The sequence below is a fragment of the Mesorhizobium sp. WSM3862 genome, from assembly GCF_002294985.1.
Lineage (GTDB): Bacteria > Pseudomonadota > Alphaproteobacteria > Rhizobiales > Rhizobiaceae > Mesorhizobium.
In genome coordinates this window covers 1-55,518 of sequence record NZ_NSGE01000001.1, presented here as the reverse complement: position 1 = coordinate 55,518, position 55,518 = coordinate 1, and the positions used below count along the sequence as shown (strand labels likewise).

The 55,518-nt window shown below is 63.0% G+C and carries 60 protein-coding genes and 1 tRNA gene (1 of these 61 only partly in view); 5 read left to right on the top strand and 56 right to left on the bottom strand.

Going from position 1 to position 55,518, the window contains the following annotated elements:
• Positions 1-665: the start of a hypothetical protein gene (locus CK224_RS00305; protein ID WP_095780453.1), read on the bottom strand. It extends 1,342 nt beyond the left edge of the window; the window shows 665 of its 2,007 coding nt (coding positions 1-665); the start codon lies at positions 663-665; its stop codon lies off the left edge, out of view.
• Positions 662-2,188, bottom strand: a complete 1,527-nt coding sequence (locus CK224_RS00300; protein WP_095780874.1) for an NAD(P)H-hydrate dehydratase — start codon at positions 2,186-2,188, stop codon at positions 662-664. The genes CK224_RS00305 and CK224_RS00300 overlap by 4 nt, the downstream gene beginning before the upstream one ends.
• A 345-nt stretch (positions 2,189-2,533) precedes the next feature.
• Between CK224_RS00300 and CK224_RS00295 the strand changes: the two genes are divergently transcribed.
• Both CK224_RS00295 and glnA read left to right on the top strand, forming a co-directional pair.
• A complete protein-coding gene (locus CK224_RS00295; protein WP_006205430.1) occupies positions 2,534-2,872 on the top strand; it encodes a P-II family nitrogen regulator in 339 nt (112 codons plus the stop codon).
• 61 nt (positions 2,873-2,933) lie between these two features.
• Positions 2,934-4,343 (top strand): type I glutamate--ammonia ligase, encoded by a 1,410-nt coding sequence (gene glnA, locus CK224_RS00290; protein ID WP_066989632.1) that lies wholly within the window; start codon positions 2,934-2,936, stop codon positions 4,341-4,343.
• Positions 4,344-4,584: 241 nt separating this feature from the next.
• On the opposite strand, the gene CK224_RS00285 is transcribed toward glnA, so the two are convergent.
• The gene (locus CK224_RS00285; protein ID WP_066989630.1) at positions 4,585-5,625 is read right to left on the bottom strand and encodes a glutamine synthetase beta-grasp domain-containing protein; all 1,041 of its coding nucleotides are present in this window, start codon (positions 5,623-5,625) and stop codon (positions 4,585-4,587) included.
• Positions 5,626-5,933: 308 nt separating this feature from the next.
• Here CK224_RS00285 and CK224_RS00280 point away from each other — a divergent pair, with 308 nt between their 5' ends.
• Positions 5,934-6,128, top strand: coding sequence for a DUF2735 domain-containing protein (locus tag CK224_RS00280; protein ID WP_067321438.1), 195 nt, complete (start codon positions 5,934-5,936; stop codon positions 6,126-6,128).
• A gap of 77 nt (positions 6,129-6,205) precedes the next feature.
• On the opposite strand, the gene CK224_RS00275 is transcribed toward CK224_RS00280, so the two are convergent.
• The 38 genes from CK224_RS00275 to rpsL form a co-directional block, all read right to left on the bottom strand.
• Positions 6,206-8,095 (bottom strand): MFS transporter, encoded by a 1,890-nt coding sequence (locus tag CK224_RS00275; RefSeq protein ID WP_095780452.1) that lies wholly within the window; start codon positions 8,093-8,095, stop codon positions 6,206-6,208.
• Positions 8,096-8,275: 180 nt separating this feature from the next.
• Positions 8,276-9,067, bottom strand: a complete 792-nt coding sequence (locus tag CK224_RS00270; protein ID WP_095780451.1) for an ATP12 family chaperone protein — start codon at positions 9,065-9,067, stop codon at positions 8,276-8,278.
• Positions 9,068-9,077: 10 nt separating this feature from the next.
• Complete coding sequence (locus CK224_RS00265) at positions 9,078-9,953, bottom strand: DMT family transporter (protein ID WP_176477844.1); 876 nt, start codon at positions 9,951-9,953, stop codon at positions 9,078-9,080.
• A 41-nt stretch (positions 9,954-9,994) separates the two neighbouring features.
• The gene (locus CK224_RS00260; protein WP_095780449.1) at positions 9,995-10,981 is read right to left on the bottom strand and encodes an RluA family pseudouridine synthase; all 987 of its coding nucleotides are present in this window, start codon (positions 10,979-10,981) and stop codon (positions 9,995-9,997) included.
• 122 nt (positions 10,982-11,103) lie between these two features.
• Positions 11,104-11,934 carry an aspartyl/asparaginyl beta-hydroxylase domain-containing protein gene (locus CK224_RS00255; protein ID WP_095780448.1) on the bottom strand — a complete coding sequence of 277 codons (831 nt, stop codon included), beginning with the start codon at positions 11,932-11,934 and terminating at the stop codon, positions 11,104-11,106.
• A gap of 206 nt (positions 11,935-12,140) precedes the next feature.
• Complete coding sequence (locus CK224_RS00250; protein WP_095780447.1) at positions 12,141-13,448, bottom strand: replication-associated recombination protein A; 1,308 nt, start codon at positions 13,446-13,448, stop codon at positions 12,141-12,143.
• A gap of 44 nt (positions 13,449-13,492) precedes the next feature.
• A complete protein-coding gene (locus tag CK224_RS00245) occupies positions 13,493-14,986 on the bottom strand; it encodes a DegQ family serine endoprotease (protein WP_095780446.1) in 1,494 nt (497 codons plus the stop codon).
• A gap of 190 nt (positions 14,987-15,176) precedes the next feature.
• The gene (gene rplQ, locus CK224_RS00240) at positions 15,177-15,608 is read right to left on the bottom strand and encodes a 50S ribosomal protein L17 (RefSeq protein ID WP_066989613.1); all 432 of its coding nucleotides are present in this window, start codon (positions 15,606-15,608) and stop codon (positions 15,177-15,179) included.
• 104 nt (positions 15,609-15,712) lie between these two features.
• Complete coding sequence (locus tag CK224_RS00235; RefSeq protein ID WP_059188661.1) at positions 15,713-16,723, bottom strand: DNA-directed RNA polymerase subunit alpha; 1,011 nt, start codon at positions 16,721-16,723, stop codon at positions 15,713-15,715.
• Between the two features lie 99 nt (positions 16,724-16,822).
• A complete protein-coding gene (rpsK, locus tag CK224_RS00230) occupies positions 16,823-17,212 on the bottom strand; it encodes a 30S ribosomal protein S11 (RefSeq protein ID WP_006205444.1) in 390 nt (129 codons plus the stop codon).
• A 156-nt stretch (positions 17,213-17,368) separates the two neighbouring features.
• Complete coding sequence (gene rpsM, locus CK224_RS00225) at positions 17,369-17,737, bottom strand: 30S ribosomal protein S13 (protein WP_027170351.1); 369 nt, start codon at positions 17,735-17,737, stop codon at positions 17,369-17,371.
• A gap of 223 nt (positions 17,738-17,960) precedes the next feature.
• Positions 17,961-18,551: an adenylate kinase gene (locus tag CK224_RS00220; RefSeq protein ID WP_095780445.1), complete on the bottom strand. Its 591-nt coding sequence runs from the start codon at positions 18,549-18,551 to the stop codon at positions 17,961-17,963.
• Positions 18,548-19,888 (bottom strand): preprotein translocase subunit SecY, encoded by a 1,341-nt coding sequence (gene secY / locus CK224_RS00215; RefSeq protein ID WP_066989608.1) that lies wholly within the window; start codon positions 19,886-19,888, stop codon positions 18,548-18,550. The genes CK224_RS00220 and secY overlap by 4 nt, the downstream gene beginning before the upstream one ends.
• A 259-nt stretch (positions 19,889-20,147) precedes the next feature.
• A complete protein-coding gene (gene rplO / locus CK224_RS00210; RefSeq protein WP_095780444.1) occupies positions 20,148-20,621 on the bottom strand; it encodes a 50S ribosomal protein L15 in 474 nt (157 codons plus the stop codon).
• A 23-nt stretch (positions 20,622-20,644) separates the two neighbouring features.
• Entirely contained in the window at positions 20,645-20,842 is a 198-nt protein-coding gene (rpmD, locus tag CK224_RS00205; protein WP_027170355.1) for a 50S ribosomal protein L30, read from the bottom strand.
• A gap of 25 nt (positions 20,843-20,867) precedes the next feature.
• Positions 20,868-21,437, bottom strand: a complete 570-nt coding sequence (gene rpsE, locus CK224_RS00200; RefSeq protein ID WP_027046810.1) for a 30S ribosomal protein S5 — start codon at positions 21,435-21,437, stop codon at positions 20,868-20,870.
• 126 nt (positions 21,438-21,563) lie between these two features.
• Positions 21,564-21,926: a 50S ribosomal protein L18 gene (gene rplR / locus CK224_RS00195; protein WP_066989604.1), complete on the bottom strand. Its 363-nt coding sequence runs from the start codon at positions 21,924-21,926 to the stop codon at positions 21,564-21,566.
• Between the two features lie 88 nt (positions 21,927-22,014).
• On the bottom strand, positions 22,015-22,548 hold the full coding sequence (gene rplF, locus CK224_RS00190; RefSeq protein ID WP_066989602.1) for a 50S ribosomal protein L6: 534 nt from the start codon (positions 22,546-22,548) through the stop codon (positions 22,015-22,017).
• A gap of 113 nt (positions 22,549-22,661) precedes the next feature.
• On the bottom strand, positions 22,662-23,060 hold the full coding sequence (gene rpsH, locus CK224_RS00185; RefSeq protein WP_066989600.1) for a 30S ribosomal protein S8: 399 nt from the start codon (positions 23,058-23,060) through the stop codon (positions 22,662-22,664).
• Positions 23,061-23,072: 12 nt separating this feature from the next.
• Positions 23,073-23,378 (bottom strand): 30S ribosomal protein S14, encoded by a 306-nt coding sequence (gene rpsN / locus CK224_RS00180; RefSeq protein WP_095777623.1) that lies wholly within the window; start codon positions 23,376-23,378, stop codon positions 23,073-23,075.
• A gap of 26 nt (positions 23,379-23,404) precedes the next feature.
• On the bottom strand, positions 23,405-23,983 hold the full coding sequence (rplE, locus tag CK224_RS00175; protein WP_095777622.1) for a 50S ribosomal protein L5: 579 nt from the start codon (positions 23,981-23,983) through the stop codon (positions 23,405-23,407).
• A complete protein-coding gene (gene rplX, locus CK224_RS00170; protein ID WP_095780443.1) occupies positions 23,976-24,290 on the bottom strand; it encodes a 50S ribosomal protein L24 in 315 nt (104 codons plus the stop codon). The genes rplE and rplX overlap by 8 nt, the downstream gene beginning before the upstream one ends.
• A gap of 12 nt (positions 24,291-24,302) precedes the next feature.
• Positions 24,303-24,671, bottom strand: a complete 369-nt coding sequence (gene rplN, locus CK224_RS00165; protein ID WP_006205457.1) for a 50S ribosomal protein L14 — start codon at positions 24,669-24,671, stop codon at positions 24,303-24,305.
• Positions 24,672-24,752: 81 nt separating this feature from the next.
• Positions 24,753-24,992 carry a 30S ribosomal protein S17 gene (rpsQ, locus tag CK224_RS00160; RefSeq protein WP_040970380.1) on the bottom strand — a complete coding sequence of 80 codons (240 nt, stop codon included), beginning with the start codon at positions 24,990-24,992 and terminating at the stop codon, positions 24,753-24,755.
• Positions 24,993-25,003: 11 nt separating this feature from the next.
• Positions 25,004-25,204, bottom strand: a complete 201-nt coding sequence (gene rpmC, locus CK224_RS00155) for a 50S ribosomal protein L29 (protein ID WP_040970379.1) — start codon at positions 25,202-25,204, stop codon at positions 25,004-25,006.
• Positions 25,205-25,216: 12 nt separating this feature from the next.
• A complete protein-coding gene (rplP, locus tag CK224_RS00150) occupies positions 25,217-25,630 on the bottom strand; it encodes a 50S ribosomal protein L16 (RefSeq protein ID WP_027170364.1) in 414 nt (137 codons plus the stop codon).
• A 27-nt stretch (positions 25,631-25,657) separates the two neighbouring features.
• The gene (gene rpsC / locus CK224_RS00145; RefSeq protein WP_066989596.1) at positions 25,658-26,380 is read right to left on the bottom strand and encodes a 30S ribosomal protein S3; all 723 of its coding nucleotides are present in this window, start codon (positions 26,378-26,380) and stop codon (positions 25,658-25,660) included.
• On the bottom strand, positions 26,380-26,769 hold the full coding sequence (gene rplV / locus CK224_RS00140; RefSeq protein WP_066989594.1) for a 50S ribosomal protein L22: 390 nt from the start codon (positions 26,767-26,769) through the stop codon (positions 26,380-26,382). The genes rpsC and rplV overlap by 1 nt, the downstream gene beginning before the upstream one ends.
• 2 nt (positions 26,770-26,771) lie before the next feature.
• Positions 26,772-27,050, bottom strand: a complete 279-nt coding sequence (rpsS, locus tag CK224_RS00135; RefSeq protein ID WP_006205463.1) for a 30S ribosomal protein S19 — start codon at positions 27,048-27,050, stop codon at positions 26,772-26,774.
• 16 nt (positions 27,051-27,066) lie between these two features.
• Positions 27,067-27,900 carry a 50S ribosomal protein L2 gene (gene rplB, locus CK224_RS00130; RefSeq protein ID WP_040970375.1) on the bottom strand — a complete coding sequence of 278 codons (834 nt, stop codon included), beginning with the start codon at positions 27,898-27,900 and terminating at the stop codon, positions 27,067-27,069.
• A gap of 22 nt (positions 27,901-27,922) precedes the next feature.
• Positions 27,923-28,216 (bottom strand): 50S ribosomal protein L23, encoded by a 294-nt coding sequence (locus CK224_RS00125; protein ID WP_040983033.1) that lies wholly within the window; start codon positions 28,214-28,216, stop codon positions 27,923-27,925.
• On the bottom strand, positions 28,213-28,833 hold the full coding sequence (gene rplD, locus CK224_RS00120; RefSeq protein WP_066989592.1) for a 50S ribosomal protein L4: 621 nt from the start codon (positions 28,831-28,833) through the stop codon (positions 28,213-28,215). Before rplD ends, CK224_RS00125 begins: the two co-directional genes overlap by 4 nt.
• The gene (rplC, locus tag CK224_RS00115; protein WP_067321479.1) at positions 28,833-29,549 is read right to left on the bottom strand and encodes a 50S ribosomal protein L3; all 717 of its coding nucleotides are present in this window, start codon (positions 29,547-29,549) and stop codon (positions 28,833-28,835) included. The genes rplD and rplC overlap by 1 nt, the downstream gene beginning before the upstream one ends.
• Before the next feature lie 94 nt (positions 29,550-29,643).
• Positions 29,644-29,952, bottom strand: coding sequence for a 30S ribosomal protein S10 (gene rpsJ, locus CK224_RS00110; protein ID WP_006205468.1), 309 nt, complete (start codon positions 29,950-29,952; stop codon positions 29,644-29,646).
• A 66-nt stretch (positions 29,953-30,018) separates the two neighbouring features.
• Positions 30,019-31,194: an elongation factor Tu gene (gene tuf / locus CK224_RS00105; protein WP_066989565.1), complete on the bottom strand. Its 1,176-nt coding sequence runs from the start codon at positions 31,192-31,194 to the stop codon at positions 30,019-30,021.
• 101 nt (positions 31,195-31,295) lie between these two features.
• The gene (fusA, locus tag CK224_RS00100) at positions 31,296-33,386 is read right to left on the bottom strand and encodes an elongation factor G (protein WP_067321482.1); all 2,091 of its coding nucleotides are present in this window, start codon (positions 33,384-33,386) and stop codon (positions 31,296-31,298) included.
• 29 nt (positions 33,387-33,415) lie between these two features.
• Positions 33,416-33,886, bottom strand: coding sequence for a 30S ribosomal protein S7 (rpsG, locus tag CK224_RS00095; protein ID WP_095780442.1), 471 nt, complete (start codon positions 33,884-33,886; stop codon positions 33,416-33,418).
• 62 nt (positions 33,887-33,948) lie between these two features.
• On the bottom strand, positions 33,949-34,320 hold the full coding sequence (gene rpsL / locus CK224_RS00090) for a 30S ribosomal protein S12 (protein ID WP_006202128.1): 372 nt from the start codon (positions 34,318-34,320) through the stop codon (positions 33,949-33,951).
• 463 nt (positions 34,321-34,783) lie between these two features.
• Here rpsL and CK224_RS00085 point away from each other — a divergent pair, with 463 nt between their 5' ends.
• Both CK224_RS00085 and CK224_RS00080 read left to right on the top strand, forming a co-directional pair.
• The gene (locus CK224_RS00085) at positions 34,784-35,065 is read left to right on the top strand and encodes a transcriptional regulator (RefSeq protein ID WP_066989908.1); all 282 of its coding nucleotides are present in this window, start codon (positions 34,784-34,786) and stop codon (positions 35,063-35,065) included.
• A gap of 97 nt (positions 35,066-35,162) precedes the next feature.
• Complete coding sequence (locus CK224_RS00080; protein WP_095780441.1) at positions 35,163-36,092, top strand: Gfo/Idh/MocA family oxidoreductase; 930 nt, start codon at positions 35,163-35,165, stop codon at positions 36,090-36,092.
• 25 nt (positions 36,093-36,117) lie between these two features.
• Here the strand turns inward: CK224_RS00080 and CK224_RS00075 are convergent, their stop codons facing one another.
• The 15 genes from CK224_RS00075 to tuf (CK224_RS00005) form a co-directional block, all read right to left on the bottom strand.
• Entirely contained in the window at positions 36,118-36,783 is a 666-nt protein-coding gene (locus tag CK224_RS00075) for an O-methyltransferase (protein WP_095780440.1), read from the bottom strand.
• Positions 36,784-36,858: 75 nt separating this feature from the next.
• Entirely contained in the window at positions 36,859-41,055 is a 4,197-nt protein-coding gene (gene rpoC, locus CK224_RS00070) for a DNA-directed RNA polymerase subunit beta' (protein ID WP_066989905.1), read from the bottom strand.
• A 146-nt stretch (positions 41,056-41,201) separates the two neighbouring features.
• Positions 41,202-45,338, bottom strand: coding sequence for a DNA-directed RNA polymerase subunit beta (rpoB, locus tag CK224_RS00065; protein ID WP_066989583.1), 4,137 nt, complete (start codon positions 45,336-45,338; stop codon positions 41,202-41,204).
• Between the two features lie 265 nt (positions 45,339-45,603).
• Positions 45,604-45,984, bottom strand: a complete 381-nt coding sequence (gene rplL / locus CK224_RS00060) for a 50S ribosomal protein L7/L12 (RefSeq protein WP_066989581.1) — start codon at positions 45,982-45,984, stop codon at positions 45,604-45,606.
• A gap of 54 nt (positions 45,985-46,038) precedes the next feature.
• On the bottom strand, positions 46,039-46,557 hold the full coding sequence (gene rplJ, locus CK224_RS00055; RefSeq protein ID WP_066989579.1) for a 50S ribosomal protein L10: 519 nt from the start codon (positions 46,555-46,557) through the stop codon (positions 46,039-46,041).
• Positions 46,558-46,943: 386 nt separating this feature from the next.
• The gene (rplA, locus tag CK224_RS00050) at positions 46,944-47,642 is read right to left on the bottom strand and encodes a 50S ribosomal protein L1 (protein WP_066989577.1); all 699 of its coding nucleotides are present in this window, start codon (positions 47,640-47,642) and stop codon (positions 46,944-46,946) included.
• Between the two features lie 4 nt (positions 47,643-47,646).
• Positions 47,647-48,075: a 50S ribosomal protein L11 gene (gene rplK, locus CK224_RS00045; protein WP_059189557.1), complete on the bottom strand. Its 429-nt coding sequence runs from the start codon at positions 48,073-48,075 to the stop codon at positions 47,647-47,649.
• A gap of 160 nt (positions 48,076-48,235) precedes the next feature.
• Entirely contained in the window at positions 48,236-48,760 is a 525-nt protein-coding gene (gene nusG / locus CK224_RS00040) for a transcription termination/antitermination protein NusG (protein WP_066989575.1), read from the bottom strand.
• 27 nt (positions 48,761-48,787) lie between these two features.
• A complete protein-coding gene (gene secE, locus CK224_RS00035; RefSeq protein ID WP_066989573.1) occupies positions 48,788-48,991 on the bottom strand; it encodes a preprotein translocase subunit SecE in 204 nt (67 codons plus the stop codon).
• Between the two features lie 357 nt (positions 48,992-49,348).
• A tRNA-Trp gene (locus tag CK224_RS00030) sits at positions 49,349-49,424 on the bottom strand.
• A gap of 36 nt (positions 49,425-49,460) precedes the next feature.
• Positions 49,461-49,970 (bottom strand): metal-dependent hydrolase, encoded by a 510-nt coding sequence (locus tag CK224_RS00025; RefSeq protein ID WP_095780439.1) that lies wholly within the window; start codon positions 49,968-49,970, stop codon positions 49,461-49,463.
• 88 nt (positions 49,971-50,058) lie between these two features.
• Complete coding sequence (locus CK224_RS00020; protein WP_067321502.1) at positions 50,059-50,544, bottom strand: group II truncated hemoglobin; 486 nt, start codon at positions 50,542-50,544, stop codon at positions 50,059-50,061.
• 98 nt (positions 50,545-50,642) lie between these two features.
• Positions 50,643-52,187 carry a hypothetical protein gene (locus CK224_RS00015; protein WP_095780873.1) on the bottom strand — a complete coding sequence of 515 codons (1,545 nt, stop codon included), beginning with the start codon at positions 52,185-52,187 and terminating at the stop codon, positions 50,643-50,645.
• A 251-nt stretch (positions 52,188-52,438) separates the two neighbouring features.
• Complete coding sequence (locus tag CK224_RS00010) at positions 52,439-54,232, bottom strand: hypothetical protein (protein WP_245425692.1); 1,794 nt, start codon at positions 54,230-54,232, stop codon at positions 52,439-52,441.
• Between the two features lie 111 nt (positions 54,233-54,343).
• Positions 54,344-55,518: elongation factor Tu (gene tuf, locus CK224_RS00005; RefSeq protein ID WP_095833147.1), on the bottom strand; the 1,175-nt coding region annotated here is incomplete at its 5' end.

The following is a 55,518-nucleotide window of genomic DNA, read 5'->3' as shown; positions in this document are numbered from 1 at the left end:
GCGTTGAGTTCGAGCTGCTTGAAGGAGAGGCTCGCTTTATCCAGCGGTCCGCCGGACAGCCACCCGGCATCCGCCGCTTCGTCGATCTGCGGCGTCCAGCGCCCGGCGACGCCGGTACAGCCGCCGTCGGCGTCGGGAGCTGCGCGGTAAACGGCATTGAAATTGAACGGCAGCCTCGAGGCCAACACCTTGCCGTTCTTCCTGAAACTATAGGCAAGGCGGTAGATGAAGCGCACCTCGCCGCAGCTCGCTTCCCCACCGAGCTTTGCGAAGTCACGCCGGTCAAGCCGGTTGACGACGCCGACCAGCCGGAAACGCGCCGCGTCGGTCTTCAGCCAGCGCATGTCCATGATGCGGCCGACATTGCCGTCGGTCGCCTCATAGAGCGGCCGGCCGCCTGCTTTCATGTCGGCGCGCAGTGCTGCGACATCGGCCGCTACGGTTTCGACGATGGCGTGGTAGGCCAGCGCCGCGTCATAGAGCGTTTTCAGATCGTCCTTGCCGCTGATGCCAAAAATACCGGCGAATCCGAAGCCATCGGCGTCGAGCTTGGCGAGCACCTGCGGATCGTCCACGACCGTGACCGGACGACCGGCAGCATCAGCCGCCCGCACGCCAAGAACAGCGATGGCAGCGACCGCGACAAGGATCGCCAGCCTCATCATCGAGCAGCCATCCCATTTTCGACCAACGCGTGCAGCACAGGCACCATGGCCAAAGGCAAATCCTCGGCGATCAGGCCGGGTCCGAACCGGCTGCCGGCTTCGGCGTGTATCCAGACAGCCGCGCAGGCCGCTTCAAACGCCGGCATGCCTTGTGCCAGGAGCCCGGCGATGATGCCCGCCAGCACGTCGCCCGAACCCGCGGTGGCAAGCCATGGCGCGCCATTGCCGTTGTTCGCGGCGCGGCCGTCAGGTGCTGCGATCACCGTGTCGGCGCCTTTGTAGACGATGACGGCGTTGGCTCGCGCCGCCGCCGCGCGGGCCTTGCCGAGTTTGGAAAGCACCTTGTCGCCCGCTGCCTCAGGGAACAGCCTGCCGAACTCGCCTTCATGCGGCGTCATCACCAGCGCCGGGGCGCCGGACTTTCGGGCAGCCTGGAAAAGCGTCTCAGGCTCCTCGCGAAACGAGGTGATGCCGTCGGCGTCGAGCACCAGCCCTTCAACGCCGGTGTCCTGCGCGTGCCCGGCGCCGAGCAGCGCCAGGGCAAAATCGCGCGCCTTTTCGCCGACGCCAAACCCCGGGCCGAGCACAAAGGACGAGGGGCGGCGGTCGGCAAGGAACGCACCGAGATCGGCAACCGCGTCGACCTTGCGCAGCATGATCGATGTCAGATGCGCGGCATTGACCTGCATGGCGTTCGCCGGCGACAGCACTGTCACCGCCCCTGCCCCGCTTCTTGCGGCTGCGAGCGCCGACAGGCGCGCGGCACCGGTGGCCGCAGGACCGCCCGAAAAGACACTGACATGACCGCGCTTGTATTTGTGCGCATCGACGGCCGGAACCGGAAAGACAGGCAGCCAGGGCGCCGGCGCATTCTCGAAACTGCGCGGCGCGACTCGAGCGATGATGTCGTCACCGATGCCGATGTCGGCGAGCACGATCTCGCCGCTCATTTCCCGCCCCGGCAGCAGCAGATGCCCCGGTTTCTTTCGCGCGAACGTCACGGTAACCGCCGCCCGAAATGCGCTGCCGAGGATGGCGCCGCTTTCGCCGGAAACGCCCGAGGGCAGGTCCACGGCGACGACCGGCAAGCCGAGATCCGTAACGACCTGGACGGCCCGGGCGGCATCGCCCGACAGTGCTTTCGAGAGCCCCGCTCCGTACAGCGCGTCGATCACCAGCGATCCCGGTTCGGCCGCGAAGGCAGATAGCGGTCGTGGCTCCAACGGGCAATCGGCTGCAGCCAGCGCGGCATCGCTGCCCGCGCGCGGTTCGCCCGATCTCCACAAAGCAACGTTGACACCGCCCTTCCGGAGCAGGCTCGCCACGACATAGCCGTCGCCGCCGTTGTTGCCGGGTCCGCAAAGCACGTGCACCCGTGCCGCCGCCGGATAGCGCGCCATGAGCACGGCCGCCACGGCCTCGCCGGCCCGGCGCATCAATCCGTAGCCGTCGAGCGGGCCTTGTGTGATCGCCAGCCGGTCGGCTTCGGCCATTTCGGACGGCGAAAGAAGTTCATTGCGCATGGGATTGCCGATCTCCATCCGATCAAGCATTGTCCGATTTGCGGCTCGAAGCAAACAGCGGCGGCCGAATGCATCCCAAAGCGGTGGCGCCGGGAGGGGAATCTGCCTGCAAATTGCGCTATCTGCTCAAGTTTTGCGCAGACGGATGGAGGAGCGATGTATAGGCTTTGGGCGTCGATGACGCATCCGATGCAGCGGATGACGCGGATTTGCATTCGGATGCGGCAAGGCATGGAAATCGCCCGATACCGCCCTCAACCTCTGGTAATTGGCACGCTTCGTGCTTGATGAAGACGCAAGCGGGGCGCGCAACCCGTCTCTTTGGCAGTGGAGGCCACTTTCTACATGAAAAAGATCGAAGCGATCATCAAGCCATTCAAGCTGGACGAAGTGAAGGAAGCGCTTCAGGAGGCCGGGCTGCAAGGCATCACCGTCACCGAGGCCAAGGGTTTCGGTCGGCAGAAGGGCCATACCGAGCTTTATCGGGGCGCCGAATATGTCGTCGACTTCCTGCCCAAGGTGAAGATCGAGGTCGTGCTCGGCGACGACGCCGTCGAAGGCGCCATCGAAGCCATACGCAAGGCGGCGCAGACCGGCCGCATCGGCGACGGCAAGATCTTCGTCTCCAACATCGAGGAAGTCGTTCGCATCCGCACCGGCGAGACCGGCATGGACGCGGTCTGACTCCGCCCGTCTTCCTGAACCGTCATCATCAAAAAAACGTCAGCACACAGGGATACATGACATGACGACAGCCAAAGACATCATGAAGCAGATCAAGGACAACGATGTAAAATTCGTCGACCTGCGCTTCACCGATCCGAGGGGCAAGCTGCAGCATGTGACGATGGACGTCGTGGAGGTCGAGGAAGACATGTTCGCCGACGGCGTCATGTTCGACGGCTCCTCGATCGCGGGCTGGAAGGCGATCAACGAGTCCGACATGGTGCTGATGCCGGACACGGATACGGTCCACATGGATCCGTTCTTCGCCCAGTCGACCATGGTCATCCTGTGCGACATCCTCGATCCGATCTCGGGCGAGGCCTACAACCGCGACCCGCGCGGCACCGCCAAGAAGGCCGAAGCCTACATGAAGTCGGAAGGCATCGGCGACACCATCTATGTCGGCCCCGAAGCCGAGTTCTTCGTGTTCGATGACGTCAAGTACAAGGCCGATCCCTATAACACCGGGTTCCGCCTGGATTCGACCGAGCTGCCGTCCAACGACGACACCGACTACGAGACCGGCAATCTCGGCCATCGGCCGCGCATCAAGGGCGGCTACTTCCCTGTGCCGCCGATCGACTCCTGCCAGGACATGCGTTCCGAGATGCTGACGGTGCTCGCCGAAATGGGCGTGCGCGTCGAAAAGCATCACCACGAGGTCGCGGCCGCCCAGCACGAACTCGGCATCAAGTTCGACACGCTGGTGCGCAACGCCGACAAGATGCTGATCTATAAGTATGTCGTGCACCAGGTCGCCAATGCCTATGGCAAGACGGCCACTTTCATGCCGAAGCCGGTGTTCGGCGACAACGGCTCGGGCATGCACGTGCACCAGTCGATCTGGAAGGGCGGCAAGCCGACCTTCGCCGGCAACGAATACGCCGGCTTGTCGGAGACCTGCCTCTTCTACATCGGCGGCATCATCAGGCACGCCAAGGCGATCAATGCCTTCACCAACCCGCTTACCAACTCCTATAAGCGTCTGGTGCCGGGTTACGAAGCGCCGGTGCTGCTCGCCTATTCGGCGCGCAACCGTTCCGCCTCCTGCCGCATTCCGTTCGGCTCCTCGCCGAAGTCGAAGCGCGTCGAGGTTCGCTTCCCCGATCCGGGCGCGAACCCCTATCTCGGCTTTGCCGCCATGCTGATGGCGGGTCTCGACGGCATCAAGAACAAGATTCATCCCGGACAGCCGATGGACAAGGATCTCTACGACCTGCCGCCGAAGGAATTGAAGAAGATCCCGACGGTCTGCGGCTCCCTGCGCGAAGCGTTGCAGAACCTCGACAAGGACCGCGGCTTCCTGAAGGCAGGCGGCGTGTTCGACGACGACCAGATCGACTCTTACATCGAGCTCAAGATGGCCGAGGTGATGCGCTTCGAAATGACCCCGCACCCGGTCGAGTACGACATGTACTATTCGGTGTAAGCGACTGCATTCCCGACAGAAAACAACCCCGGCGAAAGCCGGGGTTTTTTCGTGAACAGCTCGCCAGAGGGCGGAAAGGCCGCAGGACGGGCCTCGTCAGAACAGCAGGCCAGCACTGTCGCGAGAGCGCGGATCTCATCGCCGCCAAGCAAGCCAGGCCTAAAAAAAGCCCCGGCATTTTCGCCAGGGCTTTTTAATCTTCGATGGTCTCGCGGGGAATGCCGCCGACGCATTTAAGGCATTACGCCGCAGCCGAGACCTTCGCGTCGGTCGCGACCTCCGAGATCGTCTTCAAGACCTGCGAGGCGATCTGGTAGGGGTCGCCCTGGGAGTTCGGGCGGCGGTCTTCCAGATAGCCCTTGTAGTCGTTCTTGATGAAGGAGTGCGGCACGCGGATCGAGGCACCGCGGTCGGCAACGCCATAGGAGAACTTGTTCCAAGGCGCGGTCTCATGCTTGCCGGTCAGGCGCTTGTCGTTGTCCGGACCATAGACGGCGATGTGATCCATCAGGTTCTTTTCGAACTGGGCCATCAGCGCCTCGAAATAGGCCTTGCCGCCGACTTCGCGCATGTACTTGGTCGAGAAGTTGCAGTGCATGCCCGAGCCGTTCCAATCGGTATCGCCAAGCGGCTTGCAGTGGAACTCGATGTCGATGCCGTACTTTTCGGTAAGGCGCAGCAGCAGGTAGCGCGCCATCCAGATCTGGTCGGCGGCTTTCTTGGAACCCTTGCCGAAGATCTGGAACTCCCACTGGCCCTTGGCCACTTCGGCGTTGATGCCCTCATGGTTGATGCCGGCGGCGAGACAAAGGTCGAGATGCTCCTCGACGATCTGGCGCGCGACATCGCCGACATTCTTGTAGCCGACGCCGGTGTAATAAGGTCCCTGCGGCGCCGGATAGCCGCTCTCGGGGAAGCCGAGCGGGCGGCCATCCTTGTAGAAGAAATATTCCTGCTCGAAGCCGAACCAGGCGTCCTCGTCGTCGAGGATGGTCGCGCGGCTGTTCGAAGCATGCGGGGTGACGCCATCGGGCATCATGACTTCGCACATGACGAGAACGCCGTTGGTGCGCGCCGGATCCGGATAGAGCGCGACCGGCTTCAGCACGCAGTCGGAGCTGCGGCCTTCGGCCTGGTTCGTGGAAGAGCCGTCGAAGCCCCACAGTGGCAGCTGCTCAAGCGTCGGGAACTCGGCAAACTCCTTGATCTGGGTCTTGCCGCGCAGATTGGGGGTCGGGGTGTAGCCGTCGAGCCAAATATACTCGAGTTTGTATTTGGTCATTCCAGTGCCTCTCGTTGCTTGGACGCCGGGGCGGCATCAACGCATGGCCGGACCGAGCCGGCCTGCCGTGCGCTAAAATGCAATTCGTATGCCACTCTCCTCGTCCAGGGTGCGGCAAAATGGTCATCGCAAAGCGTTGATTTTGCTGAGGCTGCGCAGCAATGCGCGGCGATCGTTCAGGCGCGCTTTCTGCATAAATATTGTGCAGCGACTGATCTTTTTGTGAGCATATTGCCTAAATGAATCGCAGAACCTATCTTGGGAACAGATTTGAATCGACTTGCTCCTGAAGAGGTAGGAGGCCGCCAATGGATGTCACCACGTCCCGTCCTTCGGCAAAGATCCTGATGTTCCCGCTTGCAGGCCGGGCGTCTGCCTCAAATTTAGGCGCAAAGGCGAAATTCGCGGCAGAGCTTGCCTCGTTGCGCAATACGCACGCAGATTTCGACGGCTGGTACCATCAGGCGGCAATCGAGGAAGAACACAAGCAGCGCAAGAGCTGACCAATTCTTTCCAGCTCGAGACGAGAAAAAGCCCGGCGCGATCGCTCGCGCCGGGCTCTTCATTTGCCGAGGATCGGCTACTGCTTGGCGTCCAGATCGGTGCCAAGCGTATCCCTGACGAAGATCATGCCGATGATGAGCGACATCGCGGCGATCACCACCGGGTACCAGAGGCCGTAATAGATGTCGCCCTTGTAGGCGCTGAGTGCGAACACCGTTGCCGGCAGCAGGCCGCCGAACCAGCCATTGCCGATATGGTAAGGCAGCGACATGCCGGTATAGCGGATGCGGGTCGGGAACATCTCGACCAGGATTGCGGCGATCGGCCCGTAGACCATGGTCACGAACACGACCAGGATGAACAGGATGCCGATCGTCACCGGCCAATTCACCGCCTCCGGATCGGCGACCATGGCAAAGGCACCACCGCCCGGGATGTTGTAGACAATGACCTCGGGGGCGCCGGCCGCTTCCTCCTTGGTCAGCAGCTTGTCGGCGACCGCCTTGTCGGTCGGAACGGTCGTCTTCTCGCCGCCGCGGATCGCCGCCGCATCGAGCTTCAATTCCGGATTGGCTGCGACGAAGGCGTCGAGCTTCTGGTCCGGCACCTTGGCCGCGGCCCGCTTCAGCGGATAGCCGCCATCCTGCAGTGACATGTTGACGGCCTTTTGGAAGGCGGCCTCCTTGGCCTTGGCCTGATCGCCGGCGGCGACGGCGTCATAGGACTGCACCGTCTCGTTGCCGATCTTGACCGTGGCGGCGGTGCCGGGTGCCGCCGTCGAAACGACGTCGTAAGGCACCGAGTTCTTGGTCAGGAACGAGGTCGCGATATCGCAGGACGTCGTGAACTTCGCCGTGCCGACCGGATTGAACTGGAACCTGCAGTCGCCGGGTGCCGCGGTCACCGTTGCGCGCGTGTTCTGCTGTGCGGTGGCCAGCGCCGGATTGGCGGCCCAGGTCAGCGCCTTGAACAGCGGGAAGGTGCAGACGATTCCCAAAGCAAGGCCGGCCATGATGATCGGCTTGCGGCCGATCTTGTCGGACAGCCAGCCGAACACGACGAAGAAGATCGAGCCGACGGCAAGCGCGATCGCGATCATGACGTTGACCGACCACGCGTCGACCTTCAGCACGTTCTGCAGGAAGAACAGCGCGTAGAACTGGCCGTTGTACCAGATCACGGCCTGGCCTGCGGTGAGGCCGAGCAGCGCCAGAAGCGCGATCTTGGCATTCTTCCACTGGCCGAAGGCCTCTGACAGCGGCGCCTTGGAGCCCTTGCCCTCCTCCTTCATGCGCTGGAAGGTCGGCGACTCCGAAAGCGACAGCCGGATCCAGATCGAGATGGCAAGCAGCAGAAAGGAGACGATGAAGGGAATGCGCCAGCCCCAGGCAGCGTAGGTTTCCTTGCTGAGGGAACCCTGGACGATGAGGATGACGATCAGCGACAGGAATAGGCCGAGCGTTGCCGTCGTCTGGATCCAGGAGGTGTAGAAGCCGCGGCGATCGTCCGGCGCGTGCTCGGCGACATAGGTTGCGGCACCGCCATATTCGCCGCCAAGCGCCAGCCCCTGCAGCATGCGCAGCCCGATCAGTATCACCGGCGCCGCGATGCCCCAGCTGGCATAGCCGGGCAGCAGGCCGACCAGGAAGGTCGACAGGCCCATGATCGTCATGGTGACGAGGAAGGTGTATTTGCGGCCGACGAGGTCGCCGATGCGGCCGAACACAAGCGCGCCGAAGGGACGGACGAGGAAGCCGGCGGCGAAAGCCAGCAGCGCGAAGATGTTGCGCGTCGCCTCGGGGATGGTCGGGCTGAAGAAGGTCGCGCCGATGAAGGCGGCCAGCGAACCGTAAAGATAGAAATCGTACCATTCGAAAACGGTACCGAGCGAGGAGGCGAAGATGACCTTCTTTTCCTCCCGCGTCATGCCGCGGCTTTTTCCGCCGGCGGTCGATGCCATTGCCATTGATATATCCTCCCGTGGATCCCGTCTGTCCTCGATGGCTGCGCGCCACCGTCCGCAATTCCTCCGAACGCGGACTCAAAAAACGCGGCCAACGAGGGAAAAAATGGCAGAAAGCGCCCCCAAAAGGCACCGCGACGATGGGATTATGACTTTGGTATTAGATGCAATGCGAAGCGGAGCTCAGGCTTTGAGCGCCTCAAGCAGGCTGACTGCCGCCATCATGTCGCGCTTGCGGGCGGAGCGGCGCGCGACGGCTTCGGCATCCTGGCCCCAGTGCTCGATCTGCCAGTCTTCGTCGACATGGCCGGCGGCCCAGGCCTCCTCGCCGTCGAGCTCGCCGAAGTCGACGGCAAGCGCCAGCAGCGCTGAGCCGGTCAGCGAGGTCATGACGTGGATCGCGGCCAGACGCAGCGGCTCGGCGCGCTGGGCAAGATGAGCGCCAAGGACGGCGATCGTCTCGCGCGGCTGCTCGACATGGATGACACCTTCGGCGAGGTTGAAGCGCACGCCGAGGTTGCTTCTTGCCCAATCGAGAACCGGATCCCAGAGCCTGTTCTGACGGTCTACCAGCCCCTGCGGGCCATCGGCTCGGTAGCAAAGCAGGTCCGACGAAGCGAAGCGCAGGACATCCTCCAGCACCGCTTGCGGGTCGCTGGCCACACCGTCGAGTGCCGTGTTGGCAAGGCGCATCACCGGCATGGTCACAGGGTCGATGATCTCGCGCTGGGCGGAAAATTCGTCAGCAACCAGCGTCGCGGCTCCTTCAGTCGGCAACACCAGCAGCGCCTTTCCCGGCGTGCGGACCGGCCTGCCGTCCAGATGGACGGCAAAACCGCCTTCGACCGGCACTACCGAAACCGCCTTGTAGAAGCGCTTCGGCAGCGGCGTCTTCATCTGGATCTGGGCGCGGCGCACCGGATCGGGATCTGAAAGCTGCTTTCCCGCTTCGAGGTCGTTGAGGATGTCGCGCATCTCGAACTCCTTACGCTGGGACCTGCTTGCGCGACGGCCGATTGACGATGATCAGCCCGGCCGCGATCAGGCCCGATGCCAGGAAGATCCTGATCGTCAGCGGCTCGCCCAAAAGCACGGCGCCGCACAGAACACCGAACACCGGCGACAGGAAGGCGAAGCTGGACAGGCCTGCCGCCGGATAGCGCGTGAGCAGCCAGAACCACAAAACATAGGTGAAAGCGACGATATAGAAAGACTGGAACATCAATGCCAGTGTCGGCAATGCAGCGATTTCGCGGATGGGCGGGCCGGCGAACGGCATCACAAGGGCACCGACGACGGCGGCGCCAGCGAGTTGATAGAGCAGAAGCTTCTCGGCGCTGGTCTCGACCAGCTTCGATCGCTTGATGACGATGCTGGTCAACGCCCACAGGATGCCCGAGCCAAGACTGAGCAGATCGCCCGTCAGCGTCGCGTCATTGCCGCCGAAGATGCCGTCTGAGAACACGGCCAGAAGGCCGCAGAAGGCAAGCACGAGGCCCCCAAGCTTGCGCACGTTGATGCGCTCGCCGAGCAAAAAATGGCCGCCGATCAGGACCCAGAACGGCATGGTGTTGACCAGGAGCGTGTTGCGAGCGACGGTCGTGTATTCCAGCCCGATATAGAGAAACAGGAACTCGACGCCGAAGAGCACGCCGACGACAATACCGGCGCTGAGCGTCCCATCCGCTTCAAACAGCTTGATGCCGCGCAACCGGCACCAGCCGAGAACGCACAGCCCGCCGATGATCGAGCGCGCGATCGATACGAAGACCGGATCGTAGCCGGCATAGGAGACCTTGGCGGCGACGTAGTTCAGGCCCCAGGACAATGTCAGCCCGACCATCATGGCGGCCGCGGTCATGTCGACCGCGTCGCGTCGGCCGAATGTATCGGCAGCACCGCTCAATTGTCGTCCTCCGCGCTCTGCTCATCGAAGCCGAGCAAGTTCCAGCTTTGGCGCATATGCGGCGGCATCGGCGCGGTAACATCGATGACGCCCTGGTCTGGATGCGGGATAACGATGCGGCGCGCGTGAAGATGAAGGCGGTTCTGGATGCCGCCGGGAAACTCCCAATTGGTGTCGGCCTCGAAATATTTGGGATCGCCGATGATCGGGCAGCCGGTATGGGCGGCATGGACGCGAAGCTGGTGGGTGCGGCCGGTATAAGGTTCCATTTCCAGCCAGGACAGCGACTGCGCCGCCTGCTCGACGACGCGGTAATAGGAAACGGCATGGTCGGCGCCCTTCTCGCCATGCTTGGCGATGCGCACGCGGTCGCCGTCCGGCGTCGCCTCCTTGACCAGCCAGGTCGAGATCTTGTCCTCGCGCTTCGGCGGCACGCCCTTGACCAAGGCCCAATAGGTTTTCTTCGTCTCGCGCGCCCGGAACGCTTCCGACAGCTTCATCGCGGCAAGGCGGGTGCGGGCAACGACCAGCACGCCGGACGTGTCGCGGTCGAGGCGATGGACGAGGCGCGGCTTCTCGCCCTTCTGGTTGCGCCAGGCCTCGAGCATGTCGTCGACATTGCGCGTGACGCCGGAGCCGCCCTGCACGGCAAGCCCGGCAGGCTTGTTGAAGACGAAGACCTTCGGGTCCTCGTGCAGCAGCATCTTGGCCAGCACATCGGCATCGCCCTGGTTGCGGATCGAATGGCCGGTGAGCGCGGCGTCGCCCTTCTTGTCGACTTCGAGCGGCGGAATGCGCACGGTCTGCCCGGGCTCGACGCGCGTGTCGGCCTTCACGCGGCCGCCATCGACGCGGACCTGGCCCGAGCGCAAGAGCTTTTGCAGGTGACCGAAGCCGAGGCCCGGATAATGGACCTTGAACCAGCGGTCGAGCCGCATGCCCGCTTCGCCGGCCTCCACAGTGATTTGTTCGACACCTGCCATGGTTACGCTTTTCCGGTTGAAGGCGGCGCCATAGCACTAAGGCAGAGAGGTTGCGAGCCAAAGACCCAACAACGGACAAAGATCGCGCCAAAGAGCGTTGCGGAGCCGCAGGCGCGGACGCTTCAGTTTGCGGCGGCCTTCTTGGCCTTGGACGAGCCGATCATCTTCCAGTTCTTGTAGAACATGGAATTGATGCGCTCGACGCTGACCGAGACGATGGCGAGAAGGTTGGCGATCAGGCCGGGGAATGGCGATGGACGGATGATATCCATGAACACGCAGTAGCGGCGTCCGTCATATTCGTTCACCGAACGGTGCAGCAGCGTGTCGTCGAAAATGTAAAGCGGGTTGTCGTGCCAGTAGTTCCTGGCGCCGTTGCACTCGACGAAAATCTCAGCCTTGACCGGCAACAGGTTGTAGAGGATGCGCAGGCTGAGCCGCAGCGGCCCGAAATGCCAGGAAGTCGATTCCTTGCCTCTGAAGACTGAGACCGCGATGGTCTTGATGTATTTGAAGTCCTTGTTGAATTCCGCGACGTTGTCGATCTTGTGCTTGCCATACCACTGATAGACATACATGCCGCGCCGACCGGTGCCGAAATTGGCGTCGATATCGGCGATGATCTCGTCCTTGCGAGCCTTGAAGACGTCGAGAACCTCGTTGACCTCGCGCTGATAGTCTGCGGGGAACTGCTCCAGCTTCCATACGCCCGGGTTCCGATAGCAAAGCAGGTCGACCAAAAGGTTGAATGGCGACAGCAGCCAGGTGAAGATGCCGTTGCCGAGGAAATAGCCGCGGAACAACGACAGATCCTTGTTTGCATTGCGCATCACGTCGATCAGACCGCAGACGATCCAGATCGTGGTCAGGATCGGGATAAAATAAAAGCCAAGCGCGAGAAGCGGGACTGCGATAGCAGCCTGACGAAGAGTCTTACGGGTTTGCTTTGTCATAGTCTTTCGCCTGGGAGCGCGATCCTGTTCGCATGAGCCAAATCACGGCGACCCCCGCCAGCCGTGCGCCTTCATAGGATTTTTCATGACGCGGCACAATCTGGAACAGGTTTGCCCGCTCACGATCGCGCCAGCATCTCGACTTTGCTGTCATGCCGACGAAGCTTCGCCGCGAAGCACCCGGGCTCGCCGAGCCGCGGAAGCGGCTATTCCCGCTCTTTGCGCAGCTTTGCCCAGTATTCCAACCGCTTCCTGACCTCGCGCTCGAAGCCGCGCTCGGGCGGATCGTAGAAAGTGCGGCGGCCCATCTTTTCCGGGAAATAGTCCTGGCCGGAAAAGGCATCCGGCTCGTCGTGGTCGTAGCGGTAGCCGGCGCCGTAGTCCTCTTCCTTCATCAGCTTGGTCGGCGCGTTGAGGATGTGCTTGGGCGGCAGCAGCGAGCCGAATTCCTTGGCCGCTTGTGTCGCCGCCTTGAAGGCGGTGTAGACGGCGTTCGACTTGGGCGCGGTGGCGAGATAGACAGTGGCCTCGGCGAAGGCGAGTTCACCCTCGGGCGAGCCGAGATAGTCGTAGGCGTCCTTTGCGGCATTGGCGACGACCAGCGCCTGCGGATCGGCAAGCCCGATATCTTCCACCGCCATGCGCACCAGCCGGCGGCCGAGATAGAGCGGATCCTCACCGGCATCGAACATGCGGGCGAGGTAATACAGCGCGGCGTCCGGATCCGAGCCGCGTACTGATTTATGCAGCGCCGAGATCAGGTTGTAGTGGCCGTCCTGGCCCTTGTCGTAGATCGGCGCGCGACGCTGGATGACGCGCTGCAGGCCTTCGGGCCCAAACACCTCGCCCGGCTTGGCGGCGCGCCAGACCTCCTCGGCGAGCGTCAGCGAGGCACGACCGTCGCCATCGCTCATGCGGATCAGCATGGCCCGCGCCTCGTCGTCGAGCGGCAGCGCCCTGCCCTCGGTCGCCTCGGCCCGCTCCAGCAGCTTGGCGATGCTCTCCTCGTCCAGCGAGCGGAAGACGAGCACCCGCGCGCGGGACAGAAGCGCCGCGTTCAGCTCGAAGGATGGGTTCTCCGTCGTGGCGCCGACCAGCACCACCGTGCCGTCTTCCATGACCGGCAAAAAACCGTCCTGCTGGGCGCGGTTGAAGCGATGGATCTCGTCGACGAAGAGCAGCGTCTGGCGGCCATTGGTCCGGCGCAATTTTGCTGCCTCGAACACTTTCTTCAGGTCGGCGACGCCGGAAAACACCGCCGATATCTGCTCGAAGGCGAGGTGGGTTTCGCCGGCGAGCAGCCGCGCCACCGTCGTCTTGCCGGTGCCGGGCGGGCCCCAGAAGATCATCGAGCCGAGCGTGCCGGAATTGATCAGCCGCGTCAGCGCGCCATCCGGGCCGGTCAAGTGCTCCTGGCCAACGACCTCGCCAAGGGTCTTCGGGCGCAACCGATCAGCCAGCGGCCGGCCGGGCGGCGCCTTCTCCGGTTCATCGACGCTGAACAGATCGGCCATGCACTTTTATTTGGTTGGAACGCGGCCCCTTTTCCAGAGCCTGCTCAGTAACGCAACACCTGGCGCAGTATCTGCCCACCGCGCTCGACGGTAAACCGCCACCACCGCGTGTCCTGCTGCGCAATCTGTGCCAGCGTCGCCGCCTTATCGATGCTGGTGCCGTTCACTTCGCGCACGATATCGCCCGGTTGGAAGCCGAAATCGGCGGCCGGTGAATCGCGGTTGATGTCGACCACGGTGACCCCCTTCATGTCGGTGCGCAGCCCGAGACGCTGGGCAAGGCGCGGCGAAAGCTCTGCCACCTTGGCGCCGGCGAAGGGGCTGCGGCCATGCAGCGTGACCTCGCTCGCCTTCGCGCCTTCGGGGGCGCGCTCCAGGGCAATCTCGAGCGTTGCCTGCTGGCCCTTGCTCAGTACGGCGAAGGTCGCCTTCGTACCGATCGACAGCGTCGCCATGCGGTAGTTCAGCGCCTCGATGCTTTCGACCGGCGTGTTGTTGAGCGACAGCACGACGTCGCCCGGCTTGAGCCCCGCCTTGCCGGCCGGTCCGGCCGCATCGACCGACGAGACCAACGCGCCGGTCGGCTTTTCCATGCCGAGCGATTCCGCGATCTGCGGTGTCACGGCTTCAAACTCGGCGCCGATATAGGGCCGCTCGAAGAAATCCAGGCCGGCCTTGGCGGCGTCGGCGAAAGCCCTGACCATGTTCGACGGAATGGCGAAACCGATACCGATCGAGCCGCCGCTACGGCTATAGATAGCCGTGTTGATGCCGACCAGCTGGCCGCCCATGTTGATCAGCGCGCCGCCGGAATTGCCGGGATTGATGGCGGCATCGGTCTGGATGAAATAGCCGGAGTCGGAAACGCCGATATGGCTGCGGGCAAGCGCCGAAACGATCCCGCTGGTGGTGGTCTGGCCGACGCCGAAGGGATTGCCGATGGCGAGCACCAGGTCGCCGACCTCGAGCGCGTCGGAATCGCCGATGGCGATCACCGGGAACGGCTTGTCGGCGGAGATCTTGAGCACGGCAAGATCGAGTGTCTCGTCCTTAAGCATCACCTTGGATGTGAACTCGCGCCCGTCGGCCGTCGCGACCTTCACCTCGTCGGCATCCTTGATGACATGGTAGTTGGTGACGATGACGCCGCTTGGATCGACCAGCACGCCGGAACCGAGCGAAGACTGCGCGCGCGGCTGCGCGCGACCGAAGAACTCCTCGAAGAAGGGATCGCCCTCGAACGGCGAGGTCACCTTTGCCGTCTGCGAGGCGTAGACGTTGACCACGGCCGGCGCCGTCTGCTTGACCAGCGGCGCAAACGAAAGCTGCACCTCCTCGCGGCCGAACGGCACGCGCTTGTCGGGCCCGGAGGTCGAGTTCTCACCTTCGACGCCATGCAAGAGGTCAGTCAGCACGTCGGAAAGGCCAGGGTCGGCCGGCTTGGCGGCATCTTCTGCGAATGCCTGTCTGACGCCAGGAGCCGCGGCGAAAGCGGCAAGCGTGCAAACCGCAATAAGAAACAGCCGTTTGAGGTGCATTCCGAATCCTCCAGATCAGGCGCCATTGTCCCGACGATTGTGCAGAATGAAAGGCTAATGCACGGAAATACGATGCTTGTCGCGCAAAAGCGTGAGAACGAGAACGAAAATCCGCTCGCCCTGCTCGCTGGTTTCAGAACGAAAAAGGGGCCCCGAAGGCCCCTTGAATTCATTCGCTGAAAACCTGGCCTTATGCGGCCGCGGCTTCCTCTTCGCCGCCTTCGGCCTCGAGACGCGCGCGGTCGGCGGCGCCCTTGGCCGAGGTGTCGCGGTCGACGAACTCGATGACCGCCATGGCGGCATTGTCGCCGTGGCGGAAGCCCGCCTTCATGATGCGCAGGTAGCCGCCGTTGCGGCTGGCGTAGCGCGGTGCGATGGTTTCGAACAGGCGCTTGACGACGCCTTCATTGCCGATCTGCGCGATCACCTGGCGGCGGGCGTGCAGGTCGCCGCGCTTGCCGAGCGTCACCAGCTTCTCGACGATCGGACGCAGGTCCTTCGCCTTCGGCAGGGTGGTGACGATCTGCTCGTGCTCGATCAGAGACACGGCGAGGTTGGCGAACATCGACTTGCGGTGGCTCACGCTGCGGGCGAAGCGACGGCCTTTGAAACCGTGGCGCATGGCTCTTTTCCTTCTTTAGTTGTTCAAGAGGCCACGGCCTCTGATGGTTTTCCGCATGACCGTCGGATCGAGCGGCTCGCGCCGCCGATCCTTGGAATTCATGCTCAATATTGATCTTCGTAACGCTTGGCGAGGTCTTCGATGTTTTCCGGGGGCCAATCCGGCACTTCCATGCCGAGGTGCAGACCCATCGCCGCCAGCACTTCCTTGATCTCGTTCAGCGACTTGCGGCCGAAATTCGGAGTGCGCAGCATCTCGGCTTCCGTCTTCTGGATCAGGTCGCCGATATAGACGATGTTGTCGTTCTTCAGGCAGTTGGCCGAACGCACCGAAAGCTCGAGCTCGTCGACCTTCTTGAGCAGCGCCGGGTTGAAGGCCAGCTCGGTGACGGCCTCGGTGGCGACTTCCTTCTGCGGCTCGTCGAAGTTGACGAACAGGCTGAGCTGGTCCTGCAGGATGCGGGCCGCGAAAGCCACGGCGTCCTCGCCCGAGATCGAACCGTCGGTCTCGATGGTCATGGTCAGCTTGTCATAGTCGAGAACCTGGCCCTCGCGGGTGTTCTCGACCTTGTAGGAGACCTTCTTGACTGGCGAGTAGAGGCTGTCGACCGGGATCAAGCCGATCGGCGCGTCCTCGGCGCGGTTGCGCTCAGCCGGCACATAGCCCTTGCCGGTGTCGACGGTGAACTCCATGCGGATCTCCGCACCCTCGTCCAGCGTGCAGATCACGTGGTCGGGGTTGAGGATCTCGACGTCGCCGACGGTCTGGATGTCGCCGGCAAGGACGGCGCCCGGACCCTGCTTGCGCACGACCATGCGCTTGGGACCATCGCCTTCCATGCGGATGGCGATTTCCTTGATGTTGAGCACGATGTCGGTCACGTCCTCGCGCACGCCGGCGATGGACGAGAACTCATGCAGCACGCCGTCGATCTGCACGGCGGTGACGGCCGCGCCGCGCAGCGAAGACAGAAGCACGCGCCGCAGCGCGTTGCCGAGCGTGAGGCCGAAGCCGCGCTCGAGCGGCTCGGCCACGAGCGTGGTCAGCGTCTTCTTCTTCGACGAGAACTCGATCTTGTTCGGCTTGATCAGTTCCTGCCAGTTTTTCTGGATCATGGTGTCTTCCTTCCTTTGACCCGCCACCATCCAATCGTGGCGGGCAGCCTGGAATTGCCGCGGAGGAGCGCCTTGGCGCTCATGCGGCGTTCAAAAATATTAGACGCGGCGCTTCTTGCGCGGACGGCAGCCATTGTGCGGGATCGGCGTCACATCGCGGATCGAGGTGATCGTGAAGCCGGCGGCCTGCAGGGCGCGCAGCGCCGATTCACGGCCGGAGCCGGGTCCGCAGACCTCGACCTCGAGCATGCGCATGCCGTGTTCCTGGGCCTTCTTGGCGACGTCCTCGGCGGCCATCTGGGCGGCGAACGGGGTCGACTTGCGCGAACCCTTGAAGCCCTGGGCGCCGGCCGACGACCAGGCGATCGAATTGCCCTGCGCGTCGGTGATGGTGATCATCGTGTTGTTGAAGGTCGAATTGACGTGGGCAACGCCCGACGAGATGTTCTTGCGTTCGCGACGGCGAACACGAGCGGCTTCCTTGGCCATGGTAGTCCTTTCAGTTGATCTCTACACCGCCGTAACGCCAGCGGCTCCACCTTCGTAAGGGAGTAGGGGAATAGGGCAGTAAGGGAGTGGGAAATGAACGATCCGATTTCGGACTATTCCCTACTGCCTTACTCCCCTACTCCCTTATTCCCCTAATTACTTCTTCTTGCCGGCGATCGCCTTGGCCGGGCCCTTGCGGGTGCGCGCATTGGTATGCGTGCGCTGGCCGCGGACCGGCAGCGAGCGGCGGTGACGCAGCCCGCGGTAGCAGCCGAGGTCCATCAGCCGCTTGATGTTCATCGAGACCTCGCGGCGCAGGTCGCCTTCGACCTGGTAGTCGCGGTCGATCGTCTCGCGGATCTGCAGCACTTCCGCGTCGGTCAGCTGGTTGACGCGGCGGTCTGCCGGGATGCCGACCTTGTCGACGATCTCCTGGGCAAACTTCTTGCCGATGCCGTGAATGTACTGAAGCGCAATGACGACGCGCTTGTTGGTCGGAATGTTGACGCCGGCTATACGAGCCATGTTCTTTCATCTCCATTTGGGCCGGCCATCCTTCAAAAAGGCAGGCCTGGCGCTATCTAAGTTGCCCCGCGTCCGGTGGAGGCCGGCCCTTGCGGGAGTTTCCTGGTTCAAAACGGATGCCCTGCCCTTGCGGGCAAGCAAAGTCCATGCCTGATAGGAAGACGGGCCGCCATACCCCAATGGCTTCTTCCAGTCAAGCGCAATCTTTGCTTGTCGGAGCGGCCTAGCTCACCGCCGCCGTGAGCACCTTCTCAATCTCCGCGGTCACCGCGTCGATGCTGGCCATGCCGTCAACGCTCTTCAGCCTGCCTTTGGCATAGTAGTAGCCGGTCAGCGGCGCCGTCTTCTTGTAATATTCTCGCAGGCGCTCCTCGAACACCGCCGGGTTGTCGTCCTTGCGCACCGGCTGCCCGGCCGCCTTGGCATCCTCGGCCCGCTTGACGATGCGCCCGACCAGCGCCTTGTCGTCGACGACGAGCTCGATGACGCTGTCGAGCGCGATGTTGCGCTCGGCGAGCATGGCTTCGACGGCATCGGCCTGCACCAGCGTGCGCGGATAACCGTCGAGGATGAAGCCCCTGGCGCAGTCGGGCTGGTCGATCCGCTCGGCAACGATCGCATTGACGATCGCGTCCGATACCAGCTCGCCGGCATCCATCACCGCCTTGGCCCGCTTGCCGACTTCGGTTCCGGCCTGGACGGCGGCACGCAGCATGTCTCCCGTCGAAAGCTGGGGTATGCCGTGTTTTTCTACCAGTCTCTGTGCTTGCGTCCCCTTGCCCGCTCCTGGCGGCCCAAGCAATATCAGCCTCATCTGCTCCTCTTACCCCCGCGCAACTTCGACTTCTTGATCAGGCCCTCATACTGGTGCGCGATCAGGTGACCCTGAATCTGCGCTACCGTGTCGAGCGTGACACTGACCACGATCAGAAGCGATGTGCCACCGAGATAGAAAGGTACGCCAGTCGCTGAAATCAGGAACTCAGGCAGCAGACACACCAGCACCAGATAGATGGCGCCGATGACGGTGATACGCGTCAGAACATAGTCGATATATTCGGCGGTGCGCTCGCCCGGACGATAGCCCGGGATGAAGCCGGAATGCTTCTTGAGCTGGTCGGCCGTGTCCTTCGGGTTGAAGACGATCGCCGTATAGAAGAAGGCGAAGAAAATGATCATCGCCGCATAGAACGCCATATAGAGCGGCTGGCCGTGCCCGAGCGCGGCCAGGACCGTGCTCGCCCAGGCAGGCAGGTTGGTGGTCTGCGAGAAGCCGGCAACCGTTGCCGGCAGCAACAGCAGCGAGGAGGCGAAGATCGGCGGGATGACGCCCGAGGTGTTGAGCTTCAGCGGCAAATGCGAGGTATCGCCCTGGAACATGCGGTTGCCGACCTGCCGCTTCGGATACTGGATGAGCAGGCGGCGCTGAGCGCGCTCGAAGAAGACGATGACGCCGATGACGACGACGGCGAGCACGATGATCGCGAGAATCAGGCTCGTGGACAGCGCACCGGTGCGGCCGAGTTCCAGCGTGCCTGAAATGGCGTGCGGCAGACCGGCGACGATGCCCGAGAAGATGATCAGCGAAATGCCGTTGCCGATGCCGCGCGCGGTGATCTGCTCGCCGAGCCACATCAGGAACATGGTCCCGCCGACAAGCGTGACGACGGTCGAGATGCGGAAGAACATGCCGGGATCGGTGACGATACCGTTGCCGCCCTCCAGCCCGACCGAAATGCCGTAGGCCTGCACCAAGGCCAGCAGCACGGTGCCGTAGCGCGTGTACTGGTTGATGATCTTGCGGCCCTGCTCGCCTTCCTTCTTGAGCGCTTCCAGCGACGGGATGACCGAGGTCATCAGCTGCATGATGATGGAGGCGGAGATGTAGGGCATGATGCCGAGCGCGAAGATCGCCATGCGCTGCACGGCGCCGCCGGCAAACATGTTGAACATGCCGAGCACGCCCTTGCTCTGCGAGGAGAAGGCCTGCGCGAAAGCGTCGGGATTGATCCCGGGAAGCGGGATGTAGGTGCCGAGGCGGTAGACGAGCAGCGCGCCGACGGTGAACCAGATGCGCTTCTTCAGATCCTCGGCCTTGGCGAAGGCCGCAAAATTCAGATTGGAGGCTAGTTGTTCAGCAGCCGAAGCCATGCCTGATTTTCTCCGCTAGAGCATGATGCCGAAAAGTGTGAAGCGGTTTTCGGAAGACATCATGCTCTACTTCATTGATTTCTATGTCGCGCTCGATGCCCGCAGCTCAGGCGGCGCGTGTCACCGAAGCTCACGAGATAAGCTCCGGACCGTCAACATGCAAGCGGCCGCGTTGACGCGGCCGCCTAATTGATCAGATCAAAGCGCGGACGGGCGGCAAAAATGAAACCATACCCGCCGGCCGCGCTTCAAATCGCCGTTACTCGGCGGCGGCCGCTTCCGGCAGCTTCACCGAACCGCCCGCCTTCTCGATCTTCTCGATCGCAGCTCTGGAGGCGCCGGCGACGTCGAAGCTGAGCTTGGCCTTGAGCTCGCCGTCGGAGAGCACGCGCACGCCGTCCTTGGCGCGGCGGATGACGCCGGCAGCGATCAGGGTCTCAGCCGTCACGGTCTCCTTCGCGTCGAGCTTCTTGGCATCGATCGCAGCCTGGATGCGGGCAAGCGACACGACGGTGAAGCTCTTGGCGAACAGGTTGTTGAAGCCGCGCTTCGGCAGGCGCCGGTAAAGCGGCATCTGGCCGCCCTCGAAGCCGTTGATGGCAACGCCCGAGCGTGCCTTCTGGCCCTTGACGCCGCGACCGGCGGTCTTGCCAGAGCCGGAGCCGATGCCGCGACCGAGGCGCTTCCTGGAGTGCGTGGCGCCGTCCTTGTCACGCAGATCGTTGAGTTTCATGTTTCTGTCTCCTGCGCTTCCGTTCAGGCCTCGTCCACAACGCGGACGAGGTGCTGGACGGCGGCGATCATGCCGCGCACCGAAGGGGTGTCTTCCAGCGTGCGCCGCTTGTGCATCTTGTTGAGGCCGAGGCCGACCAGCGTCGCGCGCTGCTCCTTCGGCCGGCGGATCGGCGAACCGATCTGCTCGACGGTGATGGTCTTGGTAGCTTTCTTGGCCATGGTCGAAATCCCTGGTCAGCGTCGACTATTCTTCGGCCGCGACGGCGGTGCCGCGGCGGGCCTGAAGGGTCGAGTACTTGATGCCGCGCGCAGCAGCTACATCCTTCGGATGCATCTGGCTCTTCAGCGCGTCGAAGGTGGCGCGAACCATGTTGTAGGGGTTCGACGAACCCATCGACTTGGCGACCACGTCATGCATGCCGAGCGTCTCGAAGACGGCGCGCATCGGGCCGCCAGCGATGATGCCGGTACCCTGCTTGGCGGCGCGCAGCAGAACGCGTCCGGCGCCCCAGCGGCCCTCGACGTCGTGATGCAGCGTGCGGCCCGAACGCAGCGGCACGAAGATCATGTCGCGCTTGGCCGATTCGGTCGCCTTGCGGATCGCCTCCGGCACTTCGCGCGCCTTGCCGTGGCCGAAGCCGACGCGGCCCTTCTGGTCGCCGACGACGACGAGCGCGGCAAAGCCGAAGCGACGGCCGCCCTTCACCACCTTGGCGACGCGGTTGATGTGGACAAGCTTGTCCACCATGCCGTCGTCGCGCTCCTCGCGTTCACGCTCGCGGCCGCGGCCGCCTTCCCTACGTTCCTGTGCCATATCCTAGTCCTTGTTCTTTTCCGGAAGCACGGGTTGCTGTTTGCCGGCGCCTCTATCGGCACCGGCGGTGAATTTCTCCTTTGCATGATCTTGTCCGAAAAGTCTGCAACTTTTCGGGATCATGCATTAGAAGCTCAGACCGCCTTCGCGGGCAGCCTCGGCCAGCGCCTTGACGCGGCCGTGATAGATGTACGGGCCACGGTCGAAGACGACTTCCTTGACGCCGGCCTTCGAAGCGCGCTCGGCGATCAGCTTGCCGACGGCCGCAGCGGCGGCGCTGTCGGCGCCGGTCTTGAGCGAGCCCTTCAGCTCCTTCTCCAGCGTCGAGGCGGCGGCCAGCGTGTGGCCCTTCGCGTCGTCGATGACCTGGACGTATATGTGCTTCGAGGTGCGATGCACCGAAAGCCGCGGCCGCTCGCCGGCGACCTTCTTGAGCTGGCGGCGCACGCGCTGCGCGCGGCGCTGGGTTGTTTCTTTGGGGCTAGCCATGATTCTGTTCCTTGCCTTCAGAAAACGGGGGCAACCGTGTGCGGTAGGCCAAGCCTCCCGCGGTCGCGCCCCGCGGCGATCAAAAGTCTTACTTCTTCTTGCCTTCCTTGCGGACAATCCGCTCGTCGGCATAGCGCACGCCCTTGCCCTTGTAGGGTTCGGGACCGCGATACTCGCGGATCTCGGCCGCGACCTGGCCGACCTGCTGCTTGTCGATGCCGGAGATCGTGATTTCGGTCGGCTTCGGCACGGAGATCGTGATGCCCTGCGGCGTCTCATAGACCACGTCGTGGCTGAAGCCGAGCGCCAGCTGCAGGTTCTTGCCCTGCATGGCGGCGCGATAGCCGACGCCGGTGATCTCGAGCTTCTTCTCGAAGCCGTCCTTGACGCCCTGCAGGATGTTGACGATCTGCGTGCGCGACATGCCCCACTTGGCGCGGGCGGTCTTGGTCTGGTCGCGCGGCTCGACCGAAATCTCGGCGCCTTCCATCTTGACCAGCACTTCGTCGTTGACCACGAACTTCAGCTCGCCCTTGGGGCCCTTGGCCGTCACGGTCTGGCCGTTGACGGTCGCGGAGACGCCCTGCGGCAGCGAAACGGGTTTCTTTCCGATACGAGACATTGTTGTCTCCTCTTCCTTTACTGCTGTGAATGGTGAATGGTGAAATGGCGAACGGCGCGGTCAAAAGTCCCGTGCAGTCTCACCATTCACTATTCACCATTGACCATTCACCCTTAGAAAATCTGGCAGAGGATCTCGCCGCCGACATTCTGCTCGCGCGCTTCGTGATCGGCCATGACGCCCTTCGGCGTCGAAAGGATGGCGATGCCGAGGCCGTTGGCGACATGCGGGATCGACTTGGCCGAGACATAGACGCGGCGGCCGGGCTTCGAGACGCGCTCGATTTCGCGCACGACCGGAGCGCCGTCGAAATACTTCAGCTCGATCTCGATTTCCGACTTGCCGTTCTCGAAGTCAGTCTGGCTGTAGTCGCGGATATAGCCTTCCGACTTCAGCACTTCGAGGACGCGGGCGCGCAGACGCGAAGCCGGAGTCGAGACGCTCGACTTCTTGCGGCCATAGGCGTTGCGGATGCGGGTCAGCATATCGCCGAGAGGATCGCTCAATGACATCTCAGTGTCTCCTTACCAGCTCGACTTGACCAGGCCCGGGATCTGGCCGTTGTTGCCCAGATCGCGAAGCGCGATACGCGAAAGCTTGAGCTTGCGATAGTAGGCGCGCGGACGCCCCGTCACTTCGCAGCGGTTGCGGATGCGGATCTTGGCCGAGTTGCGCGGCAGCGCCGAAAGCTTCAACTGGGCGCGGAAACGCTCTTCCATCGGCTTGGACTGGTCCATGACGATTTCCTTGAGCGCCTTGCGCTTGGCGGCGTACTGACCGGCAAGCTTGCGGCGCCGGTTGTTCTTCTCGACTGAGCTGGTCTTTGCCATTTCAGATTTTTCCTTTTTCGCTGCCGTTACTGGCGGAAGGGGAAGTTGAAGGCCTTGAGCAGCGCCCTGGCCTCGTCATCCGTCTTCGCCGTCGTACAAACGATGACGTCCATGCCCCAGACCTGATCAACCTTGTCGTAGTTGATCTCCGGGAACACGATGTGCTCCTTGATGCCCATGGCGTAGTTGCCACGGCCGTCAAAGCTCTTCGGGTTGAGTCCGCGGAAGTCGCGAACGCGCGGCAGCGCGATGTTCACGAGGCGGTCGAGGAACTCGTACATCCGTTCCTTGCGCAGCGTGACCTTGGCGCCGATCGGCATGTTCTCGCGCACCTTGAAGCCCGCGATCGAGTTGCGGGCGCGGGTGACGACAGCCTTCTGGCCGGCGATCAGCGCGAGGTCCTCGGCCGCGACAGAGGGCTTCTTGGAATCGCCGGTCGCTTCACCGACGCCCATGTTCAGCACGATCTTGTCGATGCGCGGAACCTGCATCTCGTTGTCGTAGCCGAACTGCTCCTGCAGCGCCTTGCGGATGGTCTCCTGATAGACCTTCTTGAGGCGCGGCTCGTTCTTGGCAGCTGCCTGCTTGGTTTCAGCTTTAGCCATTGATGACTTCTCCCGAACGCTTGGCGACGCGCACCTTCTTGCCGTCCTTCTGGATGGCGAAGCCGACGCGGGTCGGCTTGCCGTCCTTGGGGTCGGCCAGCGCGATGTTCGACAGGTGGATCGGCGCTTCCTTGGTGATGATCCCGCCCTCTTGGGACTGGGTCTGCTTCTGGTGACGGCGAATGAGGTTCACGCCGCGGACCAGCGCGGTGTCTTCCTTCGGCTGCACCGACAGGACTTCGCCCGAACGGCCCTTGTCCTTGCCGGCAAGCACGACGACCGTGTCGCCTTTTCTGATCTTTTGCATGGGTCCGGCTCCTTACAGCACTTCAGGTGCGAGCGAGATGATCTTCATGTGGTTCTTGGCGCGAAGCTCGCGCGGAACCGGCCCGAAGATACGCGTGCCGATCGGCTCTTTCTTGTTGTCGACAAGAACGGCCGCGTTCTTGTCGAAACGGATCACGCTGCCGTCCGGACGGCGGATGTCCTTGGCCGTGCGAACCACGACCGCCTTCATCACGTCGCCCTTCTTAACGCGGCCGCGCGGGATGGCTTCCTTGATCGACACCACGATGATGTCGCCGACGGAGGCATACTTCCGCTTCGAACCGCCCAGCACCTTGATGCACATGACACGACGGGCGCCGGAATTGTCCGCGACGTCGAGGTTTGTTTGCATCTGAATCATGACTGGCCGCCTTCTTCTTTTCTAACGGGACGGGCTTTCACCCCTCCCCGGTCTGTCCAAAATTCGTTTCGTTCGCCCGGATCAAGCCTGATCCGCGGTGATGACGACCCAGCGCTTGTCCTTGGAGATCGGCTTCGATTCCTGGATGAACACCTGGTCGCCGACCTTGTGGGCGTTGTTCTCGTCATGCGCCTTGTACTTCTTGGTCAGGCGCACGGTCTTCTTCATCACGGGATGCGTGAAGCGCCGCTCGACCTTGACGACGACCGTCTTCTCGTTCTTGTCGCTGACGACGGTGCCCTGCAGGATGCGCTTTGGCATGGTTCTCGTCCTTAAGCCTTCTTGGCCGCGGCTTTTTCCGCGGCGATGGTCTTGATGCGCGCGATGTCCCTGCGGACCTGCTTCACGCGTGCGGTCTTCTCGAGCTGGCCGGTGGCCTTCTGGAAGCGCAGGTTGAACTGCTCCTTCTTGAGGGCGGCCAGGTCGTCGGCCAGCTGATCCTGGGTCTTGGTCCGGATGTCTTCGGCTTTCATGATCGCCTGTCCTTATTCTGCGATGCGCTGCACGAAGCGCGTCTTGACCGAGAGCTTGGCGGCGCCGAGACGCAGCGCCTCACGCGCGGTTTCTTCGCTGACGCCGTCGATCTCGAACATGATGCGGCCAGGCTTGACGCGCGCCGCCCAGTAGTCGACGGCGCCCTTGCCCTTACCCATGCGCACTTCGGTCGGCTTCGAGGTGACCGGCAGATCCGGGAACACCCGGATCCAGACGCGGCCGGCGCGCTTCATCTCGCGGGTGATCGCGCGGCGGGCCGCCTCGATCTCGCGCGCGGTGACGCGGTTCGGCTCAAGCGCCTTCAGCCCGAAACCGCCGAAATCCAGATTGGTGCCGCCCTTGGCGGTACCGTGGATACGGCCCTTGAACTGCTTGCGGAACTTTGTGCGCTTTGGCTGCAGCATCGTTCTAACTCCAAATTCTCAAATTTCTCAGGCGTTCTCGCGACGGCGACCGCGCTCACGCTCGCCGGTCTGACCGCCGTGATCGCCTTCCGTGGCGCGACGCTCCGACGCCATCGGGTCGTGCTCGAGGATCTCGCCCTTGAACACCCACACCTTGACACCGCAGATGCCGTACGCCGTGTTCGCCTCGGCCGTGCCGTAGTCGACATCGGCGCGCAGCGTGTGGAGCGGCACGCGGCCTTCGCGGTACCACTCCATGCGCGCGATTTCAGCGCCGCCGAGACGGCCGGAGCAGTTGATGCGTATGCCTTCGGCGCCGAGACGCATGGCAGACTGAACGGCGCGCTTCATGGCGCGACGGAACGCAATGCGGCGTTCGAGCTGCTGGGCGATCGACTGGGCGATCAGCGTGGCGTCGATTTCCGGCTTGCGCACTTCAACGATGTTGAGGTGCGTCTCGGACTTCGTCATCTCCATCAGCTTCCTGCGGAGCTTCTCGATGTCGGCGCCCTTCTTGCCGATGATCAGGCCCGGACGCGCGGCATGGATGGTGACGCGGCACTTCTTGTGCGGACGCTCGATCACGACCTTGGAGATCGCGGCCTGCTTGAGTTCCTTCTCAAGATACTTACGGATCTTGATGTCTTCATGCAGCAGCTGACCGTATTCGCCGGTGTTCGCGAACCAGCGCGAATCCCAGGTGCGGTTGATGCCGAGACGCAGCCCGATCGGATTGACTTTCTGGCCCATTATGCGGCCTCCCCTTTTTCCTCGACTTCACGAACGACGATCGTGAGGTGCGAGAACGGCTTTTCGATACGGCTGGCGCGACCACGGCCACGCGCGTGGAAACGCTTCATGACGATCGACTTGCCGACATAGGCTTCCGATACGATCAGTGCGTCGACATCGAGGTCGTGGTTGTTTTCCGCGTTGGCGATCGCCGACTCCAGCGTCTTCTTGACCGTGCCGGAAATCCGCTTAGCCGAGAATTCGAGGTCGGAGAGCGCTGTCGCGACCTTCTTGCCGCGGATCAGCGCGGCAACCAGGTTCAGCTTCTGCGGGCTGATACGGATGGTGCGCAGAACGGCGCGCGCCTCGTTGTCAGCAAGCCTGCGCGGAGCTTTGGCCTTGCCCATGATTATTTCCTCTTCGCCTTCTTATCCGCGCCATGACCGTAATAGGTCCGGGTCGGAGCGAATTCACCGAACTTGTGGCCGACCATGTCCTCGTTCACGGAGACGGGAACGTGCTTCTGGCCGTTGTAGACACCGAAGGTGAAGCCGACGAACTGCGGCAGGATGGTGGAGCGACGGCTCCACATCTTGATCACCTCATTGCGACCGCCTTCACGAACCTTGTCCACCTTCTTGAGAAGGTAGCCGTCGATGAAGGGGCCTTTCCAAATCGAACGAGTCACTTGGCGTTACCTCTTCTTAGCTCTTGCGCTGATGGCGCGAGCGCACGATGAACTTGTCGGTCGCCTTGTTGGACCGCGTCTTCTTGCCCTTGGTCGGCTTGCCCCAGGGCGAAACCGGGTGACGGCCACCCGAGGTGCGGCCTTCGCCACCACCGTGCGGATGATCGACCGGGTTCATGGCCACGCCGCGATTGTGCGGGCGCTTGCCACGCCACACCGTGCGGCCGGCCTTGCCGTCGTTGATGTTGCCGTGATCGGGGTTCGACACGGCGCCCACGGTGGCCATGCACGAGCCGTGCACGACGCGCTGCTCGCCCGAGTTGAGGCGCAGGATCGCCATGCCCTGGTCGCGGCCGACGAGCTGGGCGTAACCGCCCGCCGAACGGGCGACTTGGCCGCCCTTGCCCGGCTTCAGCTCAATATTGTGGACGATCGTGCCGACCGGCATCGAGGCCAGCGGCATCGCGTTGCCCGGCTTCACGTCGACCGCTTCGCCGGCCACGATCTTGTCGCCGGCAGCCAGACGCTGCGGCGCCAGGATGTAGGACAGCTCGCCGTCGTCATACTTGATCAGCGCGATGAAGGCGGTGCGGTTCGGATCGTATTCGATGCGCTCGACCGTGCCGACGACGTCGTACTTCTTACGCTTGAAGTCGATGATGCGGTACGAACGCTTGTGACCGCCGCCGATGAAGCGGGCCGTGATGCGGCCGTAATTGTTGCGGCCGCCCGACTTGGTCAGGCCTTCGGTCAGACCCTTGACGGGCTTGCCCTTGTAGAGGCCCGAGCGGTCGACGATGACCAGCTGACGGGTGCTCGGCGTTACCGGGTTGAATTTCTTGAGTGCCATTGTCCTGTCCTCGCGGCCTTGCTCAGAGACCCGTCGCGACGTCGATCGACTGGCCGTCGGCCAGCGTCACAACCGCCTTCTTGACGTCGCCCTGGCGGCCAACCGTGCCGCGGAAGCGCTTGATCTTGCCCTTACGGACGAGCGTGTTCACGGCCGTAACCTTGACCCCGAAGAGAGCTTCCACGGCGGCCTTGATTTCCGGCTTCGACGCCTTCTTGGCGACATTGAAGACGACCTGGTTCTGCTCGGAAGCCATGGTCGACTTTTCGGTGATCGCCGGCGAGACGATCACGTCGTAATGACGGAGGTCGGTCATTTGAAGCGCTCCTCGAGAGCCTCGACGGCGGCCTTCGAAAGGACCAGCGTGCCGCGGCGCAGAATGTCGTAGACGTTGATGCCCTGGATCGGCAGCACGTCGATGTTGGGAATGTTGGTCGCCGCCAGCTTGAAGTTCTGGTCAAGCTCGGCGCCGCCGATCACCAGGGCATTGGTGAGCCCGAGCGTCTCGAGGCTCGCCACCAGCGCCTTGGTCTTGGCTTCGGCGAGCTTCAGCTCGTCGACGATGATCAGCGAAGCGCTCTTGGCCTTGGCCGAGAGAGCGTGCTTCAAGCCCAGCGCGCGCACCTTCTTCGGCAGCTCGTGCTCATGGCTGCGCACGACCGGGCCGTGCGCCTTGCCACCGCCGCGGAACTGCGGAGCGCGAGCCGAATGGTGACGGGCGCGGCCCGTACCCTTCTGCTTGTACATCTTGGCGCCGGTGCGCGCGATCTCGGCGCGGCCCTTGGCCTTGTGCGTGCCCTGCTGCTTCTTGGCCAGCTGCCAGCGCACGACGCGCTGCAGGATGTCCTCACGCGGGTCAAGGCCGAAGATCTCCTCGGAGAGCTTTACCTTGCCAGCGTCCTTGCCGCCGAGGGTTGTGATCTTGAGGTCCATTATTCCGCTCCCTCATTGGCCGGGGCATCGTTCTTGGCGGCAGCGGCACGGATCGCGGCTGGCTTCGGCGCGTTGGCCGGCAGCGCAACCTTGGCCGCGTCACGGACCAGGATCCAGGCGCCCTTCACTCCCGGGACGGCGCCGCGGATCAGGATCAGGCCGCGGTCGGCATCGGTCGAGACGACCTCGACATTCTGGGTGGTGACGCGGACGTCGCCCATGTGGCCGGCCATCTTCTTGCCCTTGAACACCTTACCGGGGTCCTGGCGCTGACCGGTCGAGCCGTGCGTGCGGTGCGAGACCGAGTTACCGTGCGTGGCGCGGCCGCCACCCATGTTGTGCCGCTTGATCACGCCCTGGAAACCCTTGCCGGTCGAGGTGCCCGTCACGTCGACCTTCTGGCCGGCGACGAAGTGCTCGACGGTGAGCTCGGCGCCGACGTCGATCATGTTGTCGGCGGAGACGCGGAACTCGGCGAGCTTCGCCTTCGGCTCGACGGAGGCGGCAGCGAAATGGCCGCGCATCGCCTTCGACGTGTTCTTCACCTTGGCAAGGCCAACGCCGAGCTGGACGGCGGTGTAGCCGTTCTTCTCCTGCGTGCGCTGCGCCACGACCTGGCAGTTCTCCATCTGGAGAACGGTGACGGGAACGTGTTCCCCGGCATCGTTATAGATGCGGGTCATTCCCACCTTCTTTGCAATCACACCTGAACGCATCGGTTCAATTCCTTTAGAGTTCCCTGTCGGGGCTGACGCCCCTCCACGCCTCTTGCTTCCTTCAGAGTTCCGGGTCGCCCCGCCCTCTTGTTCCTTAGAGCTTGATCTCGACGTCGACACCGGCGGCCAGATCGAGCTTCATCAGAGCATCGACCGTCTGCGGGGTCGGATCGACGATGTCGAGCAGTCGCTTGTGGGTGCGCATCTCGAACTGCTCGCGGCTCTTCTTGTCGACGTGAGGCGACCGGTTGACCGTGAACTTTTCGATCCGCGTCGGCAGCGGAATGGGACCGCGGACGTTGGCGCCGGTGCGCTTGGCGGTCGACACGATTTCGCGCGTCGAGGCGTCGAGCACCCGGTGGTCAAACGCCTTAAGGCGGATGCGGATATTCTGTCCGTTCATGCGTCAATTCCTTGTTCTGGCGCGGCGCGGGCAGCCCCGCGCCCGCGACAGATCCGTTTCGTCCAGTTATTCTTTGATGGTGACGACGATGCCGGCACCGACGGTGCGGCCGCCTTCACGGATGGCGAAGCGCAGCTTCTCTTCCATCGCGATCGGCACGATCAGCTCGACGTCGACGGTGATGTTGTCGCCGGGCATCACCATCTCGGTGCCGGCCGGCAGCGTCACGATGCCGGTCACGTCGGTGGTGCGGAAGTAGAACTGCGGACGGTAGTTGGTGAAGAACGGCGTGTGACGGCCGCCCTCGTCCTTGGTCAGGATGTAGGCTTCGGCCACGAACTTCTTGTGCGGCTTCACCGAACCCGGCTTGGCCAGAACCTGGCCGCGCTCGACACCCTCGCGGTCGATGCCGCGCAACAGCGCGCCGATGTTGTCGCCGGCCTGGCCCTGGTCGAGCAGCTTGCGGAACATCTCGACGCCCGTGCAGGTGGTCTTGGCCGTCGGACGGATGCCGACGATCTCCAATTCCTCGCCGACCTTGACCACGCCGCGCTCGACGCGGCCGGTCACGACCGTGCCGCGGCCCGAGATCGAGAACACGTCCTCGATCGGCATCAGGAACGGCTTGTCCAGCGGACGAACCGGCGTCGGGATGTAGGCGTCGACCTGCGCCATCAGCTCGCGGATGGCGTCCTCGCCGATGGTCTTGTTCGAATCTTCCAGCGCAGCCAGAGCCGAGCCCTTGACGATCGGAATGTCGTCGCCGGGGAACTCGTTCTTGGTCAGCAGTTCGCGAACCTCGAGCTCGACCAGCTCGAGCAGCTCGGCGTCGTCGACCTGGTCGACCTTGTTCAGGAACACCACGATCGAGGGCACGCCGACCTGACGGGCCAAAAGGATGTGCTCGCGGGTCTGCGGCATCGGGCCGTCGGCGGCCGAAACCACCAGGATCGCGCCGTCCATCTGCGCGGCGCCGGTGATCATGTTCTTCACATAGTCGGCATGGCCGGGGCAGTCGACATGGGCGTAGTGACGGTTGGCCGTCTCGTACTCGACATGCGCCGTCGAGATGGTGATGCCGCGCGCCTTCTCTTCCGGCGCCGCGTCGATCTGGTCATAGCGCTTGTATTCGCCAAAATACTTCGTGATCGCCGCCGTCAGCGACGTCTTGCCATGATCGACGTGGCCGATCGTGCCAATGTTCACATGCGGCTTGGTGCGCTCGAATTTACCTTTTGCCACTGTATTTCTCCGTCTTTACTCATCCCGCTCGGGGAAATTGATATTCGCTCCAGCCGAACCGGAAACGCGTAAGAGCCGCGGTTCCGGTGGCACAGGCATTCTCACGCGTACTTTTTCTGGACTTCCTGGGCCACCGCCGTAGGGACCGGCTCATAGTGGTCGAACTGCATCGTGTACTGGGCGCGGCCCTGCGACATCGAACGCAGATTGTCGACGTACTTGAACATGTTGGCCAAAGGCACCATCGCGTTGATGACGACTGCCACGCCACGCGCTTCCTGGCCCTGGATCTGGCCGCGACGGCCGTTGAGGTCACCGATAACGCCGCCGACATAGTCTTCCGGCGTCACGACCTCGACCTTCATGATCGGCTCCAGCAGCTGCACGCCGAGCCTCGGGGCCGCTTCCTTGAAGCAGGCGCGGGAGGCAATTTCGAACGCCAGCACCGAGGAGTCGACGTCGTGGAAGGCACCGTCGATCAGCGTCGCCTTGACGCCGATCATCGGGAAGCCGGCAAACGGGCCGGAACCCATGACGCTCTGGATACCCTTCTCGACGCCGGGGATATATTCCTTCGGCACCGCGCCGCCGACGATCTTGGACTCGAACAGGAACTCTTCGCTCTCGGTGTTCGGCTCGAACACGATCTTGACGCGAGCGAACTGGCCGGTACCGCCCGTCTGCTTCTTGTGCGTGTAGTCCTGCTCGTGGGTCCGGGTGATCGTCTCGCGATAGGCCACCTGCGGAGCGCCGACATTGGCTTCCACCTTGAACTCGCGGCGCATGCGGTCGACGATGATGTCCAGATGCAGCTCGCCCATGCCGGCGATAATGGTCTGACCGCTTTCCTCGTCGGTCTTGACGCGGAAGGACGGATCCTCGGCCGCCAGGCGATGCAGCGCGAGGCCCATCTTTTCCTGGTCGTTCTTGGTCTTCGGCTCGATGGCGATCTGGATGACCGGATCGGGGAATTCCATGCGCTCGAGGATGACCGGATGCAGCGGATCGCAGAGCGTGTCGCCGGTCGTCGTGTCCTTGAGGCCGGCCAGCGCGACGATGTCGCCGGCATAGGCTTCCTCGATATCGGCGCGCGAATTCGCATGCATCTGCAACATGCGGCCGATGCGCTCCTTCTTGCCCTTCACGGTGTTGTCGAGCGAGGTGCCCTTGGTGAGCTTGCCCGAGTAGATGCGAGCGAAGGTCAGCGAGCCGACGAACGGGTCGTTCATGATCTTGAACGCCAGCATCGACAGCGGCTCGTTGTCGTCGGCATGACGCTCGATCTCGGCGTCGGTCTTGGCGTCGACACCCTTGATGGCCGGCACGTCGATCGGCGACGGCAGGTATTCGACAACGGCGTCCAGCAGCGGCTGCACGCCCTTGTTCTTGAAGGCCGAGCCGCAGAACATCGGGAAGAACTTGACCGCGATGGTGCCCTTGCGGATCAGCGCACGGATCTCGTCGTTCGACGGCATGTTGCCTTCGAGGTAATTCTCGAGCGCAGTCTCGTCCATCTCGACGGCGGCCTCGATCATCTTCTCGCGATACTGAGCAGCCTTGTCCTTGAGGTCGGCCGGGATTTCGACGACGTCCCAGGCAGCGCCCAGCGTCTCGTCGCGCCAGACAAGCGCGTTCATTTCGACGAGGTCGACGACGCCCTTGAACTCGGTCTCGGCGCCGATCGGCAGCTGCATGACGACGGCCTGCGCGCCGAGGCGCGAGCCGATCATTTCCACCGAGCGGTAGAAGTCGGCGCCGATCTTGTCCATCTTGTTGCAGAAGATCATGCGCGGCACGTGGTACTTGTCGGCCTGGCGCCACACGGTCTCGGTCTGCGGCTCGACGCCGGCGTTGGCATCGAGCAGCGCGATGGCGCCGTCGAGCACGCGCAGCGAGCGCTCGACCTCGATTGTGAAGTCGACGTGTCCGGGAGTGTCGATGATGTTGAAGCGGCGCATCTTGCCGTCACGACCCTTCCAGAAGGTCGTGGTCGCGGCCGAGGTGATGGTGATGCCGCGTTCCTGCTCCTGCTCCATCCAGTCCATGGTGGCAGCGCCGTCATGGACTTCGCCGATCTTGTGCGACTTGCCCGTGTAGTACAGGACGCGCTCGGTCGTCGTCGTCTTGCCGGCGTCGATATGCGCCATGATACCGAAATTGCGGTAGTCTTCGATTTTGTATTCGCGGGCCATGGGAGGTGCCTCTCAGTCTCGTTCGCGCTTTACCAGCGGTAGTGCGCGAAGGCGCGGTTGGCTTCCGCCATCTTGTGGGTGTCTTCACGCTTCTTAACGGCCGTGCCGCGGTTGTTGGCCGCGTCCATCAGCTCGCCCGAGAGGCGGTCGACCATCGTGGTCTCGTTGCGGTTGCGCGCGGCGGCGATCAGCCAGCGGATGGCCAGCGCCTGGCGGCGCTCGGGGCGCACGTCGACCGGAACCTGGTAGGTGGCGCCGCCGACGCGACGCGAACGCACTTCCACATGCGGCGCGACATTGTCGAGCGCCTGGTGGAAGACGGCGACCGGCTCCTGCTTGGTCTTGGACTGGACCTGGTCCAGCGCGCCGTAGACGATGGTCTCGGCAACCGACTTCTTGCCGTCATACATGACGGCGTTCATGAACTTGGTGACGACCAGATCGCCGAACTTGGGGTCCGGATTGATCTCACGCTTTTCTGCACTGTGACGACGGGACATGGCTCTTGTCTCTCAATCTCGTGGCACGGCGCAGTCAAAAAAAGCGCCGAAGCCGGAAACCCTTACTTCGGACGCTTGGCACCGTATTTCGAACGGCGCTGCTTGCGGTTCTTCACACCCTGGGTGTCGAGCACGCCGCGGATGATGTGATAGCGGACGCCCGGCAGATCCTTGACGCGGCCGCCACGGATCATGACCACCGAGTGCTCCTGAAGGTTATGGCCTTCGCCCGGGATGTAGCCGATCACTTCGAAACCGTTGGTCAAACGGATCTTGGCAACCTTGCGCAGCGCCGAGTTCGGCTTCTTCGGCGTCGTCGTGTAGACGCGCGTGCAGACGCCCCGCTTCTGCGGGTTCTGCTGCATGGCCGGGACCTTGTTGCGCTTCACCGGCGCCAGGCGCGGCTTGCGGATCAGCTGGTTGACGGTAGGCATTAAACCCTCTTGTCTCTCAATTCCGTGTCTTGCCCTGTCAGGGCCGCTCAAAGCGTCATTTCCATACGCGAATTCGGGCAACACACCGCGCCTCGCGGTCCTGCCCGAACAAATTGCAGAGGAAGCGGAAGCCGCTTCATGCGCGCCGGAGATGTCTTTTCGCTCGTAAAACGAACCCTGTTTGAGGCAAACTCCAAGGCGCGTCGCCTTGGAAAAGCAAGTCTCACATCGGTTCTGACGTGGCGGCTTCTACTCGCAAGCCCCCTATCCGTCAACCCCGGAACGGCAAATATTGCGCCCGATCCGGAGCTTGGCAGCCATGCGGAAAACGCATGTAATTTTCTTGCGTCTTTTTTCAAGAGCGAGGAAGAAAGTGACCCGCTTTCGCCTGTCATCTCGGCCGGCTTCGTGCAAGTAAGGCGGCATGAATGGCAAAACTCCCCGCTTCCGGAGGAATCAGCCCGTGAACGACAACGAGGAGCGCCCGGTCACCATCATCACCGGCCGGGTGTGGCGGCGAAAAGGCGGCAAGCCGGAAGGCGTGCATGTGATGCTGGTCGCGCCCGACGATGATTCTGCCGTCCGCCGCGCGCTCGAATCGCTCGCCGCCGAAGGATTCGCCGAAGCCGAGCTCGACCAGATCGGCGACATGGAAGGCACCCCCGACGAAGAGCCGCATCTGTCCGCCTATCAGGGCGCGCTGGAGGGCGAAGTCTCGATCGTTACCTTCGACGAGCCGAGCTGATCCCGTGAGGGATCGCGAGATCACGATTTCGTCCAGGCTTGCCGGGCACCGTTGTCCTGCCTAAGAACACCTACTTCTTCCATCTCTCGGAGTCCCAATGACCAGCAACCCCATCAGGATCGGTATCGTCGGCGTGGGAAAGATCGTCCGCGACCAGCATCTTCCGGCACTGGCCAAGGACAGCAGTTATCAGCTTGCGGCCGCCGCCAGCCGCCATGGCAAGGTGGACGGCATCCCGAACTATCCGACGATCGAGGCGATGCTCGAGGCCGAGCCGGGCCTGGAAGCCGTCTCGCTCTGCATGCCGCCGCAGTTCCGCTATGACGCCGCGCGCACCGCGATCGACGCGGGAAAGCACGTCTTCATGGAGAAGCCGCCGGGCGCCACCGTCAGCGAGGTCGAGCACCTGAAGGCGATTGCCGCGAAGAAAGGCGTTTCGCTTTTCGCCAGCTGGCATTCGCGCTACGCGCCGGCGGTCGAGGCCGCGCGCGCCTTCCTGGCTTCGGCCAGAATCGACTCGGCGGCGATCAACTGGAAGGAAGACGTGCGCCGCTGGCACCCGAACCAGGAATGGATCTGGGCGCCGGGCGGTTTCGGCGTGTTCGATCCCGGCATCAACGCGCTATCGATCGCCACCCACATCCTGCCGCCGATGTTCATCACCTCGGCCGTGCTCGACTTCCCCGAGAACCGCGCCTCGCCGGTCGCGGCGCATGTCACCTTCCGCACCTCGAACGGGCTCCCGGTGACGATGGAACTCGACTGGCTGCAGACCGGTCCGCAGAGCTGGGACATCCTGGCCGAGACCGACGAGGGCAAGATGGTGCTTTCGGGCGGCGGCGCAAAGCTCGCCGTCGACGGCAAGATCATCCATGACGAGCCGGAAGCCGAATATCCGATGCTCTACAAGCGTTTCGCCGAGATTGTCCGCGCCGGCATCTGCGACGTCGACCTGGCCCCGCTCCAGCACGTCGCCGACGCCTTCATGCTCGGCAAGCGCAATGTGGTCGAGCCTTTCTTCGATTAACAGCAAGCCCCCTGCAGCGCCGGCGTCAGTCCACGATCGCAATCGCAATTCCGTCATAGCCCTTGGCGCCGACGGTCTGGATGGCGGTGCCGTCAAGCCGCTTCTCGCCGCCGATGAAGGAGAACGCCGCGCGGGCGCCGACGACGTTTTCGTCGCGGCCGTCATCCTTCAGCACGGCGCCGTCGCGGATGACGTTGTCGCAGACTATCACCGTTCCGGAGCGCGACAGCCGCATCGCCCAGCTGAGATAATTCGGGTTGTTCGGCTTGTCGGCGTCGATGAAGATCAGGTCGAACGGACCGGCATTTTCGCTGACCAAGGCTGCTAGCGATTGAAGAGCTGGCCCGAGCCGCAGATCCACCTTGTCGGAAACCCCTGCCCGCTCGAAGTTCGAGCGCGCGACCTTGGCACGGTGCGGCTCAAGCTCCAGCGTCACTACTCTGCCATCGGCAGGCAGGCCCCTTGCCATCCAGATGGTCGAGTAACCACCGAGCGTGCCGATCTCGAGCACCTTCCTTGCGCCGCGAATCCGCACCAGAAGCGAAAGCAATTTGCCCTGCGCGGCCGAGACGTCGATCGCCGGCAGGCCCTGCTCGCGGTTGGCCGCAAGCACGGCGTCTAGCGCGGGATCCGCATCGAAAAGAGAGGAGACGATGTAGTCGTCGACAGCTGTCCAGGTCCTGGCGCTCATGGTTTTTCCTCGTTCATGACCCGAATGAAAAAGGGGCCACGCGGGCCCCTTTTCTTTCTCTCATTGCATTCGCGCTCACTGCGCGGCGTTGACCATGTTGGTCAGCATCGGCTCGGCGACCTCGACACCGGAGGCCTTGCGGCGCTCGTCGATGATGAGTTCGTCGCGCGAGGTGGCGATGCGCCTTATTTGGCTCATCGTGCCGCCCGTACCGGCCGGGATCAAGCGGCCGACGATGACGTTCTCCTTCAGACCCTGCAGCATGTCGGTCTTACCGGCGACCGCAGCTTCCGTCAGCACCCTCGTCGTCTCCTGGAAGGATGCGGCCGAGATGAAGGACGGCGTCTGCAGCGAGGCCTTGGTGATGCCGAGCAGCACCGGCTGACCTTCGGCCGGCTTCTTGCCGTCCTCGATCAACCGCTCGTTGACCTCTTCCAGCTCGATCACGTCGACGTGGTCGCCCGGAATGTAGGTCGAGTCGCCCTGCGTGGTGATCTCGACCTTCTGCAGCATCTGGCGAACGATCACCTCGATGTGCTTGTCGTTGATCGACACGCCCTGCAGGCGGTAGACCTCCTGGATCTCGTTGACGAGGTAGGACGCAAGCGCCTCCACGCCCTTGATCGCGAGGATGTCGTGCGGCGCCGGGTTGCCGTCGAGAATGTAGTCGCCCTTCTCGATGACGTCGCCGTCCTGCAGATGGAACGGCTTGCCCTTCGGGATCAGGTACTCGACCGGCTCCAGCGTCGAGTCGTGCGGCTCGATGATGATGCGGCGCTTGTTCTTGTAGTCGCGGCCGAAGCGGACCGTGCCGTCGATCTCGGCGATGATGGCGTGATCCTTCGGACGGCGAGCCTCGAACAATTCGGCCACCCGCGGCAGACCGCCGGTGATGTCCTTGGTCTTGGCGCTTTCCATCGGGATACGCGCAAGCACGTCGCCCGGACGGACATGCGCGCCCGGCTCGACCGAGAGAATGGCCTCGACCGAGAGCAGGAAACGTGCATCGCCGCCCTTCGACAGCTTGCCCACCTTGCCCTTGGCGTCCTGCACGACGATCGCCGGCTTCAGGTCGCTGCCGCGCGGCGTCGAACGCCAGTCGATGACCTCACGCTTGGTGATGCCGGTCGACTCGTCGGCCGTCTCCTGAACGGAGATGCCGTCGACCAGATCCTCGAACGCCACCTTGCCCTCGATTTCGGTGAGGATCGGGCGGGTGTAAGGATCCCACTCGGCGATGCGCTGCCCGCGCTTCACCTTGTCGCCGTCATCCACGAAGATGCGCGAGCCGTAGGCGACGCGGTGCGTGGCGCGTTCCTTGCCGGCCTCGTCGAGGATCAGAACCGCCATGTTGCGGCCCATCACCATCTGCTGACCTTCGGAATTGCGCACCACGTTGCGGTTGCGGATCTCGACCTTGCCCTCATAGGAGGCTTCGAGGAACGAAGAATCCACCACCTGCGCGGTGCCGCCCATGTGGAAGGTGCGCATGGTGAGCTGGGTGCCCGGCTCGCCGATCGACTGCGCCGCGATGACGCCGACGGCCTCGCCCTGGTTGACGGGCGTGCCGCGGGCAAGATCGCGACCGTAGCAGACCGCGCAGACGCCGGTCCTGACCTCGCAGGTCAGCGCCGAGCGGATGCGTACCGACTGCACGCCGGCCTTCTCGATCTGCTCCACGTCACGCTCGTCCATCAGCTTGCCGGCCTTGACCAGCACTTCGCCGGAGACCGGGTGGTTGATGTCATCGAGCGCCGTGCGGCCGAGCACGCGCTGACCGACCGAGGCGACGATCTGGCCGGCATCGACGATCGGCTGCATGGTGAGGCCCTTGTCGGTGCCGCAATCCAGCGAATTCACGATGCAGTCCTGCGCCACGTCGACCAGACGGCGGGTCAGGTACCCCGAGTTCGCCGTCTTCAAGGCGGTGTCGGCCAGACCCTTGCGGGCGCCGTGGGTCGAGTTGAAGTACTCGAGCACGGTGAGGCCTTCCTTGAAGTTCGAGATGATCGGCGTCTCGATGATCTCGCCCGAAGGCTTGGCCATCAGGCCGCGCATGCCGGCGAGCTGGCGCATCTGGGTAGGCGAACCGCGCGCACCCGAATGCGACATCATATAGATCGAGTTCATCGGCTTCTGACGGCCGTTTTCCTCGAACTCGACGGCCTTGATGCGGGCCATCATCTCGTCGGCGACCTTCTCCGAGCACTTGGCCCAGGCGTCGACCACCTTGTTGTACTTCTCGCCCTGCGTGATCAGGCCGTCATTGTACTGCTGCTCGTACTCCTTGGCCAAAGCCTCGGTATCGGAGACCAGCTTCAGCTTGGTGTCCGGAATCACCATGTCGTCCTTGCCGAACGAAATGCCGGCGCGGCAGGCATGCGCGAAGCCGAGAGCCATGATGCGGTCGCAGAAGATGACCGTCTCCTTCTGGCCGCAGTGGCGGTAGACGGTGTCGATCATCTTGGAGATGTTCTTCTTGGTCATCTCCTGGTTGGCGATGTCGTACGGCACGTTGACGTTCTTCGGCAGAAGCTCGCCGATGATCATGCGGCCGGGCGTGGTTTCATAGATCTTCGACACCGTCTTGCCTTCGGCATCGACGGTGCGGAAGCGGCCCTTGATCTTGGCGTGCAGGGTCACCGCCTTGGTCTCCAGCGCATGCTGGAGCTCGCCCATGTCGGCGAACACCATGCCTTCGCCCGGCTCGTTCTGGTTGACGATCGACAGATAGTAGAGACCGAGAACCATGTCCTGCGACGGCACGATGATCGGCGCGCCGGAGGCCGGGTGCAGGATGTTGTTGGTCGACATCATCAGCACGCGCGCTTCGAGCTGCGCTTCCAGGGACAGCGGCACATGGACCGCCATCTGGTCGCCGTCGAAGTCGGCATTGAAGGCCGTGCAGACCAGCGGATGCAGCTGGATCGCCTTGCCTTCGATCAGGATCGGCTCGAACGCCTGGATGCCGAGGCGGTGCAGCGTCGGCGCGCGGTTCAAGAGCACCGGATGCTCGCGGATGACCTCGTCGAGGATATCCCAGACCTCCGGACGCTCCTTCTCGACCAGCTTCTTCGCCTGCTTGACGGTCGAGGAGAAACCCTTGGCATCGAGGCGGGCGTAGATGAAGGGCTTGAACAGCTCCAGCGCCATCTTCTTCGGCAGGCCGCACTGATGCAGCTTGAGTTCCGGACCGGTCACAATGACCGAGCGGCCAGAATAGTCGACACGCTTGCCGAGCAGGTTCTGGCGGAACCGACCCTGCTTGCCCTTGAGCATGTCGGACAGCGACTTCAGCGGACGCTTGTTGGCGCCGGTGATGACGCGGCCGCGGCGGCCGTTGTCGAACAGCGCGTCGACGGCCTCCTGCAGCATGCGCTTTTCATTGCGCACGATGATGCCGGGCGCGCGCAGCTCGATCAGCCGCTTCAAACGATTGTTGCGGTTGATGACGCGGCGATAGAGGTCGTTGAGGTCGGACGTGGCGAAGCGGCCGCCGTCCAGCGGGACCAGCGGGCGCAGGTCCGGCGGGATCACCGGGACGACCTTCATGATCATCCATTCCGGACGGTTGCCGGATTCCATGAAGTTCTCGACGACCTTGAGCCGCTTCAGAAGCTTCTTCTGCTTGAGCTCGGACGAGGTCGAAGCCAGCTCCGAGCGCAGATCGCCGGCGATCTTCTCCAGATCCATGCCGGCCAACAGGTCATGGATGGCCTCGGCGCCGATCATGGCGGTGAAAGAGTCCTCGCCATACTCGTCGACGGCGAGCATGTACTCTTCCTCGCTGAGCAGTTGGTGCTCCTTCAGCGCGGTGAGGCCAGGCTCGGTGACGATGTAGTTCTCGAAGTAGAGGACGCGCTCGATATCCTTCAGCGTCATGTCGAGCAGCGTGCCGATGCGCGAAGGCAACGACTTCAGGAACCAGATATGGGCGACGGGGGCGGCGAGCTCGATATGGCCCATGCGCTCGCGGCGGACGCGCGACAGCGTGACTTCGACGCCGCACTTTTCGCAGATGACGCCCTTGTACTTCATGCGCTTGTACTTGCCGCACAGGCACTCGTAGTCCTTGATCGGACCAAAAATGCGCGCGCAGAACAGACCGTCACGCTCCGGCTTGAAGGTGCGGTAGTTGATGGTCTCCGGCTTTTTGATCTCACCGAACGACCAGGACAGAATCTTCTCAGGGCTGGCGAGCGATATCCGGATGGAATCGAACACCTGCGCAGGCGCCTGGGGGTTGAAGAGATTCATGACCTCTTGGTTCATGCCGTTCTCCTTTTCGGGGTCCTCGAAAACCCCTTGCATCGAGCGCGGGCCGAATGCCCGCAGACTGGCCGGCCTGACCGGCCGAGAATTTGTGCGGCGCGCCGCGTCGTTTCGCGGCGCGCCATTACCCTTATTCGGCCGCGCCCCTATTCGGCAGCATCGGGCAGCCGCACGGCAGCGTCTTCGAACTTGGTGTTCTCCAGTTCGACATTGAGGCCGAGGGAGCGCATCTCCTTGACGAGAACGTTGAAGCTCTCGGGAATGCCGGCTTCGAACGTATCGTCGCCGCGCACGATCGCCTCGTAGACCTTGGTGCGTCCGGCAACGTCATCCGACTTCACCGTCAGCATCTCCTGCAGCGTATAAGCGGCGCCGTAGGCTTCCAGCGCCCAGACCTCCATTTCGCCGAAGCGCTGGCCGCCGAACTGCGCCTTGCCGCCCAGCGGCTGCTGGGTGACGAGCGAGTACGGACCGATCGAGCGCGCGTGGATCTTGTCGTCCACCAGGTGGTGAAGCTTGAGCATATAGATGTAGCCCATCGTCACCTTGCGATCGAACGGCTCGCCGGTGCGGCCGTCATAAAGCTGCGACTGACCGCTGGTGTGCAGGCCCGCCTGCTGCAGCATGGTGTTGATGTCGGCTTCGTGCGCACCGTCGAACACCGGAGTCGCGATGGAGACGCCGCGGCGCATCTGCTCGCTCAGGCGAATGATGCTCTCGTCGTCATAGTCGCGGACCGGCTCGTTGCGGTCGTTGGAAGGCATGAAGCTTTCCAGCGTCTTGCGCAGCGGCTTGATGTCGCCGCCAGCCTTGTAGGCGTCGATCAGCTCGCCGATCTTCCTGCCCATGCCGGCGCAGGCCCAGCCCAGATGCGTTTCCAGGATCTGGCCGACATTCATGCGGCTCGGCACACCCAGCGGGTTGAGCACGATATCGGCATGCGTGCCGTCCTCGAGGAAAGGCATGTCCTCGACCGGAACGATGCGCGACACCACGCCCTTGTTGCCGTGACGGCCGGCCATCTTGTCGCCCGGCTGCATCTTGCGCTTCACCGCCACGAAGACCTTGACCATCTTCATGACGCCCGGAGGCATCTCGTCGCCGCGCTGCACCTTCTCGACCTTGTCCATGAAGCGCTGCTCGAGCGCCTTCTTGGAGTCGTCGTACTGGCCGCGCAGGGCTTCCAGCTCGCTCTGGAGCTTTTCGTTCTCCACGGCGAACTGCCACCACTGCGAGCGCGGATACTCGTCGAGCGTGTCCTTCGACAGCTTCGAGCCCTTCTTGAAGCCCTTCGGCCCGGCAATCGCTTCCTTGCCGACCAGCATGTCCGACAGGCGCGAATAGACGTTGCGATCGAGGATCGCCTGCTCGTCGTCGCGGTCCTTGGCCAGACGCTCGATCTCCTCGCGCTCGATCGCCATGGCGCGCTCGTCCTTCTCCACGCCGTGGCGGTTGAAGACGCGCACTTCGACGACCGTGCCGAAGGTGCCCGGAGGCATGCGCATGGAGGTGTCGCGAACGTCCGAGGCCTTTTCGCCGAAGATGGCGCGCAGGAGCTTCTCTTCCGGCGTCATCGGGCTTTCGCCCTTCGGCGTGATCTTGCCGACCAGGATGTCGCCCGGCTGCACTTCCGCGCCGATATAGACGATGCCGGCCTCGTCGAGGTTCTTCAGCGCTTCCTCCGAGACGTTCGGAATGTCGCGCGTGATCTCCTCCGGTCCGAGCTTGGTGTCGCGGGCCATGACCTCGAACTCCTCGATGTGGATCGAGGTGAAGACGTCGTCGGCCACGATGCGCTCGGAGAGCAGGATCGAGTCCTCGTAGTTGTAGCCGTTCCAAGGCATGAACGCGACCAGCACGTTGCGGCCGAGCGCCAGATCGCCGAGCTCGGTCGACGGACCGTCGGCGATGATGTCGCCCTTGTTCACCCGGTCGCCGACACGAACCAGCGGACGCTGATTGATGCAGGTGTTCTGGTTCGAACGCTGGAACTTCATCAGCCGGTAGATGTCGACGCCGGACTTGCCCGGGTCGAGATCTTCGGTGGCGCGGATAACGATACGGGTGGCGTCCACCTGGTCGACCACGCCGCCGCGGCGGGCGCCGATGGCGGCGCCTGAGTCACGGGCCACGACCGGCTCCATCCCGGTGCCGACGAACGGCGCCTCGGCGCGCACCAGCGGCACGGCCTGACGCTGCATGTTCGAGCCCATCAGCGCGCGGTTGGCGTCGTCGTTCTCGAGGAACGGGATGAGGGCCGCGGCCACCGACACCATCTGCTTCGGCGACACGTCCATCAGGTCGACGTTCTCGCGCGGCGCCATCATCACCTCGCCGGCGTTGCGGCAGATGACGAACTCGTCGACGAAGCTGCCGTTCTTGTCGAGCTCGGCGTTGGCCTGCGCGACGTGGTGCTTGGCCTCCTCCATCGCCGACAGATAGACGACTTCATTGGTCAGCTTGCCGTTGACGATCTTGCGGTACGGGCTCTCGATGAAGCCGTACTTGTTGACACGCGCGAAGGTGGCGAGCGAGTTGATCAGACCGATATTCGGGCCTTCCGGCGTCTCGATCGGGCAGATACGGCCGTAGTGCGTCGGATGCACGTCGCGCACCTCGAAGCCGGCACGCTCGCGGGTCAGACCGCCCGGTCCAAGCGCCGACAGGCGACGCTTGTGGGTGATCTCCGACAGCGGGTTGGTCTGGTCCATGAACTGCGACAGCTGCGAGGAGCCGAAGAACTCGCGCACTGCGGCGGCCGCCGGCTTGGCGTTGATCAGGTCCTGCGGCATGACCGTGTCGATCTCGATCGAGGACATACGCTCCTTGATCGCGCGCTCCATGCGCAGCAGACCGACGCGGTACTGGTTCTCCATCAGCTCGCCGACCGAGCGGACGCGGCGGTTACCGAGATTGTCGATGTCGTCGATCTCGCCCTTGCCGTCGCGCAGCTCGACCAGCGTCTTGACCACGGCCAGGATATCTTCCTTGCGCAGCACGCGCACGGTGTCCTCGGCCTTGAGCTCGAGGCGCATGTTCATCTTGACGCGGCCGACAGCCGACAGGTCATAGCGCTCGCTGTCGAAGAACAGCGAGTTGAACATGGCTTCGGCGGTCTCGAGCGTCGGCGGCTCGCCCGGACGCATGACGCGGTAGATGTCGAACAGCGCGTCCTGGCGGCTCTCGTTCTTGTCGACGGCGAGCGTGTTGCGGATGTAGGCGCCGACATTGACGTGGTCGATGTCGAGGATCTGGATCTCGTCCTCGCCGGTGCCGAGCAGCACCTTCAGCGTCTTTTCGTCGATCTCGTCGCCGGCCTCGAGGAAGATCTCGCCGGTGGCGTAGTTGACGATGTCCTCGGCCAGATAGTTGCCGAGCAGGTCCTCGTCGGTCGCCTTGATCGCCTTGAGACCCTTTTCGCCGAGCTGGCGGGCCTGGCGGGCGGTGATCTTCTTGCCGGCCTCGACGACGATCTCGCCCGTGTCGGCGTCGACCAAGTCGCCGACAGCCTTGAGGCCGCGGAAGCGCTCGACATTGAACGGGATGCGCCAGTGGTCGCCGGCACGCTTGTAGGTGATCTTGTTGTAGAAGGTCGACAGGATCTCTTCGCCGTCCATGCCGAGCGCCATCAGCAGCGACGTCACCGGAATCTTGCGGCGGCGGTCGATGCGGGCGTGGACCACGTCCTTGGAATCGAACTCGATGTCGAGCCACGAGCCGCGATAGGGGATGACGCGCGCGGCAAACAGAAGCTTGCCCGACGAGTGCGACTTGCCCTTGTCGTGGTCGAAGAAGACGCCCGGCGAACGGTGCATCTGCGAGACGATGACGCGCTCGGTGCCGTTGACGATGAAGGTGCCGTTCGACGTCATGAGCGGCATGTCGCCCATATAGACGTCCTGCTCCTTGATGTCCTTGATCGATTTCGCGCCGGTATCCTCATCGATATCGAACACGATGAGGCGCAGCGTCACCTTCAGCGGCGCAGCATAGGTCAGGTCGCGCTGACGGCATTCGTCGACGTCGAATTTCGGTCCTTCGAACTCATACTTCACGAATTCCAGCATCGAGGAGCCGGAAAAATCGGAGATCGGGAAGACCGACTTGAAAACAGCCTGCAGCCCCTCGTCCGGACGCCCACCCTTGGGCTCGTCCACCATCAGGAACTGGTCATAGGATGCCTTCTGAACCTCAATGAGGTTCGGCATCTCCGCAACTTCCGGGATCTTCCCGAAGAACTTGCGTACGCGTCTGCGGCCATTGAAAGTCTGGGTCTGGGCCATCGTCGCTCCTTAGCTCAAAACTCGGGGCGAACCTCGCCGCGGTTCGCCTTGCACCAATGGGCCGCTCGCCGGCCGCCCCTGTCTGTTTTCCGGCCGCCCTTCCACTTGCTTGGCGGCTGCCGGTAAAAACGGGAGAAAACCCGTTTCCTGAAGGCCGCTTCCGGCCCTCAGGAAAGAGGTTTTCAAACGTCTCGCGCAACGAAGCCTCCCTTTCGTCAAGGGAGGGGGCGGCCGGCGCGAGGCCGTCCGCCCTCAACCATAAGGCTTACTTCAGCTCGACCTTGGCGCCAGCTGCTTCGAGCTGAGCCTTGAACTTGTCGGCATCGGCCTTGGAAACGCCTTCCTTGACCGGCTTCGGAGCCGCCTCGACCAGGTCCTTGGCTTCCTTGAGGCCAAGGCCGGTGATGGCGCGGACTTCCTTGATGACGTTGATCTTCTGGGCGCCGGCGTCGGCGAGAACGACGTCGAATTCCGTCTTCTCTTCAGCCGGAGCAGCAGCAGCGGCAGCGCCACCGCCAGCAGCGGCAACCGCCACCGGAGCAGCAGCCGAAACGCCCCACTTCTCTTCCAGGAGCTTCGACAGCTCGGCCGCCTCGAGGACGGTCAGCTTCGAAAGGTCGTCTACGATCTTTGCCAGATCAGCCATTTGTGTATTCCTTTACTTGGTTCGAACGTGTGTTGTTTACAGCGAGGAACGGCCTCATGCCGCCTCGTCCTTCCGGGCGTAAGCGCCGATGACGCGCGCGACCGAAGCCGCGGGCGCATTGACGATCTGGGCGATCCGGGTTGCCGGCGTGGCGATCATGCCAACCAGCTTGGCGCGCAGCTCGTCGAGCGACGGCATCGTGGCGAGTGCCTTGACACCGTCGGCGTTGAGCGAGGTCGAGCCCATTGCGCCGCCGAGAATGATCAGCTTGTCATTCCCCTTGGCGAACTCGGACGCGATCTTCGGCGCCGCAACCGGATCCTCCGAATAAGCGATCAGCGTCTGTCCCTTGAACAGATCGACGATCGATGCGGAGTCCGTGCCCTGAAGAGCGATCTTGGCGAGACGGTTCTTCGCGACTTTGACGGTGCCACCGGCGGCGCGCATCTTCGACCGAAGGTCGTTCATTTGCGCGACGGTGATACCGGCGTAGTGGGCCACGACGACTGAACCCGCGTTCGAGAACGCTTCGTTCAGGCCCGTGACGAGTTCGCGTTTTTCCGCTCTGTCCACTGCCTATCTCCAGTTGACCCCTGCCCCATTCACGAGGTCAGAAGTCGGGTTGCCTTTTGCCGGCCGGGCCATCCAAAAACAGATCTCCCGAACGGCGCTCGAGGATCCTGCCCCCTTTCGCCACATCCGCCGGCAAAGCCGGTTGATGTGCTGACAAAAGGCAAACACGGTTCGAACCTTTCATTGGAGCTTTTCGCTCCTTTGTCGGGTCTTCACCCGTCTCATGCAGGCCCACATGAATTAAGGCCCCCTTTTGAACCAAGGCCGGCCGCCTGCAATCTCGGACAGGATATCCGGAAACCTTTCAGCCTCCGGGTTACCGGGCCGCCGACGGATCGGCGGTCCGGAATTCTTTTGCGACCGGCCAGAAGCCGGTCAGGCGACATTTACGACGCGGCGAGCGTCGCGATGTCGAGCTTGAGGCCGGGACCCATCGTCGAGGTGACCGACACCTTCTTGACGTAGTTGCCCTTGGCGCCGGCGGGCTTGGCCTTGTTCACCGCATCGGCGAAGGCCCGCACATTCTCTTCCAGCGCCTTGACGTCGAACGAGACCTTGCCGACGCCGGCCTGGACGATGCCGGCCTTCTCGACGCGGAACTCGACGGCGCCGCCCTTCGAGGCCTTGACGGCGGCCGCGACATCGGGGGTCACGGTGCCGACCTTCGGGTTCGGCATCATGCCGCGCGGGCCGAGCACCTTACCCAGGCGGCCGACCAGCGGCATCATGTCCGGGGTGGCGATGCAGCGATCGAAATCGATCGTGCCCTTCTGGACGATGTCGACCAGGTCCTCGGCGCCAACGATATCGGCGCCGGCCGCCTTGGCCTCCTCGGCCTTGTCGCCGCGCGCGAACACGGCGACGCGCACCGACCGGCCAGTGCCGTTCGGCAGGTTGACAACGCCGCGGACCATCTGGTCCGCATGGCGCGGATCGACGCCGAGATTCATCGCGACCTCGACCGTCTCGTCGAACTTCACCGTGGACCGGTCCTTCAGCAGCTGCAGCGCCTCAGAGAGCGCATAGGCCTTGTTCGGGTCGATGCCTTCACGGCTCTTGGCAACACGCTTTGCAATCTTTGCCATGATCTTAGCCCACCACTTCCAGGCCCATCGAGCGGGCGGAGCCCTCGACCATGCGCATGGCCGCTTCGACGTCGTTTGCGTTCAGGTCCTTCATCTTCTGCTCGGCGATCTGGCGCACCTTGTCGCGCGAGATCGTGCCGGCCTTGACCTTGCCCGGCTCTTTCGAACCAGACTTCAGGTTGGCGGCCTTCTTCAGGAAGTAGCTCACCGGCGGCGTCTTCATGACGAAGGTGAACGACTTGTCCTGGTAGTAGGTGATGACGACCGGGATGGGCGAGCCCTTCTCCAGTTCCTGGGTCTGCGCGTTGAACGCCTTGCAGAACTCCATGATGTTTATGCCGCGCTGACCTAGCGCCGGGCCGATCGGGGGCGACGGCGTGGCCGAGCCCGCGGCAACCTGGAGCTTGAGCTGGCCTGCAACTTTCTTAGCCATCTCTATTCCTGCCTTTATCTCATGCCGGGAAAACCGGCGGTTGCAGTCTGGTGGTGCGGTTCCAGCGGCCGGCTAAGCCGCATTCGCCTCCCACCCGTTCATGGCAGCGCCATTCCTTCGCGCCGCCGATCCCTTCGCCTGTCGGACGGGGACCTTCGGATCAGCCCTTTTCGACCTGTCCGAATTCGAGATCGACGGGCACCGCGCGCCCGAAGATCGAAACTTCCACCTTGAGGCGCGCCCGCTCCTCGTCCACTTCCTGGACGAAGCCGTTGAACGACGCGAACGGACCGTCCGAGACGCGGATCGCCTCGCCGATCTCGAAGGTGACCGACGGCTTCGGACGCTCGACGCCTTCCTGAACCTGGTTCAGGATGCGTTGCGCCTCGGCCTCGGTGATCGGCACGGGCTTGGAGTCTCCGAGGAAGCCGGTGACCTTCGGCGTGTTCTTGACCAGCGAGAATACGGCGTCCGTCAGGTTGGCCTTCAAGAGCACATAACCGGGGAAGAACTTGCGCTCCGCATCGACCTTGCGGCCGCGGCGTATCTCGACGACCTTCTCCGTCGGCACCACGATCTGCTCGATCTCGCCCGACAGGCCCTTCTGCTTGGCCTTGTTCTCGATGTCCTCGGCGACCTTCTTCTCGAAGTTCGAATAAGCGTGGACGATGTACCACCGCGTCATTTCACGACCTCTCCGTAATCGCCGAACTTAATGTCCGAGGCCCAGAATCCACTCGATCGCATAGCCCATGGCTATGTCGGCGGTGAAGAAGAAGATCATGGCGATGAGCGCAAAAACCAGGACCATTACCGTCGAGATCATAGTCTCGCGGCGCGAGGGCCATGTCACCTTGGCCGTCTCCGCGCGAACCTGCTGGAGAAATGTGAAAGGGTTTGTGGTTTTCGAAGCCATCTGCCGCCTGTCTTCAAGACCCGTTGGCCGGGTCTCCTGGATGATCCCGCTGGCCGGGACGTGCCGCCTGGACTTCGTGCCGGCGCCGAATCAGCACCACCATTTCGCCCACGCAAATCAGACGCGTAAAGCCGGCTTCCCAGCTCCACGCGTCGCGTGTCTGTTCAGTCTACATAAAACCGATTCTTGGTCCACGCAAGTGGCAAGTGTTCCGCTTTATGTTTTAGCGCCGCCTCGGAACCATCCAGTCGTTCCGTCCCGGCTATGCGGGGCCTTATGCCCCAGTTTTTGCTATATGGCAAGCCGCCCCCGGTTTTCAACGGCGGAGCGCGCCCACCTTCAGTCTGCCATGGGAGGTGGCACGGGCAGCAGGGCTCGAACCTACGACCTGCGGTTTTGGAGACCGCCGCTCTACCAACTGAGCTATGCCCGTATACGGGCGCTGCTATTTCACAAAGCCGATGAGAACTCAAGAGCCCTTTTGAGACACGTCGGCCGGAAGCGCCGCTCGCAGCCATCCAAGCCGCAGGGCCCATGCGCAGATCACGAGTTCAAGCGCGAAAGTCCAATGCAGAACGAAGTTCAGGACCCAGTTCCCATGGCTGGCCGGAACCGCCACGAGCTCAAACGGGCGATGACTGAACGGCGCCAACCACATGATCGGCGATGCCACCGTGTCGAGCGCCATATGCAACATGGCTCCGGCTAAGAAGATGGCGATCGACGGCAGACGCCGCGACCCCAACAACCGACCGACCGACACGCCTACCGTCCCGATCGTCGCCCAGAACAACGGCCAATGCGTGATGTAGGCATGATGGTGCGTGCGACCGCCATCGATCAGGTAAAAATAGAGCAAGTCGATGTCCGGGATGACGCTGCCGAGCATTGCGGCAGCCACCACATCGGATGCCTCCCGTCGCCGTCTTCGCGCGAGCCTTCCCAGAATATAGCCCGATGGGAGATGGGCAATCAGCATGCAAGGTCGTCTCACATTGATGCAACGACCCTGCGGTGTCTTTGCGGCGTCATCTTTTCGGAATTTTGCAGAAACCCAGCATCTTCGGCTACGATTTCCCGGCCGGCGGCTTGTAAGGCCCGCCCGGCACACCCCAGCCCCAGCTTGGCATTGGCTCGGTCTCAGGGTCGCAAGTCTCGCCGAGATTGGAATTAATCTTGGCCAGCCGCGATCCCCACTCGACATAGCCCATCAAGGCGGAACGGAACTCGGGATCGTCCGGCAGGCCGGCTTCGTCCGCCGCGTCCGCCAGAAGGTTGATCCAGCGCCGGCGCTGCTCCTCGGTCAGATGCTTGCCGAGATGATGCCTGACCATCTCGCGGTGGCCACCATGCCGTTCGCTGTAGGTCTTCGGCCCGCCGAAAACCTCGCCGATGAAGGCGGCGACATGCGCCGGATGGTCCGGCGACATGTGCCTGAACACCGGACCGACGATCGGGTCCAAGGTCACTCTGTTGTAAAAGATCTGCGTCAGCCGGTTGAGCGCCTCGCTGCCGCCGGCCCATTCGAACAAAGTCGGGACGCCCTCGCTCATCTCCGGTCCTCCTACGTTTGAGCCTAGAAGGATAGCGGGAAGCTCTGAGCCGGCTCAACCTGCCTCCATGGCCAGTGCTGGCATGGCGCCGAATGCTGCTAAAGCTTGGCCGGCGATTCCGCTTCGGCGTTGGCGGACGGCAGAACCCGGCAGTTATCGGGTTTTGGCGAAGATTTGCAGATAGTGGCGCCCGTCAGAGCGTCTACCGACTGGCGGCTGGTGGTGAGCCCGAACCCCGCCAATTCGTCCTGGCTGAGCTCCCTGTGCTTGGCGGATTGGGCCGACTGCATCGCGACGAACAAGCCCGAGCCGATCGCCATCTCCTCGAGATACGACCGGACCTTGTCTTCCATGCCCATGGAATGCACCAGGAAACGCGTATCGGCGCCTACCAAGCGCCTGGTGCCGCCGGCGATCATCAGCACGCAGGCTGTATCGCATTCGGCGCCGGCTTCAACGGTGAGACCATTATGAAGGTTGTCCTTGGAGACGCACCCTGCCGTGCCGGGATCGCAATCGAGAAAATCCGTCCGGGCGACCGCAACATCCAATCTGCGCTCGCGGATCAGCCGGCCGGCGGCGAGCGCGCCCTGGACATCGCCGCCCTGTGAGTTGAGGACGATGGGCAGCCTGCGCCCGCCGACCTTGTCCAGCAGCTCGCGCAGCCTGTCGGGCGTGCCGGCAACGATCGTTCCCTCCGCCGAAATCCATTCCGGACAATCGGGGTTGCAGAGCGGATTGCTGCCGCGAACGAGGATGAAACGCATTTCCTGCTGCGGCTTTGGCGGTAATGCTGCCTCCGCCGGCTGACTGTAGGCCGGTTTGGCCGCGACCGTCGCCACCTCGGCCGGCTTGGCCTTGCCGTTGGCCGGTATCTCGCGGCAGTTCGCTGGCACCGGATCGCGCCGGCATATGGCTGCTTCGGTCATCAGGTCGAGGGAATCGAGGCTGGTGACGAGCTTCATATCCAGCATATCGTCGGGCTCGATCTGCTTTATGTCGCTTGCCGGCGTCGCTTTCATCACGTCCAGCACGCCCTGCCCAATACCCATTTCTTTCAGATAGCCGGACAGCCGTTTCTCGACCGCCTTGCTCATCTCGTAGGTCTTGTAGCTGCCGGCATTCTTGCGGCTGACGACCTTGGTGCTGAGGACCTTCTTCTTGCCGTTCACAATTCTGTAGGTGGTGCGGTAGAGCAGCTTTTCCCTGTGATATGTCGTGGTGATCTGATGAACCCCGAGAAAAGCCCACTCGCCGACCACACGGCGGACGCCGCCGGCAAACATCAGGGGACATGCGGAATTGCACATGGCGCCGCTGTCGTAGGCGATGCCGGAATACGGCGTGTTCTTACTGTCATTGTCCCGGCAGTTCTTCATTTCGGGCGAGCAGCCGGAAAACCCCGTAGTGCCCACGGCGATGTCGAGCTTGTTCTTACGGATCATACGGCCGAGTTGTAGCGCGGCGTCGACATTGCCTCCAGGAGAATTGACGACGATCGGCAGTTGCCGGCCGCCGAGCGTCTTCAAGAGGCGCTTGAACCGCGCCGGCGTGCCGGCCTCGATGCTGCCTTCGGCAGAAATCCATTCCGGGCAGCTCGGCTCGCAGCCTGGCGCGCTGCTGCGCACCACGACGAAGCGCATGGCAGGGCCGTAATCCGGCGGCGTTTCCTTCGCTGCGGCGGCAAACGCGGTAAGCCCAATAGCGATGGCCAGCCCGAGCCGAACCAGCCCTAGCGGCCACGAAATACCCTTTGAAAGGAACGCGGAAATCACGCCTGCCAAGCCCTCGGTCCAACCCATACTAGTTACGGCGACGATGCTTGCAATAGAATTGAAGAGGGTGCGAGCAATGCCAGCCTGACGGCTGCTGCCTCGACTTCGTCGCGACAACGCTAAAGTTCTGGCGGCATCTTTGCCTGGGCGTTGGCGGAGGGCGGGAGCCGGCAATTGTCCGGCTTTGGCGAGGACCTGCAAATGGCGGGGCCAGTCAGCGTGTCCGACGTGTCCGGCCCGGTCACCAGCCCGACCTTGAGCATTACATCGGGTTCAAGCTGACGCTCGACCGAACTCTGATCTATCGCTGCGAACAGGCCTGGGCTGATCGCCATCTCGTCCAAATAGGCTTTGACAATCCGCTTCTGTCCCATTGAGGACACGCTGAGCCGCGCCTTGGGGTCGACCAGCCGCCTGGCGCCGCCGGCGAGCATGAGTGCGCAGGCTGAATCGCACTCCACTCCGAATTGGCTGATCAGCCCGACATAGGCGCCATTGTCGTCCAGACAGCCTGCCCCGGGTGGGTTGCAACCCAGGATATTGGTGCGAGCGACGACGACGTCTAGCTTGCGTTCGTGGATAAGCCGTCCTGCGGCCAAGGCGCCAAACAAGTCGCCGCCTCGTGAGCTGATCACAATGGGAAGCCGCGGGTTGTCGAGCGCGGCGAGCAACTGGCGAAGTTTTTGCGGAGTTCGAGGGGTGATCGCGCCTTCCGCCGAAATCCATTCCGGGCAGTCGGGATCGCAGAGCGGATCGCTGCCGCGAACGACCACGAAGCGGATCTCCGGCGCGGCATTTCCTGCCGCTCCTCGAAACGGCACGGCAGTCGGGGCTTTGGCTGGCTTGGAAGATGGAGCTTCCGCCTGCCGAGAAGGTGCCGGCTTTGCCGTCGTTACAGCGGCCGGCCGGGCATCCTCCGCTATTTCCCGGCAATTCGGAGCCGGTTTGTCACCCATGCACAGGATCACTCCGGTGAACAGCTCCACGGTGTCTGTGCTGGTGGCCAGTTTCATCGTTAGCATGTCGTGGAGGGTGATCCGCTGAATGTCGCTCGCCGGCGTGGCTTTCATTTTGTCGAGGACACCCTGCCCCACGCCCATCTCTGCCAAATAGGCCGAGATTTTCCGCGCGAACCCCTTGCTCATCTTATAGGTCTTGTAGCTTCGGCCTTCGGTGACGGTCTCCGTTGTGACCTGATATCTTTTGCCCCGAATGGTTTTATAGGTGGTTCGAAAATGCCTTGTGGAGGGGAACCAAGTGGTGGTGATCTGATGAACACCCAGATAGGCCCAGCCACCGGCTACGCGGCGAACGCCACCTGCGAACATCAGGGGACATGCAGAGTTGCACATGGCGCCGCCATCAGACGCCACGCCGAAATAGGCAACGCCCTTGCCGAAGCTGGCCCCGCAGCCCTCCGTTCCCGGCCAACAATCGGAAAACTCGGTCTTGCCGATCGCGATGTCGAGTCCGTTCTTCCGTATGATGCGACCAAGTTGAAGTGCGGCGTCGACATCGCCTCCAGGGGAATTGACAATGATCGGCAGTTTGCGGGTGCCGAGCTTTTTCAGCACTCGCTTGAGCAGAGCCGGCGTGTCGGCAGTGATGGCGCCTTCCGCTGAAATCCATTCCGGACAATTGGTCTTACAGCCGACTGCACTGCTACGCGCAAAGATGAACCGCATGTCCGAAAAGCCGTCGGAAGACGGGCCGTTCAAAATGAACGTATCGGGCCATGCCCGTATGAGGACGTCATCGGCCTTTGCTGCAAAGGCCACCACCACAATAGCAAGCACCGGTGCCCGGCGAACCAGTATGCGAAACCATCTTGATGTGCAGTTTAAATGATGCCCCGAAATCATGATTGGCGACGCCCCCTGCCGCAATCGATAATAATTGCGGCAGTGGTGCATGCAATAGCTTCGAAGCAACCGTGCTGCATTTATGCTGCACTGTGCAAGTAAACGAAAAAGGGCGGCCCGAAGACCGCCCTTTCCTTGTCGAGCCGGCAAGTGCCGGATCGATCATTCTTTGATGGTGACGACGATGCCGGCACCGACGGTGCGGCCGCCTTCACGGATGGCGAAGCGCAGCTTCTCTTCCATCGCGATCGGCACGATCAGCTCGACGTCGACGGTGATGTTGTCGCCGGGCATCACCATCTCGGTGCCGGCCGGCAGCGTCACGATGCCGGTCACGTCGGTGGTGCGGAAGTAGAACTGCGGACGGTAGTTGGTGAAGAACGGCGTGTGACGGCCGCCCTCGTCCTTGGTCAGGATGTAGGCTTCGGCCACGAACTTCTTGTGCGGCTTCACCGAGCCCGGCTTGGCCAGAACCTGGCCGCGCTCGACACCCTCGCGGTCGATGCCGCGCAACAGCGCGCCGATGTTGTCGCCGGCCTGGCCCTGGTCGAGCAGCTTGCGGAACATCTCCACGCCCGTGCAGGTGGTCTTGGCCGTCGGACGGATGCCGACGATCTCCAATTCCTCGCCGACCTTGACCACGCCGCGCTCGACGCGGCCGGTCACGACCGTGCCGCGGCCCGAGATCGAGAACACGTCCTCGATCGGCATCAGGAACGGCTTGTCCAGCGGACGAACCGGCGTCGGGATGTAGGCGTCGACCTGCGCCATCAGCTCGCGGATGGCGTCCTCGCCGATGGTCTTGTTCGAATCTTCCAGCGCAGCCAGAGCCGAACCCTTGACGATCGGAATGTCGTCGCCGGGGAACTCGTTCTTGGTCAGCAGTTCGCGAACCTCGAGCTCGACCAGCTCGAGCAGCTCGGCGTCGTCGACCTGGTCGACCTTGTTCAGGAACACCACGATCGAGGGCACGCCGACCTGACGGGCCAAAAGGATGTGCTCGCGGGTCTGCGGCATCGGGCCGTCGGCGGCCGAAACCACCAGGATCGCGCCGTCCATCTGCGCGGCGCCGGTGATCATGTTCTTCACATAGTCGGCATGGCCGGGGCAGTCGACATGGGCGTAGTGACGGTTGGCCGTCTCGTACTCGACATGCGCCGTCGAGATGGTGATGCCGCGCGCCTTCTCTTCCGGCGCCGCGTCGATCTGGTCATAGCGCTTGTATTCGCCAAAATACTTCGTGATCGCCGCCGTCAGCGACGTCTTGCCATGATCGACGTGGCCGATCGTGCCAATGTTCACATGCGGCTTGGTGCGCTCGAATTTACCTTTTGCCA

What these genes read in the sequence shown, in the direction of transcription:
- rpsG (WP_095780442.1), bottom strand. Translation starts at nt 33,886, where the DNA reads ATGTCCCGTCGTCACAGTGCAGAAAAGCGTGAGATCAATCCGGACCCC.
- rpsL (WP_006202128.1), bottom strand. Translation starts at nt 34,320, where the DNA reads ATGCCTACCGTCAACCAGCTGATCCGCAAGCCGCGCCTGGCGCCGGTG.
- fusA (WP_067321482.1), bottom strand. Translation starts at nt 33,386, where the DNA reads ATGGCCCGCGAATACAAAATCGAAGACTACCGCAATTTCGGTATCATG.
- rplN (WP_006205457.1), bottom strand. Translation starts at nt 24,671, where the DNA reads ATGATTCAGATGCAAACAAACCTCGACGTCGCGGACAATTCCGGCGCC.
- rplL (WP_066989581.1), bottom strand. Translation starts at nt 45,984, where the DNA reads ATGGCTGATCTGGCAAAGATCGTAGACGACCTTTCGAAGCTGACCGTC.
- CK224_RS00300 (WP_095780874.1), bottom strand. Translation starts at nt 2,188, where the DNA reads ATGCGCAATGAACTTCTTTCGCCGTCCGAAATGGCCGAAGCCGACCGG.
- rpsM (WP_027170351.1), bottom strand. Translation starts at nt 17,737, where the DNA reads ATGGCTCGTATAGCCGGCGTCAACATTCCGACCAACAAGCGCGTCGTC.
- secE (WP_066989573.1), bottom strand. Translation starts at nt 48,991, where the DNA reads ATGGCTTCGAAAACCACAAACCCTTTCACATTTCTCCAGCAGGTTCGC.
- CK224_RS00250 (WP_095780447.1), bottom strand. Translation starts at nt 13,448, where the DNA reads ATGGCCGATCTGTTCAGCGTCGATGAACCGGAGAAGGCGCCGCCCGGC.
- rplB (WP_040970375.1), bottom strand. Translation starts at nt 27,900, where the DNA reads ATGGCACTCAAGAAATTCAACCCGGTAACGCCGAGCACCCGTCAGCTG.
- rplP (WP_027170364.1), bottom strand. Translation starts at nt 25,630, where the DNA reads ATGCTGCAGCCAAAGCGCACAAAGTTCCGCAAGCAGTTCAAGGGCCGT.
- CK224_RS00015 (WP_095780873.1), bottom strand. Translation starts at nt 52,187, where the DNA reads ATGCGCTTCGTCGTGGTGCGCAGCAGCGCGCCAGGCTGCGAGCCGAGC.
- rpmD (WP_027170355.1), bottom strand. Translation starts at nt 20,842, where the DNA reads ATGGCCAAGAAAGCTACCAAGACCATCACCGTCGAGCAGATCGGTTCG.
- rplK (WP_059189557.1), bottom strand. Translation starts at nt 48,075, where the DNA reads ATGGCTAAGAAAGTTGCAGGCCAGCTCAAGCTCCAGGTTGCCGCGGGC.
- CK224_RS00280 (WP_067321438.1), top strand. Translation starts at nt 5,934, where the DNA reads ATGGATGTCACCACGTCCCGTCCTTCGGCAAAGATCCTGATGTTCCCG.
- CK224_RS00260 (WP_095780449.1), bottom strand. Translation starts at nt 10,981, where the DNA reads ATGGCAGGTGTCGAACAAATCACTGTGGAGGCCGGCGAAGCGGGCATG.
- CK224_RS00125 (WP_040983033.1), bottom strand. Translation starts at nt 28,216, where the DNA reads ATGACCGACCTCCGTCATTACGACGTGATCGTCTCGCCGGCGATCACC.
- rplD (WP_066989592.1), bottom strand. Translation starts at nt 28,833, where the DNA reads ATGGACCTCAAGATCACAACCCTCGGCGGCAAGGACGCTGGCAAGGTA.
- rpmC (WP_040970379.1), bottom strand. Translation starts at nt 25,204, where the DNA reads ATGAAAGCCGAAGACATCCGGACCAAGACCCAGGATCAGCTGGCCGAC.
- nusG (WP_066989575.1), bottom strand. Translation starts at nt 48,760, where the DNA reads ATGACGCGGTGGTACATCGTCCACGCTTATTCGAACTTCGAGAAGAAG.
- rpsE (WP_027046810.1), bottom strand. Translation starts at nt 21,437, where the DNA reads ATGGCACAGGAACGTAGGGAAGGCGGCCGCGGCCGCGAGCGTGAACGC.
- CK224_RS00080 (WP_095780441.1), top strand. Translation starts at nt 35,163, where the DNA reads ATGACCAGCAACCCCATCAGGATCGGTATCGTCGGCGTGGGAAAGATC.
- rplR (WP_066989604.1), bottom strand. Translation starts at nt 21,926, where the DNA reads ATGGCTAGCCCCAAAGAAACAACCCAGCGCCGCGCGCAGCGCGTGCGC.
- CK224_RS00275 (WP_095780452.1), bottom strand. Translation starts at nt 8,095, where the DNA reads ATGGCAATGGCATCGACCGCCGGCGGAAAAAGCCGCGGCATGACGCGG.
- CK224_RS00010 (WP_245425692.1), bottom strand. Translation starts at nt 54,232, where the DNA reads ATGCACCACTGCCGCAATTATTATCGATTGCGGCAGGGGGCGTCGCCA.
- CK224_RS00285 (WP_066989630.1), bottom strand. Translation starts at nt 5,625, where the DNA reads ATGACCAAATACAAACTCGAGTATATTTGGCTCGACGGCTACACCCCG.
- rpoC (WP_066989905.1), bottom strand. Translation starts at nt 41,055, where the DNA reads ATGAACCAAGAGGTCATGAATCTCTTCAACCCCCAGGCGCCTGCGCAG.
- rpsK (WP_006205444.1), bottom strand. Translation starts at nt 17,212, where the DNA reads ATGGCCAAGGAAGCCGCTCGTGTTCGCCGTCGCGAACGCAAGAACATC.
- rpsC (WP_066989596.1), bottom strand. Translation starts at nt 26,380, where the DNA reads ATGGGCCAGAAAGTCAATCCGATCGGGCTGCGTCTCGGCATCAACCGC.
- rplX (WP_095780443.1), bottom strand. Translation starts at nt 24,290, where the DNA reads ATGCAAAAGATCAGAAAAGGCGACACGGTCGTCGTGCTTGCCGGCAAG.
- CK224_RS00270 (WP_095780451.1), bottom strand. Translation starts at nt 9,067, where the DNA reads ATGCGCGACATCCTCAACGACCTCGAAGCGGGAAAGCAGCTTTCAGAT.
- rplC (WP_067321479.1), bottom strand. Translation starts at nt 29,549, where the DNA reads ATGCGTTCAGGTGTGATTGCAAAGAAGGTGGGAATGACCCGCATCTAT.
- rpoB (WP_066989583.1), bottom strand. Translation starts at nt 45,338, where the DNA reads ATGGCCCAGACCCAGACTTTCAATGGCCGCAGACGCGTACGCAAGTTC.
- rplA (WP_066989577.1), bottom strand. Translation starts at nt 47,642, where the DNA reads ATGGCAAAGATTGCAAAGCGTGTTGCCAAGAGCCGTGAAGGCATCGAC.
- CK224_RS00220 (WP_095780445.1), bottom strand. Translation starts at nt 18,551, where the DNA reads ATGAGGCTGATATTGCTTGGGCCGCCAGGAGCGGGCAAGGGGACGCAA.
- rplF (WP_066989602.1), bottom strand. Translation starts at nt 22,548, where the DNA reads ATGTCTCGTATCGGAAAGAAACCCGTTTCGCTGCCGCAGGGCGTCTCC.
- CK224_RS00245 (WP_095780446.1), bottom strand. Translation starts at nt 14,986, where the DNA reads ATGCACCTCAAACGGCTGTTTCTTATTGCGGTTTGCACGCTTGCCGCT.
- secY (WP_066989608.1), bottom strand. Translation starts at nt 19,888, where the DNA reads ATGGCTTCGGCTGCTGAACAACTAGCCTCCAATCTGAATTTTGCGGCC.
- rpsH (WP_066989600.1), bottom strand. Translation starts at nt 23,060, where the DNA reads ATGTCATTGAGCGATCCTCTCGGCGATATGCTGACCCGCATCCGCAAC.
- rplO (WP_095780444.1), bottom strand. Translation starts at nt 20,621, where the DNA reads ATGAAACTCAACGATCTGCGTGACAAGGACGGCGCCACGCACTCCAGG.
- rplQ (WP_066989613.1), bottom strand. Translation starts at nt 15,608, where the DNA reads ATGCGCCACGGTTTCAAAGGCCGTCGCTTCGCCCGCAGCGTGAGCCAC.
- CK224_RS00020 (WP_067321502.1), bottom strand. Translation starts at nt 50,544, where the DNA reads ATGAGCGAGGGCGTCCCGACTTTGTTCGAATGGGCCGGCGGCAGCGAG.
- CK224_RS00075 (WP_095780440.1), bottom strand. Translation starts at nt 36,783, where the DNA reads ATGAGCGCCAGGACCTGGACAGCTGTCGACGACTACATCGTCTCCTCT.
- rpsJ (WP_006205468.1), bottom strand. Translation starts at nt 29,952, where the DNA reads ATGAACGGACAGAATATCCGCATCCGCCTTAAGGCGTTTGACCACCGG.
- CK224_RS00255 (WP_095780448.1), bottom strand. Translation starts at nt 11,934, where the DNA reads ATGACAAAGCAAACCCGTAAGACTCTTCGTCAGGCTGCTATCGCAGTC.
- rplE (WP_095777622.1), bottom strand. Translation starts at nt 23,983, where the DNA reads ATGGCTAAAGCTGAAACCAAGCAGGCAGCTGCCAAGAACGAGCCGCGC.
- CK224_RS00235 (WP_059188661.1), bottom strand. Translation starts at nt 16,723, where the DNA reads ATGATCCAGAAAAACTGGCAGGAACTGATCAAGCCGAACAAGATCGAG.
- CK224_RS00295 (WP_006205430.1), top strand. Translation starts at nt 2,534, where the DNA reads ATGAAAAAGATCGAAGCGATCATCAAGCCATTCAAGCTGGACGAAGTG.
- CK224_RS00265 (WP_176477844.1), bottom strand. Translation starts at nt 9,953, where the DNA reads ATGACCGCGGCCGCCATGATGGTCGGGCTGACATTGTCCTGGGGCCTG.
- CK224_RS00025 (WP_095780439.1), bottom strand. Translation starts at nt 49,970, where the DNA reads ATGCTGATTGCCCATCTCCCATCGGGCTATATTCTGGGAAGGCTCGCG.
- rpsN (WP_095777623.1), bottom strand. Translation starts at nt 23,378, where the DNA reads ATGGCAAAGACCAGCTCAGTCGAGAAGAACAACCGGCGCCGCAAGCTT.
- glnA (WP_066989632.1), top strand. Translation starts at nt 2,934, where the DNA reads ATGACGACAGCCAAAGACATCATGAAGCAGATCAAGGACAACGATGTA.
- rplV (WP_066989594.1), bottom strand. Translation starts at nt 26,769, where the DNA reads ATGGGCAAGGCCAAAGCTCCGCGCAGGCTTGCTGACAACGAGGCGCGC.
- rpsQ (WP_040970380.1), bottom strand. Translation starts at nt 24,992, where the DNA reads ATGCCAAAGCGCATCCTGCAGGGCACCGTCGTCAGCGACAAGAACGAG.